Source organism: Lactobacillus johnsonii (assembly GCF_013487865.1).
GTDB classification, from domain to species: domain Bacteria; phylum Bacillota; class Bacilli; order Lactobacillales; family Lactobacillaceae; genus Lactobacillus; species Lactobacillus johnsonii_A.
Genome location: NZ_CP047409.1, coordinates 288,357 through 346,027, shown reverse-complemented (window position 1 = coordinate 346,027; position 57,671 = coordinate 288,357). Strand labels below are relative to the sequence as shown.

40 protein-coding genes, 2 tRNA genes and 1 pseudogene (2 of these 43 cut by a window edge) are annotated in these 57,671 nt (G+C 35.4%); 10 read left to right on the top strand and 33 right to left on the bottom strand.

The window, feature by feature from the left end; genetic code table 11:
- From rpoC to pth, 17 genes are all read right to left on the bottom strand, one after another.
- Positions 1–3,570: the 5' portion of a DNA-directed RNA polymerase subunit beta' gene (gene rpoC / locus GTO82_RS01585; RefSeq protein ID WP_023599205.1), read on the bottom strand. It extends 102 nt beyond the left edge of the window; the window shows 3,570 of its 3,672 coding nt (coding positions 1–3,570); it begins with the start codon at positions 3,568–3,570; its stop codon lies beyond the left edge, outside the window.
- A gap of 17 nt (positions 3,571–3,587) precedes the next feature.
- A complete protein-coding gene (locus tag GTO82_RS01580; protein WP_180873535.1) occupies positions 3,588–7,226 on the bottom strand; it encodes a DNA-directed RNA polymerase subunit beta in 3,639 nt (1,212 codons plus the stop codon).
- Positions 7,227–7,424: 198 nt separating this feature from the next.
- Entirely contained in the window at positions 7,425–9,893 is a 2,469-nt protein-coding gene (locus GTO82_RS01575) for an ATP-dependent Clp protease ATP-binding subunit (protein WP_180873534.1), read from the bottom strand.
- Between the two features lie 165 nt (positions 9,894–10,058).
- Positions 10,059–10,132, bottom strand: a tRNA-Pro gene (locus tag GTO82_RS01570).
- Positions 10,133–10,173: 41 nt separating this feature from the next.
- Positions 10,174–10,248 (bottom strand) — tRNA-Gly (locus tag GTO82_RS01565).
- 103 nt (positions 10,249–10,351) lie between these two features.
- Entirely contained in the window at positions 10,352–11,893 is a 1,542-nt protein-coding gene (lysS, locus tag GTO82_RS01560; protein WP_011161471.1) for a lysine--tRNA ligase, read from the bottom strand.
- Positions 11,894–11,907: 14 nt separating this feature from the next.
- On the bottom strand, positions 11,908–12,915 hold the full coding sequence (gene dusB, locus GTO82_RS01555) for a tRNA dihydrouridine synthase DusB (RefSeq protein WP_087284786.1): 1,008 nt from the start codon (positions 12,913–12,915) through the stop codon (positions 11,908–11,910).
- A 59-nt stretch (positions 12,916–12,974) separates the two neighbouring features.
- On the bottom strand, positions 12,975–13,850 hold the full coding sequence (gene hslO / locus GTO82_RS01550) for an Hsp33 family molecular chaperone HslO (protein ID WP_180873533.1): 876 nt from the start codon (positions 13,848–13,850) through the stop codon (positions 12,975–12,977).
- Positions 13,851–13,903: 53 nt separating this feature from the next.
- A complete protein-coding gene (locus GTO82_RS01545) occupies positions 13,904–16,546 on the bottom strand; it encodes a YfhO family protein (protein WP_180873532.1) in 2,643 nt (880 codons plus the stop codon).
- Between the two features lie 62 nt (positions 16,547–16,608).
- Positions 16,609–19,296: a YfhO family protein gene (locus tag GTO82_RS01540; protein WP_180873531.1), complete on the bottom strand. Its 2,688-nt coding sequence runs from the start codon at positions 19,294–19,296 to the stop codon at positions 16,609–16,611.
- A 70-nt stretch (positions 19,297–19,366) separates the two neighbouring features.
- Entirely contained in the window at positions 19,367–21,493 is a 2,127-nt protein-coding gene (ftsH, locus tag GTO82_RS01535) for an ATP-dependent zinc metalloprotease FtsH (protein WP_004895905.1), read from the bottom strand.
- An 83-nt stretch (positions 21,494–21,576) separates the two neighbouring features.
- A complete protein-coding gene (gene tilS / locus GTO82_RS01530) occupies positions 21,577–22,872 on the bottom strand; it encodes a tRNA lysidine(34) synthetase TilS (protein WP_180873530.1) in 1,296 nt (431 codons plus the stop codon).
- Positions 22,873–22,894: 22 nt separating this feature from the next.
- Positions 22,895–23,251 (bottom strand): S1 RNA-binding domain-containing protein, encoded by a 357-nt coding sequence (locus tag GTO82_RS01525; protein ID WP_004898907.1) that lies wholly within the window; start codon positions 23,249–23,251, stop codon positions 22,895–22,897.
- Entirely contained in the window at positions 23,251–23,628 is a 378-nt protein-coding gene (locus GTO82_RS01520) for an FtsB family cell division protein (protein WP_004895915.1), read from the bottom strand. The genes GTO82_RS01525 and GTO82_RS01520 overlap by 1 nt, the downstream gene beginning before the upstream one ends.
- A gap of 88 nt (positions 23,629–23,716) precedes the next feature.
- A complete protein-coding gene (locus tag GTO82_RS01515) occupies positions 23,717–23,959 on the bottom strand; it encodes an RNA-binding S4 domain-containing protein (protein WP_004898904.1) in 243 nt (80 codons plus the stop codon).
- A 17-nt stretch (positions 23,960–23,976) separates the two neighbouring features.
- The gene (gene mfd / locus GTO82_RS01510; RefSeq protein ID WP_180873529.1) at positions 23,977–27,474 is read right to left on the bottom strand and encodes a transcription-repair coupling factor; all 3,498 of its coding nucleotides are present in this window, start codon (positions 27,472–27,474) and stop codon (positions 23,977–23,979) included.
- A gap of 1 nt (position 27,475) precedes the next feature.
- Positions 27,476–28,033: an aminoacyl-tRNA hydrolase gene (pth, locus tag GTO82_RS01505; RefSeq protein ID WP_094497767.1), complete on the bottom strand. Its 558-nt coding sequence runs from the start codon at positions 28,031–28,033 to the stop codon at positions 27,476–27,478.
- Between the two features lie 184 nt (positions 28,034–28,217).
- On the opposite strand from pth, the gene GTO82_RS01500 reads away from it, so the two are divergent.
- Entirely contained in the window at positions 28,218–29,189 is a 972-nt protein-coding gene (locus tag GTO82_RS01500; RefSeq protein WP_004898900.1) for an L-lactate dehydrogenase, read from the top strand.
- Between the two features lie 142 nt (positions 29,190–29,331).
- On the top strand, positions 29,332–30,012 hold the full coding sequence (gene cbpA / locus GTO82_RS01495) for a cyclic di-AMP binding protein CbpA (protein ID WP_061400965.1): 681 nt from the start codon (positions 29,332–29,334) through the stop codon (positions 30,010–30,012).
- Positions 30,013–30,087: 75 nt separating this feature from the next.
- On the opposite strand, the gene alr is transcribed toward cbpA, so the two are convergent.
- The 13 genes from alr to GTO82_RS01430 all read right to left on the bottom strand — a co-directional run bounded on the left by alr (position 30,088) and on the right by GTO82_RS01430 (position 46,635).
- Positions 30,088–31,218: an alanine racemase gene (alr, locus tag GTO82_RS01490; protein WP_180873528.1), complete on the bottom strand. Its 1,131-nt coding sequence runs from the start codon at positions 31,216–31,218 to the stop codon at positions 30,088–30,090.
- On the bottom strand, positions 31,218–31,577 hold the full coding sequence (acpS, locus tag GTO82_RS01485) for a holo-ACP synthase (RefSeq protein ID WP_004898890.1): 360 nt from the start codon (positions 31,575–31,577) through the stop codon (positions 31,218–31,220). The genes alr and acpS overlap by 1 nt, the downstream gene beginning before the upstream one ends.
- A 75-nt stretch (positions 31,578–31,652) precedes the next feature.
- A complete protein-coding gene (locus tag GTO82_RS01480) occupies positions 31,653–33,107 on the bottom strand; it encodes a DEAD/DEAH box helicase (protein ID WP_180873527.1) in 1,455 nt (484 codons plus the stop codon).
- 15 nt (positions 33,108–33,122) lie between these two features.
- On the bottom strand, positions 33,123–34,490 hold the full coding sequence (locus GTO82_RS01475) for a UDP-N-acetylmuramoyl-tripeptide--D-alanyl-D-alanine ligase (protein ID WP_180873526.1): 1,368 nt from the start codon (positions 34,488–34,490) through the stop codon (positions 33,123–33,125).
- A 162-nt stretch (positions 34,491–34,652) separates the two neighbouring features.
- Positions 34,653–34,904: a type B 50S ribosomal protein L31 gene (locus GTO82_RS01470; protein WP_004895935.1), complete on the bottom strand. Its 252-nt coding sequence runs from the start codon at positions 34,902–34,904 to the stop codon at positions 34,653–34,655.
- Positions 34,905–35,020: 116 nt separating this feature from the next.
- A complete protein-coding gene (locus tag GTO82_RS01465; RefSeq protein ID WP_260983191.1) occupies positions 35,021–36,580 on the bottom strand; it encodes an APC family permease in 1,560 nt (519 codons plus the stop codon).
- Positions 36,581–36,723: 143 nt separating this feature from the next.
- Positions 36,724–37,488, bottom strand: coding sequence for an ABC transporter ATP-binding protein (locus GTO82_RS01460; protein ID WP_180873524.1), 765 nt, complete (start codon positions 37,486–37,488; stop codon positions 36,724–36,726).
- Positions 37,481–38,380, bottom strand: a complete 900-nt coding sequence (locus GTO82_RS01455) for an ABC transporter permease (RefSeq protein ID WP_069168874.1) — start codon at positions 38,378–38,380, stop codon at positions 37,481–37,483. The genes GTO82_RS01460 and GTO82_RS01455 overlap by 8 nt, the downstream gene beginning before the upstream one ends.
- On the bottom strand, positions 38,377–39,369 hold the full coding sequence (trpX, locus tag GTO82_RS01450; protein ID WP_180873523.1) for a tryptophan ABC transporter substrate-binding protein: 993 nt from the start codon (positions 39,367–39,369) through the stop codon (positions 38,377–38,379). Before trpX ends, GTO82_RS01455 begins: the two co-directional genes overlap by 4 nt.
- 285 nt (positions 39,370–39,654) lie before the next feature.
- A complete protein-coding gene (gene glyA / locus GTO82_RS01445) occupies positions 39,655–40,890 on the bottom strand; it encodes a serine hydroxymethyltransferase (protein WP_180873522.1) in 1,236 nt (411 codons plus the stop codon).
- A 147-nt stretch (positions 40,891–41,037) separates the two neighbouring features.
- A complete protein-coding gene (gtfA, locus tag GTO82_RS01440) occupies positions 41,038–42,480 on the bottom strand; it encodes a sucrose phosphorylase (protein WP_180873521.1) in 1,443 nt (480 codons plus the stop codon).
- Between the two features lie 11 nt (positions 42,481–42,491).
- Positions 42,492–44,690, bottom strand: coding sequence for an alpha-galactosidase (locus GTO82_RS01435; protein ID WP_180873520.1), 2,199 nt, complete (start codon positions 44,688–44,690; stop codon positions 42,492–42,494).
- Positions 44,674–46,635 carry a PTS sugar transporter subunit IIA gene (locus GTO82_RS01430; RefSeq protein WP_180873519.1) on the bottom strand — a complete coding sequence of 654 codons (1,962 nt, stop codon included), beginning with the start codon at positions 46,633–46,635 and terminating at the stop codon, positions 44,674–44,676. The genes GTO82_RS01435 and GTO82_RS01430 overlap by 17 nt, the downstream gene beginning before the upstream one ends.
- 221 nt (positions 46,636–46,856) lie before the next feature.
- Between GTO82_RS01430 and GTO82_RS01425 the strand changes: the two genes are divergently transcribed.
- The 3 genes from GTO82_RS01425 to GTO82_RS01415 all read left to right on the top strand — a co-directional run bounded on the left by GTO82_RS01425 (position 46,857) and on the right by GTO82_RS01415 (position 50,063).
- The gene (locus GTO82_RS01425; RefSeq protein ID WP_180873518.1) at positions 46,857–47,684 is read left to right on the top strand and encodes an AraC family transcriptional regulator; all 828 of its coding nucleotides are present in this window, start codon (positions 46,857–46,859) and stop codon (positions 47,682–47,684) included.
- 77 nt (positions 47,685–47,761) lie between these two features.
- Positions 47,762–49,177, top strand: a complete 1,416-nt coding sequence (locus GTO82_RS01420) for a C69 family dipeptidase (protein ID WP_014567061.1) — start codon at positions 47,762–47,764, stop codon at positions 49,175–49,177.
- Positions 49,178–49,304: 127 nt separating this feature from the next.
- Positions 49,305–50,063 carry an NADPH-dependent oxidoreductase gene (locus tag GTO82_RS01415; protein ID WP_180873517.1) on the top strand — a complete coding sequence of 253 codons (759 nt, stop codon included), beginning with the start codon at positions 49,305–49,307 and terminating at the stop codon, positions 50,061–50,063.
- A 122-nt stretch (positions 50,064–50,185) separates the two neighbouring features.
- Here GTO82_RS01415 and GTO82_RS01410 read toward each other — a convergent pair whose 3' ends face one another.
- On the bottom strand, positions 50,186–50,638 hold the full coding sequence (locus tag GTO82_RS01410; RefSeq protein ID WP_014567060.1) for a hypothetical protein: 453 nt from the start codon (positions 50,636–50,638) through the stop codon (positions 50,186–50,188).
- A gap of 86 nt (positions 50,639–50,724) precedes the next feature.
- Here GTO82_RS01410 and GTO82_RS01405 point away from each other — a divergent pair, with 86 nt between their 5' ends.
- The gene (locus tag GTO82_RS01405; protein WP_180873516.1) at positions 50,725–51,441 is read left to right on the top strand and encodes a DUF4097 family beta strand repeat-containing protein; all 717 of its coding nucleotides are present in this window, start codon (positions 50,725–50,727) and stop codon (positions 51,439–51,441) included.
- A gap of 46 nt (positions 51,442–51,487) precedes the next feature.
- Here the strand turns inward: GTO82_RS01405 and GTO82_RS01400 are convergent, their stop codons facing one another.
- Together GTO82_RS01400 and GTO82_RS01395 are read right to left on the bottom strand one after the other, a co-directional pair.
- Positions 51,488–51,748 carry a hypothetical protein gene (locus tag GTO82_RS01400; RefSeq protein ID WP_180873515.1) on the bottom strand — a complete coding sequence of 87 codons (261 nt, stop codon included), beginning with the start codon at positions 51,746–51,748 and terminating at the stop codon, positions 51,488–51,490.
- Positions 51,749–51,817: 69 nt separating this feature from the next.
- A complete protein-coding gene (locus tag GTO82_RS01395; RefSeq protein WP_180873514.1) occupies positions 51,818–52,999 on the bottom strand; it encodes an AEC family transporter in 1,182 nt (393 codons plus the stop codon).
- A gap of 350 nt (positions 53,000–53,349) precedes the next feature.
- Here GTO82_RS01395 and oxc point away from each other — a divergent pair, with 350 nt between their 5' ends.
- The 4 genes and pseudogenes from oxc to GTO82_RS01375 form a co-directional block, all read left to right on the top strand.
- The gene (gene oxc / locus GTO82_RS01390; protein ID WP_180873513.1) at positions 53,350–55,086 is read left to right on the top strand and encodes an oxalyl-CoA decarboxylase; all 1,737 of its coding nucleotides are present in this window, start codon (positions 53,350–53,352) and stop codon (positions 55,084–55,086) included.
- A 5-nt stretch (positions 55,087–55,091) separates the two neighbouring features.
- Complete coding sequence (gene frc, locus GTO82_RS01385) at positions 55,092–56,450, top strand: formyl-CoA transferase (protein WP_180873512.1); 1,359 nt, start codon at positions 55,092–55,094, stop codon at positions 56,448–56,450.
- A 194-nt stretch (positions 56,451–56,644) separates the two neighbouring features.
- Positions 56,645–57,160, top strand: coding sequence for a hypothetical protein (locus GTO82_RS01380; protein ID WP_180873511.1), 516 nt, complete (start codon positions 56,645–56,647; stop codon positions 57,158–57,160).
- Positions 57,161–57,233: 73 nt separating this feature from the next.
- A pseudogene (locus GTO82_RS01375) lies at positions 57,234–57,671 on the top strand (IS3 family transposase) (it continues 939 nt past the right edge of the window).

Sequence of the window (57,671 nt, the reverse complement as noted above, 5' to 3'; positions counted from 1 at the left end):
ATCAACTTTAGGTTCCATTTCACGGTAAACTGGCATACCAGTACCTGCAGGAATAATCTTACCAATAATAACATTTTCCTTAAGACCAAGTAATGGATCGTTCTTGCCGCGAATAGAAGCATCAGTAAGAACACGAGTAGTTTCCTGGAATGAAGCTGCAGATAAGAAACTATTAGTTTCAAGAGCGGCCTTGGTAATACCAAGAATTACGCTTTGTGCAGTAGCAGGAATACCACCGGAAATAATTACTTCACGGTTTCTTGCCTTAAATTCACCAATATCCATCAATTCACCTGGTAAGATATCAGTTTCACCTGGGTCAAGAATACGAACCTTTTGAAGCATTTGACGTGCCATAACTTCAACGTGTTTGTCGGCAATTTCTACACCCTGCATTCTATAAGCTTTTTGAATTTCACTTAGAATGTATTTTTCGGTAGTCAATGCATCACGTACACGAATCAATTCCTTAGGATCGATAGAACCAAGAGTTAACTTATCTCCACGTACAACGTGATCGCCTTCAGCAACTGCTACTGAGGCAGTATATGGTACGTCATAAGTACGGGTATCAGTTTGTCCCTTAACAGTAATTTGACGAGTGTGTTCTGCTGGATCTTCTTCAATTGAAGTTACTTCACCAGTTACTTCAGAAATTGTAGCACGACCTTTAGGATTACGAGCTTCAAACAACTCTTGAACACGAGGTAAACCTTGAGTAATATCTGCGGCACCAGCAACACCACCGTTGTGGAAATTACGCATAGTTAACTGAGTACCAGGTTCACCAATTGATTGAGCAGCAACAGTACCAACTGCTTCACCAACTTCAACATCGTCACCAGTAGCAAGGTTCATACCGTAACATTTCTTACATACACCATGTTGAGTGTTGCAAGTAAAGACGGAACGAATTGTTACTTCAGTAACTCCAGCATCAACGATCTTATGAGCCATATCTTCGTCCATTAAGACATCAGCTGGACAAATCACTTCATGAGTTTCTGGATCGTAAACACTCTTAGAAGTGTAGCGACCAACTAAACGGTCAAATAATGGTTCAATCATTTCATCGCCTTCAGTAATTGCGTGAACAGTTAAACCACGATCAGTGCCACAATCTTCTTCACGAATAATGACATCTTGAGCTACGTCTACCAAACGACGAGTTAAGTAACCAGAGTTGGCAGTCTTCAAGGCGGTATCCGTCATACCCTTACGAGCACCGTGAGTAGACATGAACATTTCCAAAACAGACAAACCTTCACGGAAGTTTGAAGTAACAGGAATTTCCATCATTCCTCCGTTAGGAGCGGCCATCAAGCCACGCATACCAGCAAGCTGAGTAAAGTTAGAAATGTTACCACGAGCACCAGAATCGGCCATGATTGTAATTGGGTTTCTTGGTGCATGAATTTGAGCAATTTCATTTTGAACAATGTCTTTACAATTATTCCAAATACTAATTACTCGATCATGTCTTTCTTCATCAGTGATCAAACCACGACGGTATTGCTTAGAAACAACATCAACTTTCTTACGAGCTTCTGCTACAATATCATCTTTATCACTAATTGTAGGAATATCTTCAACACCGATAGTTAAACCAGAAGTAGTACATACAGTGTAGCCTAGTTCCTTCAAATCATCCAAGAAATCAGAAGTTCTTTGAACTTTGTAATCCTTGTAGATTTGAGCAATAGAATCTGACAAGAATCCCTTCTTAAAGGCTTGACCAAGCTTCATATTATCAAGCTTTTCATGGATATCTTCACCTGGCTGTAAGAAGTATCTTTCATCTACTGGGTGAGTAAGATTTTCTTGAGTTGGATCATTAATGTAGTAGAAATCCTTAGGGAAAATTTGATTGAAAACTAGTTTACCATAAGTAGTTACAAAAATTCCATGTTCATAGCCTTTTGGCCATGGCTTTTCTGGCATTGAATCAGCTGCTAAACCAATACGAGTATGATAGTGAATATCACCATTTGCATATGCAATAGCTGCTTCGGCTGGTGAATCAAAGATCATTCCCTCACCTTCACGACCACGCTCTGCTTGAGTTAACCAGTAGTTACCCAAAACAATATCCTGAGAAGGTGTAACGATTGGCTTACCATCCTTAGGAGCTAAGATATGGTGAGCAGCAAGCATCAGTAAACGTGATTCTGCTACAGCTTCATCAGATAATGGAACATGAATGGCCATCTGGTCACCATCAAAGTCGGCATTGTAAGCTTCACAAGCAAGTGGGTGAAGACGAATTGATTTACCAGGTACCAGAACTGGTTCAAAGGCTTGAATACCTAAACGGTGAAGAGTAGGTGCACGGTTTAAAAGAACTGGTCTTTCTTTAATTACATCTTCTAAGATATCCCAGATATCATCATCTTCACGGTCAATCTTACGCTTAGCATTCTTAATGTTAGATGCTAAACCACGTTTTACTAATTCGTGCATTACAAATGGCTTAAATAATTCTAGAGCCATTGGACGTGGCACACCACATTGGTAAAACTTTAATTCAGGTGAAACATCGATAACTGAACGACCTGAGTAGTCAACACGTTTACCAAGTAAGTTTTGACGGAAACGTCCTTGCTTACCCTTTAACATGTGAGAAAGAGATTTAAGAGGACGATTACCTGGTCCGACAACTGGACGTCCACGTCTACCGTTGTCAATTAATGCGTCAACTGCTTCTTGAAGCATACGCTTTTCGTTTTGAACGATAATTCTTGGTGCATTTAAGTCTAACAATCTCTTTAAACGATTGTTACGGTTGATTACACGTCTGTATAAATCGTTCAAGTCAGAAGTTGCGAAACGTCCACCATCAAGTTGAACCATTGGTCTCAAGTCTGGTGGAATAACAGGAATACAATCCATAACCATCCATGAAGGCTTGTTACCTGAATTCTTAAAGGCATCCAAGATGTCCAATCTTCTGATAGCCCGAGTTCTCTTTTGACCAGTAGCAGTCTTTAATTCTTCTTTTAATTCATGAACTTCTTTATCAATATCTACTTGTTCTAGAAGTTCTTTCACAGCTTCAGCACCCATTTTGGCTTCAAAACGATCACCGAATTTCGCTTTCTTTTCACGATATTCAGCTTCTGTTAAAAGTTGCTTATCTTCAAGATCAGTATCACCTGCATCGATAACAATGTAAGCAGCAAAATAAATTACTTCTTCCAATGCACGAGGTGAAATATCTAAGACTAATCCCATACGTGAAGGGATACCTTTGAAATACCAGATATGTGAAACTGGTGCAGCTAGTTCAATGTGACCCATACGTTCTCTTCTTACCTTAGCAGAAGTAACTTCAACACCACATCTATCACAAACAATGCCACGGTAGCGAATACCCTTGTACTTACCACAAGCACAAGACCAGTCTTTAGTTGGCCCGAAGATTCTTTCATCGAACAAACCATCTTTTTCTGGCTTCAAAGTACGATAGTTGATAGTTTCTGGTTTTTTAACTTCACCATAAGACCAACTTCTGATCTTGTTTGGAGAAGCCAAACCGATTTGCATACTTTCAAACTTATTTACGTCGATCAAAAGTTTAACCTCCTATATTACTTAGAAACCTTGTCATCAGATGAAGTTGAAGAATCACTCTCATCTACAGGTTCATCTGACTTATCGTCCTTTTTTGCAGCTTCTTCAGCTAACTTCTTCTTTTCTTGTTGTTCAGCAAGTTTAGATAAAGTATCGATATTGAAGTGATCGTTAGAATCATCATCCATATCACGCAATTCAATTTCTTTATGATCCATATCTAAGACCTTGATATCCAAACCAAGAGATTGTAATTCTTTCACAAGAACACGGAATGATTCTGGAACACCAGGTTTTGGAATTTTTTCACCCTTAACAATAGCCTCATATGCCTTAACACGACCTACAACGTCATCTGACTTGTAAGTTAAGATTTCTTGTAGAGTGTAGGCAGCACCATAAGCTTCAAGAGCCCAAACTTCCATTTCACCAAAACGCTGACCACCAAATTGTGCTTTACCACCAAGTGGTTGTTGAGTAACAAGTGAGTAAGGCCCAATTGAACGTGCGTGGATCTTATCATCAACCATGTGAGCTAATTTCAAGTAGTACATAACCCCTACTGAAACACGGTTATGGAATGGTTCACCAGTACGTCCATCGTAAAGAACAGTTTTACCATCTTTTCCAATACCAGCTTCACGGACCATATTCCACATATCATCTTCAGAAGCACCATCAAATACTGGAGTAGCAACGTGAATACCAAGCTGTTTAGCAGCAATACCTAAGTGTAATTCAAGAACCTGTCCAATATTCATACGAGAAGGCACACCCATTGGGTTCAAACAAATGTCTACCGGACGACCATCTGGTAAATATGGCATATCTTCTTCAGGACAAACCAAAGCAATAGTACCCTTGTTTCCGTGACGACCAGACATCTTGTCACCAACTTGGATCTTACGTTTTTGAACGATGTAAACACGAACCATCTTATTTACACCAGGTGGTAATTCATCGCCTGCTTCACGAGTAAAGACTTGAACGTTTTGAACAATACCGCCACCACCGTGAGGTACACGCAAGGAAGTATCACGAACTTCACGAGCTTTTTCACCAAAGATAGCGTGAAGTAAACGTTCTTCAGCTGATAATTCAGTCACACCTTTAGGAGTTACTTTACCAACTAAAATGTCGCCATCTTGAACTTCAGCACCAATGCGAACAATACCTTCTTCATTGAGGTCTTTAAGTGCATCTTCACCGACATTTGGAATTTCACGTGTGATTTCTTCCGGTCCTAACTTAGTATCGCGTGCTTCTGATTCATAATCTTCAATATGAATAGAAGTGTAGACATCATCTTTAACCATACGTTCAGAAATCATAACGGCATCTTCATAGTTGTACATGTTCCAAGTCAAGAATGCAATAATTGGGTTTTGACCTAGAGCTAATTCGCCGTTTTCCATTGATGGACCATCAGCAATAACTTCATCTGCAACTACACGTTCGCCTTGCTTAACCGCTGGAGTTTGGTTGTAGTTCTTAGTTGCGTTTGAACGACGGAATTTTTCAAGAACATACTTGTCTAAAGTATCATCGTCTCTTCTAATTCTAATTTCGTTTGCATCAACATATTCAACTACACCAGGAGCTTTAGCAAGTAATGCATCCCCTGAGTCATGGGCTGCACGATATTCCATACCAGTACCAACAAGTGGTGCATGTGGATTAATCAATGGAACAGCTTGACGTTGGTGGTTAGCCCCCATCAAAGCACGGTTAGAGTCGTCGTTTTCAAGGAAAGGAATACATGCAGACGTTACTGAAACTACTTGTTTAGGAATAACGTCCATGTAGTCGATCTTATCAGGAGTAACTTCTAGGTTATCTTCCTTATGACGGGCTAAGACAATCTTATCTTTGAAAGAACCATCTTCATTTAAGCGAGCGTTCGCACCAGCAATGATGTAATTATCTTCTACATCAGCAGTTAAGTAGTCGATCTTGTCGGTAACCTTGTGAGTATCCCAAGAAACACGACGGTATGGTGTTTCAATGAAACCATACTTGTTAACAATAGCGTAAGTTGCCAAAGAGTTAATCAAACCGATATTAGGTCCTTCAGGAGTTTCAATAGGACATAAACGACCATAGTGAGTATAGTGCACGTCACGAACTTCATATCCAGCACGGTCACGAGATAAACCGCCAGGTCCTAAGGCTGACATACGACGCTTGTGGGTTAACTCACCAAGTGGGTTGTTTTGATCCATAAATTGTGATAATTGTGATGAACCAAAGAATTCCTTAACTGAAGCAACAACAGGACGAATATTGATTAATTGTTGTGGTGTAACAGTAGAAATATCTTGAATGGACATTCTTTCACGTACAACACGTTCCATTCTTGCTAAACCAATTCTAAATTGGTTTTGAAGTAATTCCCCTACACGACGAATACGACGGTTACCTAAGTGGTCAATATCATCAGTAGTACCGATATTATCTTGAAGATCGAAGAAGTAGTTAATTGATGCCAATACATCAGCAGGAGTTAAATGTTTAACATCATCTGCAATGTGGCCGTTAGACATTAATTTAACTACACGTTCAGGATCAACTTTAGAATATACCTTAATTTCTTGAACTGTTACTGGATCAGGTAACACGCCTTCCTTTGAAGGTTCATAAGTTACCATCTTGAAGTCATCACGATCTAAGTAAGGTGATAATTTATCAAGAAGTTCATGGGTAACAACGTCACCCTTTTTAGCAATGATTTCACCAGTATCAGGATCAGCTAAAGTTTCAGCTAAAGTTTGTCTTAGTAAACGATTCTTTAAAGAAAGTTTCTTATTGATCTTATAACGACCAACTGGAGCTAAATCATATCTTCTTGGATCAAAGAATCTAGCATATAAAAGTGAGCGAGATGAATCAGTTGTCTTAGGTTCACCTGGACGTAGTCTTTCATAAATATCCTTTAATGCTTCTGCAACGCGAGAATCAGCAGGATTCTTGTGGATATCTTTTTCTAAAGTGAAACGAAGTGAGTCACTTTCACCAAACATATCCGCAATTTCACTATCAGAGCCAAATCCTAAAGCACGAATTAAAACAGTTAAAGGAAGCTTACGAGTACGATCAATACGAACATAAGCTAAATCTTTTGAATCAGTTTCATATTCAAGCCATGCACCACGGTTAGGAATAACTGTAGCACCGAAAATTTGGCGACCATTTTTATCAAAATCTGAATTGTAGTAAACACCAGGAGATCTAACAAGCTGAGAAACGATAACTCTCTCAGCACCATTAATAACGAAAGTACCTGAATCAGTCATTAATGGGAATTCCCCAAAGAAGACATCTTGAGTCTTGATTTCTCCCGTTTCATGATTAGTTAACTTCAAAGTTACATGAAGAGGAGCAGAATAATTAGCATCATGATCACGTGCTTCTTCAAGAGTGTATTTTGGTTTCAAAAGCTTGTAGTCAACAAACTCTAAAGAAAGTTTTCCTGAAAAGTCTGAAATCGGCATAATGTCGTCAAACATTTCACGAATACCCTCATTAAGAAACCACTTGTAAGATTGCGTTTGTACATCAGTCAAGTTAGGTAACTTCAATACTTCTTTAATTCGAGAGAAGCTACGTCTTGTCCGGTGACTACCGTAGTTCACAGCGTGTCCTAACAAAGAAAACATCCTTTCTTATATAAGAATCTAAATATTACATTTGTGTTACAAATTGCAAAAAGTCAAAATTTGGGTACAAAAAAACAAAAACAACGTAAATGTCGTTTTTGTTTTATCATCTCGCTGGACAATAGATCAGCGAAATCCTGAATTTCAGCCTTTTAAACGTTTAGTATTTTACACTTATATTACTAATTTGTCAAAAAACTAATTTTTAACTAAAGTCTTCTCTTTATCAACAATTGTAAATTTTAATTTACCCTGATGGGCTCCAATTTTTACAATTTGACCAGCCTTAATCTTTTCACTAATTAAATCTTCAGCAATTACATCTTCAAGTTCATGTTGAATTGCACGACGTAATGGACGGGCACCCATCTCTGGATCAAATCCATTTTTAGCTAATACATCTAAAGCTGCTGGTGAAATCTTTAAGGTTACATCTTTTTTAGCTAAACGATCTACTAAATGACCGGTCATCAAGCTAACAATTTCACGCAATTGCTTCTTAGTTAAACTATCAAAGACAACTGTTTCATCAATTCTGTTTAAAAATTCTGGTCTGAAGAATTGTTTAACTGCTGCCGTAACTTTTTCTTGTTGAAGTTTATTCTTATCGGCATTATCAGCTGCAAATCCAACTGTTTTATCTTCTTGTAAACTACGTGAACCAAGGTTAGAAGTCATGATAATAATTGTATTTCTAAAATCGACTTTTCTACCTTTAGAATCAGTTAAAAATCCTTCATCTAAAACTTGAAGCAATAAATTAAACACATCTGGATGAGCTTTTTCTACCTCATCTAACAAAATTACGGAATATGGATTACGTCTTACACGTTCTGAAAGCTGACCGCCTTCTTCGTATCCTACATATCCCGGTGCCGAACCAATTAATTTGCTTGTTGCAATCTGATCCATGTATTCAGACATGTCGACACGAATAATATTGCGTTCTGAGCCAAACACTGCTGCAGCAAGAGCTTTAGCTAATTCTGTCTTACCAACACCAGTAAGTCCTAAGAATAAGAATGAACCGATTGGACGATTTTCATCCTTAATCCCGCTTCTGCTTCGTCTAATTGCTCGACTTACGGCACTAATAGCTTCGTCCTGTCCAATTACACGTTCATGTAAAATATTTTCTAAGTGAGCTAAACGTTTTGTTTCACTCTTCTTCATCCTAGTAACAGGCACACCAGTCCATTCAGATACAATTTGAGCGATCTTATCAGAATCAACAATCGACTTTTTAGAGTTTTTATTCTCTACTTTTTCGATTAATTTATCCCGATCCTGTGTAAGCTTATTTTCTTCATCCCGTAATTTAGCTGCTTGAACAAAATTTTGATTCTCTGCAGCCTGTTCTTTTTGATGAATAACATCATTAATTTGCGTATCAAGTTTTGTTAAACGTGGATCACTTTTACCAATTGCTTGAATTTTTACAGCTGCACTTGCTTCATCAATCAAATCAATAGCTTTATCAGGTAAGAACCGATTAGCAATATAACGTGTTGAAAATTCAACTGCATCCTTAATTGCTTCATCTTCAATTTTTACATTGTGGAATTTTTCATATTTAGAGCGCAAGCCCTTTAAAATATCCACAGTTTCTTCTTTTGAAGGTTCACCAATTTTTACTTGTTGAAAACGTCTTGCTAAAGCTTGATCTTTTTCAATATATTTTTGGTACTCATCAAAAGTAGTAGCACCAATCATTTGAATATCACCACGTGCTAATGAAGGCTTTAAGATATTTGAAGCATCAATTGCGCCTTCTGCTCCACCTGCACCAATCAAAGTATGCATTTCATCAACAAATAAGATGACAGAACCATCACGTTGAATTTCTTTTAGAATTTTCTTCATTCTATCTTCAAATTCACCACGATATTTAGTTCCAGCAATTAAACTTCCCATGTCCAATGCCATAACTCGTTTTTTAGCTAGAGTATCTGGAACTTCATGATTTACAATTGCGGCTGCTATTCCTTGTGCAACTGCAGTCTTACCAACACCCGGTTCTCCCACTAAAACAGGATTATTTTTAGTTCTTCGAGATAAGATTTGAATTACTCTTTTTATTTCTTTATCTCTACCAATTACTGGGTCAATTGCACCTTCACGGGCTCTTTTATTTAGATTCACACTAACTTTATCTAAATTTGGAGTCAGTGACTTACCTTTTTTCATGCCAGTGGCTGAAGAAATACCAAGAACATTATCTTCTTCCCCAGAACCATCCATGAAACTGTCATTTACATCCTGACTTAAATCTCGTGGATCTACACCAATATTTTTCAAAATTAAACTTGCTAAAATTTGATCACTAGCTAACAAACCTAGCAAAATATGTTTTGTCTCAATTTGAGCAATCCCTAATTCGTCAGCCTTTTGTTTAGCAAAATTCAAAACTAGACTTAAGCGGGGGGACATTTCCATGTATGTTGCCTTTGGACTTGAACCATAACCAGTATATCTTTCAATTTCTTCTCGCACTAAGGTTGGTGTTACATTTCTTTCACGCAAAAGTTTTCCAGCATCCCCATTAGCTTCAATTACTAAAGCAAGCAGAACATGCTCTGTTCCAATAATTCGATGGTGAAAGTTTTGTGCTTGCTCTTTAGCAATTTCAAGAACATTTTTTGCACTATCACTATATGATTTTTCCATTTTGCACCGCCTTACTTCTTTTAAGATCAATATTACAATCTTTAGACAAATATATTATCACTTACATTTAGTAAATGTAAACCATTTGATATTTTCATGAACATTATATACAAAAAAGTTCGTCTTTCTAACCCAAGACGAACTTTTTAATAAAATAATATTCAATCGGGATGACAGGATTTGAACCTGCGACTTCTACGTCCCGAACGTAGCGCTCTACCAAGCTGAGCCACATCCCGAATAACAAAAAAAGACTCACACTTCGGTGAGTCTTTTATACTGGAGCGGAAGACGGGATTCGAACCCGCGACCCCCACCATGGCAAGGTGATGTTCTACCACTGAACTACTTCCGCAGTACATTTATTAGTATAGCAAAACATCTTTTTATTGCAAGTACTTTTTTGAAAAAATATCGAAAAAAATAGACCGTCCTCTAAGACAGTCTATTTAGTAAAATTATTTATTCTTTTTCTTCAAATCTTCTTGAACTTCTGCTTCAACACTTTCCACCTTTTCAGGACGCATTGTTGGGAAGAGTAAGACATCACGAATAGCAGGAGCATCAGTTAAAAGCATTACCAAACGATCAATACCAATACCTAGACCACCTGTAGGAGGCATACCGAATTCCATAGCACGAAGGTAATCTTCATCAATCATATCAGCTTCATCATTACCAGCTTCTCTTTCAGCCATTTGGTCTTCGAAACGATGACGTTGATCATCTGGATCATTTAATTCTGAGAATGCATTACCATATTCAGCACCCATAATAAAGATTTCAAAACGATCAGTAAATCTTGGATCATCAGCATTCTTCTTAGCAAGTGGAGATACTTCTACTGGGTGTCCATAAACAAAAGTAGGTTGAACAATTGATCCTTCACCGAATTCTTCAAAGAAGGCATTGATAATGTGACCAACTTTCCAGTAACTTTCGTAGTGAACATTGTGTTCATCAGCAACTTTTCTTGCTTCTTCAATAGTCATTGGCTTCCAGAAGTCAACACCAGTCTTTTCCTTGATTAAATCAACCATGTGAACACGGCGGAATGGCTTACCCAAGTCAATATCAGTTCCTTGGTAAGTAATCTTACCATCTGGTGAAACAACTTTAGCAGCTGCTCTAATAATTCCTTCTGCTTCATCCATTACATCATGGAAGTCCCAGTAAGCTGCATAAGTTTCAAGTTCAGTAAATTCTGGGTTGTGCTTAGTATCAAGACCTTCATTTCTAAATACACGGCCAATTTCGTAAACACGTTCCATACCACCAACGATTAGACGCTTCAATGGAAGTTCCAAAGCAATTCTCATGTAAAGATCAATATCCAAAGCATTATGGTGGGTAATAAATGGACGGGCTTCAGCACCACCAGGAATATTGTGGAGAACTGGAGTTTCAACTTCTAAGAAATCTCTATTATTCAAATAGTCACGAATAGCTTGAATAATTTGAGTACGATGAACAAAACGCATGTAACTATCATGATTTGTAATTAAGTCAAGGTAGCGCTGACGATAAATTTGTTCAACATCCTTTAAACCATCCCATTTATTAGGTAATGGACGAAGAGCCTTAGACAAGAAAGTAATGTGAGTAGCACGAATAGTCAACTCACCAGTATCTGTCTTCATTACTTCACCATCAATACCTAAAAAGTCACCAATATCAGACTTCTTAAAAATCTTGTAGTTATCTTCACCAACGATATCTTTACGTACGTAAATTTGAATCTTACCAGTACGGTCATAAAGATCTGCAAATCCAACTTTACCCTTACCACGTTTTGCAAGCATACGACCTGCAATCTTAGTCATAGGCATATCAGCATTTAATTCATCTTTATCTTCGTTGCTATACTTTTCATTCAAAGTACGAGCTAAGTCTTGACGATCAAATTTTCTTACGCCAAAAGGTTCAATACCGTTTTCACGCATTTCGTCCATTTTTTCACGACGAGCGATTAGTTGGTCGTTCATTTCATTCTTTGCCACTCTAAAAACTCCTTTTATTGGTTAATTTGCTTTTGTCTCGCTTCATATTTTTCCACAAAATCATCTAACAAGTCAAAAACTTCTTTTTTCGTCCAAACATCATTTATTTTAGCACGGGTTCGAGCTGAACGGGGAATTCCTTTTAAATAATAAGCTGCTTGTCTTCTAAATTCGGGAACAGCAATTTTTTCTCCCTTTAAATCAATCAATCCATTTAATTGATCTTTAGCAGTTTCAACTTTTTCTTCAACAGTTTGTGGACGTAATTTCTCGCCGGTATCCAAATAGTGGACCATATCTTTAATAATCCATGGATTTCCTAAAGCCGCTCTACCAACCATCACTGCATCTGCTCCAACATCCTCTAGCATTGCTTTTGCCTTTTCAGGAGTAGTAACATCCCCATTACCAACAAAAGGAATAGTCAAAGCATCTGCTACATCTTTTAAAGTTTCCCAGTCAGCTTCGCCCATGTACATTTGCTTTCTAGTTCGACCATGCATCGCAACAGCACTAGCACCGGCTTCTTGAGCAGCTAAAGCATTTTCAACAGCAAAAATATGTTTTTGATCCCAGCCTGTTCTCATTTTAACAGTAACTGGTTTACTTACATTACGAACAACTGCATGGACCATTTGATAGATCTTATTTGGATCTAATAGCCAACGAGCTCCGGCATCAGTTTTTGTTACCTTTGGTACAGGACAACCCATATTAATATTGATAATATCAGCTGCTGTATGAGTATCAACATAATGAGCAGCTTCAACTAAAGTTTCCTCACTACCACCAAAAATTTGAATACTCATTGGATGTTCACGAGGATCAACCGTTAACATTTCCAAGGTCTTTTTATTGCGATAAATAATTCCATGATCTGAAATCATTTCACACACTACTAGGCCTGCGCCAAATTCCTTACATACTACTCGGAAAGCAGCATTTGAAATTCCAGCCATCGGTGCAACTACTACACGATTAGGAATTTCAACATCCCTAATTTTCCAACTATCGTTTTTCACACTTGCTCACCCTTTCAAATACCCTAATATCATAGCAAAACTATTCATTACACACCACTTTAATTTGCCTTCTTAAGGACATCTTTTAACTCATCTTCAGTAAAATGATATTTTTCTTTACAAAAGCGGCAAACTAACTCTGCGCCATGATCCTTCTCAATCATTTCTTTTAATTGTGCTGGTTTTAAGGTAGCCAAGATTTGACTATATTTTTCTTTCGAACAATCACAAGCAAAAGAAACATCTTCTTTAGCTAAAATTTTACAATCAGTCCCTAAGATTCTCTCTGCCAAATTTTCAGGTGTCATTCCATCTAAAAATAAAGTAGAAAGATTAGGAAGAGCCTTGATTCTCTTTTCAACTTCAGCCAATTGCTCATCAGTAGCTCCAGGTAATGCCTGTAAAATAAATCCGCCAGCTGCCCCAATCTCATTATTAGGCTCAACAAATACTGATAGACCAACAGCTGAAGGAATTTGCTCTGATTTGGCTAGATAATATGTAAAATCTTCTGCAATCTCCCCACTAACAATTGGAACTTGACCTGTATATGGTTCCTTCAAACCTTGATCTTTGGTTACCTCAAGCCAACCTTTTCCAACGGCTTTTGCCACATCGATATGTCCATCTTTTTTAGGTGGAAGGGCTATATGAGGATTTTGGATATATCCTTTAATTGTTAGATCAGCTTTTGCTGTTACAATAGTTGCTCCCACTAGACCATTTCCAAGTAACCTAACAGTTAATTCATCTTTATCTTTCAATAAAGCTGCTGACAAGAGTAATCCTCCAATAAGTGTTCTTCCAAGCACAGCTGAAGATGCACTCCAAGTATCATGTCTTTTTTGTGCTTCACTTACTAAATCTTTAGCATCAACCGTAATTAATCGTAAATTCTTAGTTTTATCAATTGCTTTTACTAAATAATCTTTCATTTTTTCTTTCTCCTAAAAAATAAAGCCTATAAATTATAGACTTTATTCTTTGACTAATATTTTTTCTTTTCCAAGTACCCATTAAATACCACTAGTAAGATTATACCTATGATACTTGTTATAACTCCAATAAGCAATCCAGGAGTCCTATATCTCATTACTACAGTATGTTTACCAGGTTTCATATCTAAACCAATAAATACATCCAAAGTTCGGCTCACCTTAACTGGTTTACCATCTACTTTTACTTTCCAGCCTCTACTGTATGGAATAGTAGTTACCAGATTTTCATTTTTAGTGGTATTTATTTTTCCCGATAGATAATTATCTCTAAAAGTTGTTAAGTGCATCTGTTTTTTATTATTAACTTGTGAAACTTTAGATCGCAATAAAGTTGAATTAATATTTACTAAACGTGGTATTTCGCTAGTCAGAATTCGTTTATTTCCTGCTAGGCTCCACTTAATTTGGACCTGTCCTTTTTGATTTGCTCGAACACCAATTAGTTGTTTAACTTGTGATTGAAGTCGAACATCTTTTTTATTAATGGTAATACTTAATTCAGGTTTATTATTTCCATCCTGACTTGCATGATAAGTAGTTAGTGGATCCGCAAATCCCATTAAATCTTTACCAAATTGAACATAGGCCGTTTCTTTTGGTTTCAAACCGTCAAAAGTAAAAGTTACACTTCCCTCTTTATCAGATGTCCGAGTGACTGTAAACTTCTTCTTTTCCTGATTCAATTTACTATCAGTTACTTTAATTTTTGCAACTTTTGGACTATAAGTTAAGACATTTCCTTGAGTTTGAGTTAACGAATTTAAAACTAGATTTTGATTATAAACAGGATCATTACTCTTAAATTTTAAATTATTAGATAAGTTACCAGCAAAAACAAGTGGTAATGTATCAGTTCGATATGCTGTGTACTGCTTTTCTTTTAATAAAATTGGATTATTTTTCAAATCATCTCTCAGCCCATAACTAATATATTCAGGGGAGATACTCTGACTTGGTAAGGAATTATCAATAAAACCACCAATATTGAAAATAGCATCAGTCACTACTGTTCCGGTTTTATAGAAATAATAATAACCATATGCTGATAATCCTAAGTTAGCATATAATTTACTAATTTTGGGATCATTATTAGAAGAAAAAATCTCTGCTCCTTTGTAGTTAAATGCGTAGCTTTCGCCACGATCATTATTTAAAAAATAATTTTTGGCTATTCTTTTACTTTTAACACTAGCTGGCAAATGATCAAATAACTCTTGGTTTTCAGTTACATAATTAGAGTATATATTACTTCTCATCCCTATTCGATCCAACATAAGATAACTACTAATAGCAATCTCTACTACTCCTACCATCACGAGAACAAAACGAAATGATTTATGGTCTGAAAAATAAAGTAAAATACTAAACAAAATAATTAAGCCCAGCGAAACCAACATATACATATCGTATTTTCCATAGTGCAGTCTTAAGACAGTCACTAAAAGTCCAACAACGAAGTAGATTCCTGATGCTAATAGAAGTTGTTTTTTCTTTAAATCAAAACCTGCTAATTCTTTTGCGGCTAATAATAAAATCCAAAAGATAATAATAAAGCTAAATCTATATGGAAAACCAACTGGTTTTTGTCCTCCATGCCAGAAAAGATAGATTTTTGTTTGAACCAAACTTAGTAGAAAAACTAAACCAATCACTAAGTTAATAATTCTTTCTTTTTTTGAATTCTTATTATCGATAAAGTACAAAATAAAAATAATTATTGCCAAAGTACCAATAAATAAAAGGGGCGATCCATTAAAGGTATTTTTCATAAAGAGAGCAGATATGCTTTTAGCAATTGAAGAAACTGGACTTAGTCTAAAACCTTCATTGATAGTGTGTTCAGCAAATTTATTATTAGATAAATTCATCCAGGTTGGTAAAGTAATAACCGCACTAATTAGCCCACTAATTAGTGAACTTATTACAAAATCAATTATCTGCTGGATGAATATTTTTTTATCCTTAAAATTATTGATTGTATAAGCACAAAAGGCAATTACCATGAAGATACAAATCATGTAACCAATATAATAGTTAAAAATTATGGCACATGCTAGCAAGACAATATAAAGAGTCCAGTGTCTTTTAACTAAACCTTTGATCAGAGCATAAATAATTAATGGTAATAGGATTACCCCATCGAGCCACATTAAATTTGCTCCATATCCGATGCAGTATCCACTTAATCCATAAATAATTCCCAGAAAAACTGAATAGATCTGATTTTTAAAATTGAAAAAATTTAAGATTAAAAATGTAAATGCTGCACTAGCTAAACCTAATTTGATAATAATTATTACATAAAGTGCTAAATTTATTTGACTAGCTGGGAATAATAAAATTAGTAAATTAAATGGGCTAGCAAGATAGTAACCAATGTTTCCAGCCATATCCGCGCCTAACCCATTAGCAAAACTAAATTGCAAATTGTTCCAGTTTCCTAAAATCAAACGACGAAGATATTGAAAAAATGATAGATATTCATCTGGTAAATCTCCGCCCCATAAAACTCCACCTAAAAACGGATTACAATTTGCCAAACTAGATACAATTAGGAAAATCGCTATAGTTATTCCGAAACTTATCAAACACAGTTTCAGAATATTTTTCTTTTCTTTACTCAACTTTTTCATTATTATCCTTAATTCTAAATACACCCCTCTAATTTTAGAGGGGTGTACAATCTTTATTTCACCTATTTATTAGTTTTCTGACTAATAGATGTTTTATTTTTCTTTAGATAGACCGTATATACAGCTAAGGCAATAATACCGATAAGACTTAGTAAAGCACCGATGACAAAACCAGGTGTTCTATATTTGAAAGTTATTTGATGCGTTCCCGGCTTTAATTTTAAGCCAATAAACACTTTCAAAGTTCGATTAATTTTAACTGGTTTTCCGTCAACTTCTGCTCGCCATCCTTTACTGTAAGGAATGGTGGTTGCTAAGTTTTCATTTTTATCAGTCTTTACTGTTCCAGCTACATAGCTATCCCTAAACGCAGAAAACTTCATGCGATTATTTTGAGCTTTTTTAACCTTATCTTCTAATGCAGTTTGATCAATATTCACAAAACGTGGATATTTAAACTCAACTTCATTTGACTTTCCGTCTAAAGTCATCTTCACTACCAGTTTTCCGTCTTTATCAGCTTGAACTCCAATAAGTTGATCTGTGTATTGTTGAAGATGAACATCTTTTCCATTAATTGAGACAGTAAATGGTAAACGGTAATCCGGCTTTTGCTTCATTTGATAGCTATTTAAAACCACAATCTGCTCCATTAAATTCTTACTAAAGCGGATATAACCAACTTGATCAGGTTTCAAATTGCTATATGTAAAGGTTATAGTACCAGGATTTTCGGAAGTTCTCTTAGCTTTAAATTTACCTTTCTTAAATTTAAGATTTATATTCTTAGAATTAATTTCAGCATTTTTAGAGCTATAGCTCAAAACATCTTTTTTAGTTTGAGTTAAAGAATTTAAAACCAAATTTTGATTATATACTGGATTTTCTTCTTTAAACTTCAGCTTATTAGCTAAACCACCTGCAAAGGCAAAAGGTAAAGTTTCATTTCGATAGGCCGTCTTATCACCCTGTTTTAGAATTACAGGATGATTCTTTAAATCATTTCTCAAACCATAGCTAATGTATTCTGGTGAAACACTTTGATTAGAAAGTGAACTATTAATAAACGTTTTTACATTAAAAATAGCATCTGTTACTACAGTACCTGTTTGATAATAGTAGAAATAACGAAAAGTTGAAAAACCAAGATCAGTCATTAATGAACTAATGCGAGAATCATTATTTGATGAAAATTCTTCCATCCCCCGGTAATTAAAAGTGTATCCCTCACCGCGATCATTATTTAGTTCATAGTTTTTAGCCAATCTACCCGTTTTATCAGAATTTGGAATTCGAGAAATAATACTCTGATTCTCAGACACATAAGATGGATATGCTCCACTTTTCATTCCGAGGTGATTCAAACCAATATAGGCATTACCGGCTAATTCAACTAATCCTACCAATAATAAAGTTACACGAACAAATCGTTTATCAGAGAAATAAACCAAGATTCCAAATATAATTACTAGGACAACTGCCAGCCAAGCATAACCATTCCATGGTCCAATTCTACGACGAATATATACAGCTGCTAAACTAACAAGTAAGTAAATTCCAGCAGCAATGAGTCTTTCGTTTTTACTTTCTTTTCGATACTCACTTAAATTAGAGAGTTCTTTTGCCGCCAAAAGTAAAAACCAGAATACAATAATAAATCCAAAACGATATGGATAAGCAATAGTTTGTTGACCACCATGCCAAAAGAGATAGATTTTTGGCACAGTAATACTCAACACAAAAAATAGTCCAATAACTAGATTAGTAATTCTTTCTTTGATAGAGTTACGTCCATCAATAAAGTAAAGAATAAATACAATTAAAACTAACGTACCAACAAAAATTGGTGCCCAATCATTGTAAGTATCACCAATAAATAATCTTGAAACAGCTTTTCCGCCACTAATTAAAGTTTTAATTTCAAAATTAGAATTAAAGTCTGCCTGAGATAACTTATTGCTAGAAAGGTTAAAGAAAGTTGGCAGGATAACTACTGCGCTGATTAACCCACTAATGATTGAACTAATTGCAAAACCGGTAAATTGATGAAGAAAAGTTTTGCGATTTTCAAAATTGTTAACTGTATATGCCAAAAACAATATTACTAAAAAGATACAAATCATGTAGCCAATATAGTAATTAAAAATGATAGCACATGCTAGTAAAACACTGTAAGCCAGCCAAACATTCTTCTTGATTCCTCTGATCAATGCATAGGAAATTAACGGAAGTAAGACTAAACCATCAAACCACATTACATTTCCAGCATAGGCAATCGAATATCCGCTTAAGCCATAAGCAATTCCTAAAAAGACAGGATATGCTTGATACTTAAACTTAAACCATTTCAAAGTCAGCCAAGTAAAGGTTCCACTCATTAAACCTAATTTGATCAGGATAATAATATACACAGCAATATTCATTTTACTTGCTGGGAAAAGGAACACAATAAAATTGAGTGGGCTAAGAAGATAATAGCCAATATTTCCGGCCATATCTCCACCCAAACCATTGAGAAAACTAAATCCTGCGCTACTCCAATTACCGAGCATTAAATGACGATAATATTGAAAGAAGGACAAATATTGATTTGGTAAATCCCCACTATACAGAACTCCCCCAAAGATTGGGTTACAATCGGTCAAAGTAGATAAAAGGAAAAAGAGAACTATAGTTGTTAAACAACTTATTAGGCTTACCTTTAAAATCTTTTTTTCTTTTTTACTTAAATATTTCATTCTTAATACCAAAAAACTCCTTTCTAAAATCTGTAATTTCAGTATTAGAAAGGAGTTTAACCATCACTCTTACAATAAACTCTTAATCATCCTTATTTTCATCTGAACTATGATCCTCAGAATCATTCTTTTCAGATGGTGGATTAAGTGGAATATTATCAATATTCTTATGATCATCAGGAAGTGGATGAATATCTTCTTTATCATCCTTGTTTTCAGTTTCTTCTCTTTGTTGATCCTTCTTTTCCATTGCGGCTTTTGCCTCTTCATAAGTTGAAGCTTTAGACTCACTTGGAAATTCATTTTCATCATTTTCAGGCATTTTACCAGTCTTGAATAATGAAAGAATTTGTTTTTCGTTTAAAGTTTCATACTTGAGTAAGGCTTCTGCAATAATCTTATGAGTTTCACGGTGACTCTTAATGATGTCAACTGCTTGTTTATGACCTTCATCAAGAATTTCTTTAACTGCTTCATCAATCTTAGCAGCTGTAGCTTCACTATATGGCTTAGTTCCATAAGGTGATTGCATACTTGGGGACTCAAGCTCAGTCATACCAACATCAGTCATACCATATTGAGTAACCATACCCCGAGCGATGTTAGTTGCTTGTTCAAAGTCATTTGAAGCACCAGTAGACTTATCGCCCACAACTACTTCTTCACCAGCACGACCACCCATTAAACCAGCAACTTGTTCCATCAACTGCTTCTTAGTGATGATGTTTTCATCTTCTTTTGGAAGCATGATGTTATATCCACCAGCACGGCCTCTAGGAACAATTGTAACCTTACGAACAGTTCTTGAATCACTAAGAACCAATCCAACAATTGCGTGTCCTGCTTCGTGGTAGGCAACACGTTTTCTTTCTTCTGGAGAAATAACAGTATCTTTCTTAGCTGGGCCGGCAATAACTCTATCTTCAGCTTCATCAATATCAGAAGCTGTAATTTCAGTCTTATTACGACGAGCAGCAACTAAAGCAGCTTCGTTTAAAACATTTTCAAGATCAGCACCAACGAAGCCAGGAGTTTGACGTGCTACTTCCTTTAAATCAACATCAGGGGCTAAAGGTTTATTCTTAGCATGAACCTTTAAAATAGCTTCACGGCCCTTAACATCTGGGCGACCAACTAAAACTTTACGGTCAAAACGACCTGGACGAAGAAGTGCGGGATCAAGAACATCAGAACGGTTAGTAGCTGCCATAACAATGACACCTTCATCACCTTCGAAACCATCCATTTCAACCAGTAATTGGTTTAAAGTTTGTTCTCTTTCGTCATGGCCACCACTTACGCCATTACCACGTTTACGTCCAACAGCATCAATTTCATCAATAAAGATGATACTTGGTGCATTTTTCTTAGCTGTTTCAAACAGATCACGTACACGAGATGCACCAACACCGACAAACATTTCTACAAAGTCTGAACCAGAAATTGAATAAAATGGTACACCGGCTTCACCTGCAACTGCACGTGCAAGTAAAGTTTTACCAGTACCTGGAGGACCCTCAAGAAGAACACCAGCCGGAATTCGAGCACCTAATTTAGTATATTTTGCTGGATTCTTTAAGAATTCAACAATTTCAACCAATTCTTGCTTTTCTTCTTCTTCCCCAGCTACATCTGAGAATCTAACCTTGTTTTTACTTGGATCTTGTGGCTTAACATGTGACTTACCAAAGTTCATCATACCGCCGCCACGGCCTTGTCCACCTTGATTCATCATCATCCAAAGCATGACAATAAAAATCAAAGTTGGGACAAGCATCACAATCGTAGAGATCCAGGTTCCAGATTGAGATTCACCTTGTCCAGAAATAGATGCCCCACTCTTTTGGGCAAGATCGGAAATTGTCTTAACCATTGAGTCATTTTGAAGCATCGTAGTACTGAACCGGGTTACTTCATTACTACTTTGTGAACTTGGAATTAGTCCAAATCCATTATTATTTTGATTATTTGACTTTTGAGCTTTCTTATAAGATCCAGTAACCGTATATACACCATTAGATGGTTGTACATTGATACTCTTGACTTTACCCGCTTTTAAATCTTTTACTAATTGAGAATAACGGATATTTTCTGTGGAACCATTACTACCGGAGCCTCCCACGGCCCAATTGATTCCAGCCAAGAGGATCACGAATACTATGATATAGAAAAGACCGTTAGAAAGCAGTCTATTTCTTCTATTTTTCATCTATTAACCTCCGCGACACTTCTTGGAATTACTCCAACGATTTTACCACAAATTATGCTTTTACCATAGAACTTTGCATAAACTTAAAAATAAATATATACATTATAGCGTACAAAATTGGGGTTATATTCTTGATTTTGATAAACACTTTCAACATAGACTGGATTTTCCTCTTGCCAGACTGTCAAACAATACGGCCTTAAAGCTAAAGGAATCCCATTTTCAGCAAATTTTTTCTTAGCCTTAGTTTGTTTTCCTGTAGCTAACTTTAATGTACTACCTTGTGGCAAGCTCCCTACCTCTAAATACTTTGCTTTTTCGCCATAAAAATAACCAGCCAATTTTTGTGACTTTTCATCCTGGGTAATTAAATATTTTTTTCCGTTAAAAGAAAATTTTTCATTTAATTTAACTAGTTTTCTTTTAGGATCAATTACAGCTAATTCATTTCTATTAATCAAATAGTAATATTTTTGATAAAAAAGCAATTGAAAATTTTCTTTATTGAAAATCACATTTTTATTCAAGTCAATTTCATCAAAATGGATTCTTTGATGCCACTTTTTATAGATTAAATAATCAAAAAAAGCTGCCGCTTCATGTGTATTTAACCGAGCTATATCTTCCTTTTTACCCCGTAGCGCTTTACTAAAATTTATTGGAGAAGGTAAACTATCAAAGAGATCACTCTGACACTTTGAAAGTAACGCTACACTCTCACTAAAGTGGTTAGCATTTTTAACTAGATGACTTGTCTCTTTCTTTAATAATGGAACAACATGATGTCTCAAACGATTTCTTAAAGTGTCATCTTCAAAATTAGTTTTATCTTCAATGAAATCAAGATGGTGGTCCTTATCATATTTCAATAATTCATCTTTAGAATATTTAACTAAAGGGCGCAACAATTTCATTGAACCGAGATTTCCCACAATTTGAAGACTATTCATTTCAGCTACATCCCCAGAGCGAATAAACTTCAATAAAATATTTTCAATTAAATCATCCCCGTGATGTGCTGTTAAAAGATAATCAGTTTGATACTTTCTTCCAACCTCTGCTAGGAATGCATAACGGTACTCTCTGGCTTTTGCTTCAACCCCAGCTTGCGGATGAAGTTCAACTGGCCACTTTTTTTCTACTAGCTTTACTTTAAGGGCTGAAGTTAATCTTTGTAAAAGTTGGCTTTCTAAAAAGCTATCATCTCTTAGACAATGGTCCAAATGTGCAACAATCAATTGTTCAGATGGATTAGGTAAAAAATTAACCAGCATCTTCAGCAACGCTACTGAATCTGGACCGCCACTTGCAGCCAGTAAAAATTTTTTATTTTTTATTTCAATATTATTTTCAGTAAAAAAAGTTGTAAATTTTGTCATTTTTAGATTAAAAAAGTGACCCCTACCGGTCACTTAAATTCAATTGATTTTTTAAATTAGCTATTTTATCAGTAGATTTCTCTAATAATTTAGCTAGTGGAGTAAAATCTTTACTATCTTTAAATTCATTAGTTGGATCAACTAAATCAGAATTATTTACCTGACTCAATGATAGAGAAATTTTTCCTTCACGATTATTGATCACAACAACACGGATTTCGTCTCCAACACTATACTTCTTTTTAACACTTTCCCACTTATCACCGAAGTCTTTATGGAAAATCAAACCATGATGTCGATGTGGCAAAGTTACAAAAATCCCAAGTTTAGTAATATTATTCACTTTAGCATTGAGCCTTAATCCAATTGGAAATTTCACTAATAATCCTCCTCTTTTTCAGGAAGAGTATAAATTGATTCACCAGATTTAGAATAATAGAACTTATAGCGAATTACTTTAGCCACATAATCAGGATCTTTTAAGTCTGCAACCTGTGATTTTAATTTTTTATTGGTTTTGTTAACCTGGTTTAACTCTGCTTTATTAGTTTGAATTTGACTATTAATTCTACCAGTTTGCACATGAACCATAATTAGTTGCAGCCCAAAAATTAAAATTGCAATTGCAAAACAAGCAATAATTCGGTTCTTCCTTACGCGATGAACCTCTTTTTCTTTTCTAGCTGCTTTACGTCGCAAACGTGCTAGGCGTTCTTCATCGCTTAAGGCATTATAAAGTCGTGGCCCTCTCTGCATACCTATGTCCCTGCCTTTTCGTCAATATTCTAAATCTTAATTATATCACCACTTGTTATTAATATAACATCTTACTCTTCCCTTGTCATTAATCAATTAGCTCATACAAGTCACTGGCTTCTGCCTTCTTAGTTGTTTCTCTTAAGTCAAGTACACGAGCTTTTAATTGTTTTGTACCGAATCCGATTTCAATAACATCACCCAGTTTAACATCATAGCTAGATTTTACTACTCGGTCATTAACTTTTACTCGTCCTTGATCAGCCATTTCTTTAGCAACAGTACGTCTTTTAACTAATCTAGATACCTTTAAAAACTTATCGATTCTCATTGTTTTCTCTATTCTCCTTATTTTTGAACAATCTCACTAGCTGCTTCTAAGAATGTATGAAGCTCATTAAATAATTGTCTAGTACTCATATTTTTCTCAAGCTCAAGCATTACGTTCAATCTCTTTTGCGGATCCATGTTAATTCGTGCTCTTAGGGATACATGTTCTAGGGCCTTAAAAATATTTGGTCCTTCTAATTCCTCACTAGCTTGATTATTAAAAATGACTTGCAACTTATCATTTGATTTTTGAGTAAGAGATACAACTTTAGCTAAATCTGCATCTGCCTTAACTGTAGATACATTCAAAAGATTTTCTACAGCAAGTGGATAATCACCAAAGCGATCAATTAATTCATCTGCGATATTGTCCGCCTCTTTTTGATCATTGATCCCCTTAATTTTCTTATAGAACTCAATTTTTTGCTCTTGATCTGCAATATAATCATCGGGAATATATGCTTCCAAATCAAATTGAACTTCTGCATTAGATTTAACCGCAACTTTTTTACCTTTACGTTTCTTAATTGCTTCGTCTAACATTTGGGCATATAAATCATAGCCAACACTATCAATGAAGCCATGCTGCTGTTTTCCAAGCATATTACCGGCCCCTCTAATTGATAAATCACGCATAGCAATTTTAAAGCCGGATCCTAATTCAGTAAAGTCGCGGATTGCACTAAGCCGTTTTTCACCAATTTCAGTTAAGACTTTATTTGGTTGATAAAGGAAATAGGCATAGGCTAAACGGGCACTTCTGCCTATTCGACCACGTAATTGATATAGCTGACTTAATCCATAATGATCTGCATCTTCAACAATCATAGTATTAACATTTGGCATATCAACGCCCGTTTCAATAATTGTTGTTGTTACCAAGATATCAAATTCGTTTTTTGAAAAACGATACATGATATCTTCCATTTGGTTTTCACTCATGCGGCCATGAATATATTCGATTTTAGCTTCTGGAATCAGTTCTTCTAATTGACTAACAACTTTATCGATATCATCAATCCGATTATGTAAGAAAAATACTTGCCCGTTACGCTTCATTTCTCTAAGGACGGCCTCACGAACAATACTTGGCATTTCTTCCATAACATAAGTTTGAATTGGATAACGGTTAGTAGGTGGCGTCTCCATAACTGAAAGATCTCGTACTCCTACCATCGACATATGTAAAGTACGAGGGATTGGAGTAGCAGTCAAAGTCAAAACATCGATATTGGCTTTTAATTCTTTTAGCCTTTCCTTATGCTTAACTCCAAATCGCTGTTCTTCATCAATAATTAACAAGCCTAGGTCTTTAAATTGGACATCTTTTGAGAGCAAGCGGTGTGTTCCAACGACCATATCAATCTTGCCACTTTTTACACCTTCAACTATCTCCTTCACTTCAGCAGGAGTTTGAAAACGTGATAAAAGCGCACAATTGACTGGAAAATCTTTAAAGCGGTCTTGCATGGTTTCAAAATGTTGTTGCGCCAAAATAGTAGTTGGAGCTAAAAAGGCAACTTGTTTTCCATCCCGAATTGCTTTAAAAGCAGCTCTCAAGGCAACTTCAGTTTTACCAAAGCCTACATCTCCCACTAAAAGTCGATCCATTGGCTTCGGACTTTCCATATCAGCCTTAATTTCTCTAATTGAACGAAGCTGATCTGGAGTTTCAGGATATGGGAAAGCATCTTCGAATTCTTTTTGTAAATCATCATCCGGACTGAAAGCAAATCCTTTTTCAGACTCACGTTTTGCGTATAGTTCAATCAAATCATCTGCGATATCTTCAACTTTTGACTGAACCCGTTTTTTAGTCTTAGTCCACTCAGAGCTTCCCAATTTATTAATATGAGGAACTCTGCCTTCAGAAGCCACATATTTTTGTACTAAACCTAATTGGTCAGCAGGGACAAATAGCTGATCATGATGTTGATAAGTAATAGTGATATAGTCACGTTTTTTACCATCTACATCTAATGTTTTAATTCCTTCAAACCGTCCAATACCATGATTGACATGAACAACATAATCGCCTGGTTTTAATTCATTATAGTTTCTTAACCGTTGAGCATTTTCAAGAGTCTTAACACGTTTGCGGTGATGTGGTCTTTGATTGAATAATTCTCGTTCAGTTAAATAAACCAAATCTAAACTAGGTAAAGCAAAACCATGTGCAAAATTACCTACAGTTATTTGAGCTTTATTTGATAAAAGTTGATCTGCTTTTACAACCGGAATATCAACGCCATAATCAACTAAATTTTGAGCGATTTGCTTGGCACGAGTTTCCGAATCAGCTTGCAAGATAACCGTATTTCCTTCATTAGAAAATCGTGTTAGCTCACTTTTAATCAAAGGCATTTGACTAAAGAACTGTTGAACTTCTCGTGTGGTAAAGTTAAGAATTTGATCAAATTTTAATCGGCCCATTCCTTTTTGGAAAAGCGAGAATAAAATCTGAGCTTGCTTTGATTTTTGAACAACTCGCTCAAAACTATGGCGTAATTTTTGACTATTCAGCATTGCTCCGGCTTTTATTTCTTCGGAAATAAAAGCTTCATTTTGAGCATCCACATCAGCTACATTCTTTTTTATGGACTGCCAATCATCAAATAGTAATAAGCCATCTTTATCTAAATAATCAATTAAATTGAAAGATCGCGGAAGTAAATAATCAATTAAAAAGGCATAGTTATCTGGTAAACCACCAGCTTCTAATAAATCAATTGCCTTAACAAAATGATTTTTAACGCTCTCTTCTTCAGCAATTGATTCGCTCATATCCTGCTTTATTTTTTCTACCGCTTCTTGAAAATTATGTGGTGAAAATACTCGATCTAGAGCTGGGCCAATTGAAATACTGTCTTTTTCTTCTAAACTACGCTGTGTAGCTGAATCAAACTCCTTTACGGTATCAACTTCATCCCCAAAGAATTCAATTCGAATCGGATTCTCTTGATCCAAAGGATAAATATCAAGAATATCTCCTCGACGAGCAAATTCTCCAGGACGGGCTACAATGCTTTCTCTGCGATACCCTGCCTGCGTAAGCCATTCAGTTAACTTATCTAAATCGAATTCTGCCTCAGGCTTAAATATCTTTTTTGCCTTAGTAAAATCTCTCGGATCACTCAACTTATACTGTAAAGCTTGAGGCGTTACTACAACAATCCCCGCTCTCTTTTCAGCTAAAAACTCTAAGGTCTGCAATCTTTGACTAAGTTCGTCCGGAGATGCAATAGCCGTTTGGGTAGCAATTGTAGCATCAACTGGGAAGCTAAATACCATATCATCAGGCAATAAGTTTCCTAATTCATCTAAAAGCGTCTGCGCCTTTTCTTCATTATCTTCAACCAAAATCAACGGTTGCTGCCAAGTTTTTAGCATTTGCATCAGTACAGCAGCAAAAGCACCCGAATTTACTCCAGTTAAAAGCGATCTTTTTTCTACTGGAGCTTTTTCAATAAAGTTATTTAAATCTTTATCTTTTTTTATTAATTCTGTAATGTTCATTCTAATTATACTGATTCATTAAATATTGGGCGTTCTTCCCTTTAATAAAATCATTAATGACATTCTCACTTGTCTCAAAAGCTGCATCCATCAGTTTTTGCTGGTCATTATTAAAGGGACTTAATACCCAAGAAACAACACTTTCGTTTTCAGGATGGCGAATTCCAATTTTTAATCGATTAAAATTGTTCGTTCCTAAGCAAGCCATAATGCTCTTAATTCCATTATGACCCCCTGATTTACCATTTGCACGAATTCTAATCTTTCCAATTGGCATGTCCATATCATCATGAATAACTAAAATATCTTCAGGCTTAATTTTAAAGAAATTAGCTACTTGCGCGATTGATTTTCCCGAATCGTTCATAAAAGTCTGTGGTTCAAGAAAAATCACATCTTCACCGTTGATCTTTTGTTTTGTCCATAAGCCTTCAAACTTATCCTTATCTAGGGTTAAACCATTTTTCTCTAAATAATGATCTAATGCCATAAAACCTGTATTATGCTTAGTCTGATCATATTTTCTACCTGGATTTCCTAAACCTGCAATTAACTTCATTCTTTTTCATCCTCTTTGATAAATATTTCATTCTAAATCTGCTTATTGCTCTTGAGATTATAGCACACGCTTACTTACAAATAATTAATTAGATCTTTAAAATTATATTTTTAATTTTTAAATTCCAATATGATATAATCGTTATTGTTAAATAAATCACTAATATGGAAGGAAGTATTAGCAAATGTCAGAAGAAAAAATTCATAAGATTATTCTTGTTGGTGACGGTGCTGTAGGTTCTACTTACGCATTCTCATTAGTTCAACAAGGTATCGCACAAGAATTAGGTATCGTTGATATCGTTAAAGAAAGAACTCAAGGTGATGCTATTGACTTAGCAGACGCTACTCCTTGGATTGCACCAAAGACTATTTACTCTGCAGAATACTCAGACGCAAAAGATGCTGACTTGGTAGTTATTTCTGCTGGTGCTCCACAAAAGCCAGGTGAAACTCGTCTTGACCTTGTTAACAAGAACTTAAAGATTTTATCTTCAATCGTTGAACCAATCGTTGAATCAGGTTTCAATGGTATTTTCTTAGTTGCTGCTAACCCAGTTGATATCTTAACTCACGCAACTTGGAGAATGTCAGGATTCCCTAAGGATCGTGTTATCGGTTCAGGTACTTCACTTGATACTGGTCGTCTTCAAAAAGTTATCGGTGAAATGGAACACGTTGACCCACGTTCAGTTAACGCATACATGCTTGGTGAACACGGTGATACTGAATTCCCAGTATGGAGCTACAACAATGTTGGGGGCGTAAAAGTTAGCGACTGGGTAAAGGCTCACCCAGAAGTTGGTGAAAACAAGCTTGAAGCAATCCACAAGGAAGTTGCAGATATGGCTTACGACATCATTAACAAGAAGGGTGCTACTTTCTACGGTATCGGTACTGCTTTAGCATTCATTACTAAGGCTATCTTGAACAACGAACACAGAGTTCTTCCACTTTCAGTACCTATGGATGGTGAATACGGCTTACACGATATTCACATCGGTACTCCAGCAGTTGTTGGTCGTCATGGCTTGGAACAAGTTATTGAAATGCCATTGAACGCTGACGAACAAGCTAAGATGGAAGCTTCTGCAAAACAATTAAAAGAAGTTATGGACAAAGCCTTCAAAGAAACTGGCGTAAAGGTTCGTCAATAATTAAGACTTTTTCCTGTAAAAGAGCATTCACATTTGTGGATGCTCTTTTATTTTCTAAATTAAAATTGTTTAATCAGTCTTTAATTTTTATATAAAACTATGGTATAATGGCTTGTAAATTTCAGATGTATGGAGGCTAATCATGCTAATCAAATCTCTTGTCTATAAAAAAGATTACTTAACTACAGTCAACGAAAAAGCTACTCTTGCCGAAGCATTAAAAATCTTAGAAGACTCCGGCTTTCGTTGTGTCCCTATTTTAGACGATACCGGAACTATCTTCCGTGGAAATATTTATAAAATGCATATTTACCGTCATAAATCTCAAGGCGGCGACATGAATTTACCTGTAACTTACTTGCTTAAAAACGCTACTAAAACAATTAAGGTAAATTCACCTTTCTTCCGTGTATTCTTTAACATTAAAGACCTCCCATACATTGCTGTATTGGATGAAGAAAACCATTTCTATGGAATTTTGACTCACGCTCGTTTGCTAGATATGCTTTCTGATGCTTGGAATATCAAAAATGGTTCTTATGTTTTGACTATCCTTTCAGATAATGATCGTGGTAATTTAGTTAAAATGGCAAAAATTATTTCTAAATATAGTAATATTGCCGGTTGTTTAACTTTAGATGTCAAAACTGGTGAATTAGTTCGCCGTAACTTATTTACTCTTCCTATTGGTGTTTCTCGCGAAACAATGACTGCTATCGTCAACCGACTTGAAAAGAAGGGTTTTGTTGTTGCTGAAATTGAAGATCTTCAATCAGGTTTAACAATCCGTAGCGCAGAAAAACCTGGAGAATTAAAAGACTAATTATCTTAATTACTATAGTTAAAAAAGCTTGCTTAGCCAAATTGGTTAAACAAGCTTTTATTTTACTTTTTATTTTTAATTTTCGTAATATACACGTGGTAAGCGATCATTTAATAAGCAAGCAACTTCATAATGAATTGTATCAACATAATCAGCTGCAGCTTTAATATTATTTGGATCATCAGGATTAGCAGAAATAATGGTTACTTTGGTTCCCACTGACATCTTTTTAGGCATCTTAACCATAAATTGATCCATACAAATTCGACCAACAATTGGGCAATATGTATCTCCTACTTTAATCTTGAAACCCTGGAATTTTCTAATAAAACCATCTGCATAGCCAACAGGTACAGTTCCAATAATTGTATCCTCATCTGCAACAAAGGTTGAGCCGTATCCAACGCCGTCGCCTTGGTGAATTGTCTTAACATGAGTCAATTCACTTTCAAATGACAATGCAGGTTCCAACTTAATATTTGATTTCAAATCTGGTGAGCTAGGGTTAGAAGACGGATTTAAGCCATAAATTCCAATACCAAATCTAACTAAATCACTTTTAATTCCATCATGAAAAATACTTGCGGCCGTATTATCAACATGAATCCACTTTGGCTTTACAGTAAGCAGGCTCTTCATATGATTAAATTTTTCACATTGATGTTTGAAATAAGTTTCATCACTGCTATCAGCAGAAGCAAAATGGGCAAACATTCCTTCAATAAAGAAATTATCGTTATTCTCTAAAAACTCATTAGCGGCAATAAAGTCTGCGTCTTCATTAAATCCGATTCTACCCATTCCGGAATCAATACCTAAATGAATCTTCAATTGCAAATTTGCATCTTTTAAGTACTTCTCTGCTTCTTTAAGCCATTCTAAGTTTGGAACAGTTAATGAAACGTTATTTACAGCAGCAATTGGAGCATATTCAGGAGAAACAACGCCTAAAACTAAAATTGGTTTTGTAATATCTGCATGTCTTAACTCTAATGCTTCATCTAAAATTGCAACGCAAAATCCAGCTGCGCCTACCTTATCTGCAACCCTAGATACTCCTACTGCACCGTGTCCATAGCCGTTAGCTTTTACAACTGCAAGCATCTTTTGTCCTGGCTCTAGATGCTCCATCTCATTTTCAAGATTTCTTTTAATAGCGCCCAAGTTTACCTTTACTACGGCTGGACGATGAATTCCTGGAACCATTAATCTAATTCCTCCAAAACTACAACTGTTATAATCTCATGATCATCATGTGTGATACTAGGAAAAATATTTCCAGAAAACTTAGTCGAGGTCATTACTGGATGTCCTAAGTCATCCCATAATGTTTCAATATCTTGAAAACCAACATATTTACCTAACCCAGTTCCCATTGCTTTTGAAAAAGATTCTTTTAAAGAAAAACGGCCACCAAGATATTCTACCTTGCGTTTTCCTTTTAATTGTTGATATTGTTCAAATTCTTTTGGAGTTAATACTCTTTTAGCAAATTTATCGCCTTTTTCAACTATCTTTTTCATGCGTTCAACTTCAACTGAGTCAATTCCTACGCCTCTAATCATTATTTTCACCTCACACATTGATACATTATATTACAAAAAAGAGCTGTAGCAACTACAGCTCTCCAGTAACAAAAATTAATCTTTTTTCTTGATAACGAAATCATGCTTTCTGCCACCTTTACGGGCACTAGGCTTACGATGATATCTTTCATTTCGATCTCCACCACGTTTGAAATTACGTTTAAAGTTTCGATTGTTACCATGCTTTGATTTAAACGGTAATGGCTTTTCAGGTGTAATCTTTACTTTTACACTGTCTGCATCTTTAGACAAGTCTTTTAATAAAGCAGCTACTAAGTCAATGGCAGAATAATCATCAAGAAGTTGAGATGCCTCTTCAGTATATTTAGAAAGATCACTATCGAGTAATTCTGCTACCTTTTTATTAGCTGCACTTAATTGTCCCCTAAATGCTTCTTCATCTGTTGGTGGCTTAAGCGGCATCATCTTTTTATGCGTTAATTGTTCTATAGTACGCATATAGCCAATTTCATTTGGAGTAACAAAAGTTACAGACATTCCATTCTGACCGGCACGTCCAGTTCTACCAATACGGTGAACATAAGAATCCGGATCTTGCGGAATATCATAGTTATAAACATGACTAACCCCAGAAATATCTAATCCACGGGCTGCCACATCAGTTGCAACTAAAATATCGAGCTTACCCTTTCGGAATCTCTTTAACACGCTCATTCGCTTAGCTTGAGACAGATCACCATGAATTCCAGCAGCGTTATACCCACGTGCTTGCAGCCCACGTGTTAATTCATCAACACGTCTCTTAGTTCTACCAAAAATAACGGCTAGATCAGGATTTTGAACATCAATTAAGCGACATAAGATGTCGAACTTTTCATTTTCTTTTGCTCTCACAAAATACTGATCAATTAAATTAGCAGTTAATTCTTTTCCTTTGATTTTTACAATCTCAGGATCATTCATGAATTTTTCACCAATTCGTAAAATTGGCTTTGGCATTGTAGCAGAGAAAAGTAATGTTTGATGTTTACTTGATGCATATTTCAGAATACTTTCAATATCCTGAATAAATCCCATATCAAGCATTTCATCAGCTTCATCTAAAACAATTGTTTTAACTTTAGAGATATCGATTGTGCCACGTTTTAAATGGTCAAGTAAACGTCCAGGCGTTCCCACCAAAATTGCCGGTGTCTGTTTTAAAGCACGAATCTGACGTCGAATATCAGCACCGCCATAAACCACTTGAACGCGAGCTTTTTCATCACGACCTAAGCGGAACAACTCTTCTTGGGTTTGAATAGCCAATTCACGAGTAGGTTCAATAATAATAGCTTGAATTGAATCGTGTTGTTTATCTAAATTTTGTAAAATTGGCAAACCAAAGGCAGCAGTTTTACCAGTACCTGTTTGTGCTTGACCAATTACATCTTTTCCCTCCAAAACGAGAGGAATGGTTTTTTCTTGAATTGGGGTAGCTTCTTCAAAACCTGAACGCTTAATAGCTTTTAAAATTTCAGGTTTTAAGTTCATTTCAGAAAATTTCAAATATCTAATTCCTTCCTACATGAGACGGTCTAAAACCTTTTCTAAATGCATCCCATGTGATCCCTTTAGCATTACAATATCAGCTGGTTTAATGTCATTCTTTAAGTCATCAATCATATGATTCATTTGGTCTTGTGGATAATAGTGCAAATTTTCTGCTGGGTACTTATCAACAAGAGCATCATATAAGTTTTTCATTTCTGGACCATATAAATATAGTTCGTTAATAATTGCTGGATCCAAGCTAGTGGCAAGTGAAGCGTGAAGATCAGCTGATTCATCCCCAAGCTCTAACATATCACCTAAGACAGCAATTCTACGTCCACCATCTTCGACCATTACTTGTCCAAACGAAGTCGTAACAGCCTTAACAGCAGTTGGATTTGAGTTGTAGACATCATCCATAATTGCTTCGCCTACATCCCCCTTCTTCCATTGCATTCTATTTGCTGTTGGAGTGAAGTTAGCTAAAGCTTGGGCAATTTGTTCATCATTTTCACCAAAATGGCGTCCTACACTAATAGCTGCAAGAGCATTAGAGACATTATGTTTTCCAATCATTGGAATTTTAAATTGTTGTGTTGACTCATTTACTTCAAAAGTAGCATGATGCATGTAAGATCTAAATGTAGTTGCAAAAACAGTATCTTCTTCTCTAAAACCAAAAGTACTCTTTTCTTGCTTAATCTTAGCTACACGCTCTTCTAATAAAGGTTCATCGCCATTGTAAATAAACTTACCGTCTTCCTTTAAGAAGTCAGTAATTTCCATTTTAGCGTCTGCAATCTTATCTCTAGTACCAAAGAACTCAATATGAGCTTCACCAATCATTGTGATGACACAAACATCTGGTCTTACTAATTCACTTAAATGGTGTAATTGTCCCGGACGATCCATCCCCATCTCAAGAACTAAAATTTCAGTAGATGGTTTCATCTCTAAAATAGTTACAGGTACCCCAATTTCGTTATTAAAGTTAGCCTGTGTCTTATGCACGTTAAATCTTTTTGATAAAACAGCTGCAACCATATCCTTAGTTGTAGTTTTACCATTAGATCCAGTAATCCCAACAACAGTTGGATTAACTTTACCTAAGTAATATTTAGCTAAATTTTGAAGTGCAGTTAGCGGATCTTCCACTTCAATAACTGGCACATCAGTAGGCATACCCTCATGGCCTTTTTTCCAAAGAGTTGCTTCTGCTCCGTTTGCCATTGCATTAGATACAAAATCATGTCCATCCCTTGCACCATCTAAGGGAATAAACAAAGAGTTGGGAGTTACTTTTCTTGAGTCAAAAACAACAGATGTAATGACCTTATCTTCTCCCATATTAACTGAACTATTTAATGCTTTAGCGATCTCAGCAAGTTGCATTTTCATAATAAATAAATTACTCCTACCTAAAATTGCATGTACTCCTATTATACTGACTTATTTCAGTAAGAAAAAGGCTCCATGCATATCAATAAGAATTATACCACGTTAAGCATAAAAAAAGAGCAGTCCAAAGTGGGCTGCTCTTTTGGTAAAAACCAAGAATTATTAATTCTTTGAAGACATACCGTACTTCTTGTTGAATTTTTCGATACGACCATCTGCTTGTGCAAACTTTTGCTTGCCAGTGTAGAATGGGTGAGAATCTGAAGAAATTTCAACACGAACTAATGGGTAAGTCTTACCTTCGAATTCAACTGTTTCTTCTGGTTTTAAAGTAGAACCAGCTACGAACTTAGCACCAGTTGCTGAGTCCATGAAAACAACTTCTTGGTAATCTGGATGAATCCCTTTTCTCATTGTTTAATACTCCTTTGCCATGATCAATATTTCAGATCATAGATTATTTTACGACTAGTTAAGGATAGCACCTTTCTGACTATAATTCAAGCTAATTTATACTAGTGTACTTAATTCTAGTCCTTCTTAAGCTTAATTTTTTCGTTTACTTTTATTGCCACTGGATCAACTTTTTCTAGTCCTGTATCAATTGCAACTTTATAAAACAGCAATGAAACAATTGCAATCAATAAAAAATCCCAAGGATATTGAATCCAGTTTTGTCCACCAAAGCCGTCGCTACCACAATAAGACATGATAGAAATAAATACTAAATACCCTAAAAGCCAAGCAGCATGCTTAAACTGCGATTTAAAATCTTTCTTTTGATATTTAACTTCGTAATAGAAATAAATTGGGATTCCCACAAGAATAACCAAAATAACTTGAATTGTTGTTGGCCACATCGTCCAATAAATAGCTAAGCTAGTTAATACAAAAGTTAAAGGAGCAAACCAACGCATATATGTAGGTTTATATGGTCTATCTAAATCCGGTGCTATTTTTCTTAAAGTAATAGTAGTAACTGGACCAGTTAAATAAGCAATCAAAGTTGCACAAGTAATTACTGTTGCAAGTAAATTCCAGTTTCTAAAGACACTTACTAAAATCATCGCTAAAATCAAATCCGCAATCATCGCAAAACGAGGCACGAGATAGCGTCTATTAAGTCTCCCTAACCAAGCTGGTAAGTGTTTTGTGTACGTCATTGCAGCCAGAGCTCTTGATGCAGTTGCGACAAAAGCTACTCCAGTACCAAAAGGTGAAACAAAAGCATCCATATAAAGTAAAATCACAAGCCAATTAATTCCTAAAAGGATTGCAATATCTGCAAATGGGGACGCAAAATTAATTCCATGCCAGGATTTCTTAGCAAGCATTGCTGGATCAACCGCTCCAATAAAGGTTACTTGAAGCAAAATATAAATTGCAGCCGTCACAAACATGGAAATTAAAACTCCACGAATAATATTCTTTCGCGGATTCTTTAATTCACCACCAATATTAATTACTGTCTGAAATGCGTCATAAGACATGATGATACCAGCACCAGAAGCTGCTTCAAAAATTGCTCTACTTCCATAAGGCATAAATGTTTTTACATCGTGACCAAAGTTAGCGGGATGAAAACTAGATGCAAACAGCATAATGATTGTTATCGTAGGCAAGAGTACTTTAAAAACAGAGATCAAATTAGTAAAGTGGGTCATGATTTTAATTGACCAGAAATTAATTAAAGTAAAAATAATCATGAACACAAATACCAATAATAGCCCCGGTGTAGTTATATTTCCGTCTTGCATAAAGTGATGTGTCCAGTTTGCCCACTTCCATGGCCAAGAACTCATGTATTGAACAGCCGCAACTGCCTCCATTGGCACCAAGGTTACCAGCGAAATCCAATTTGCCCAAGCAGCGATAAAACCAAGCATGTGCCCATGGCTATATTGAGCATATTTACTCATTCCCCCACTTTCAGGAAACATAGTTCCTAGTTCAACATAGGTTAAGGCAATTGCAATAATAATAACTGCACCGATTATCCAAGATAAGATAGCCGCTGGGCCGGCAATTTTTGCTGCTGAACATGATCCAAAAAGCCATCCTGATCCAATCAACGAATTAAGGGCTAGCATTATTGCTGAAAATAAACTTATTTTGTGTCCCTTATTCACATCTCTTACATCCCTTCTTTATAAAAATTAAATCTATACTTAAAACAATTAAAAATTATTTTAACTAAAAAACCTAGAACCGACAACCAGCCCTAGGTTTTAGATCAATCTTCAAAATAGCTATAAAGATCACTTACTTTTAAACTCTTTTTTTCTTCTTCACTAATATCCGCTTTAACTTGACCATCCTTTAATACCAAAAGACGATTTCCATATTTTAAAGCATCCTCCATATGATGCGTAATCATTAAGGCAGTTAATTTATTTTCTTTAATTTGTTTATCAGTTACTGCTAGCAGATTTTCACTAGTATGAGGATCTAAAGCTGCTGTATGCTCATCTAATAGCAAAATATCAGGCTTTTCTATTGTAGCCATCAAGAAGCTCAAAGCTTGTCTTTGGCCTCCAGATAAGCCCTCTACAAATGTATTCAGGCAGTTTTCTAAACCATTGTTCATAACCGCAGCTAGTTTTTTAAAACGAGGTAAATTCTGCTTAAGTCTTCTAATCTTTAAAAATCTTCTCTTTCCCCGCTTGGTTGCTAAGAGTAAATTCTCTGCCACGGTCATTCTAGGAGCAGTCCCCATCTTAGGATCTTGAAAAACTCGTCCAATAAACTGAGTCCGCTTTTCTTCACTCATTTTCGTAATATCTTGCCCATTATGCCGAAGAATGCCACTATCAGGTTTTAAACTGCCCGCAATCGTATTAAAAAGTGTTGATTTACCGGCACCATTTGTTCCAATTATAGTAATAAAATCTCCAGATCTAATTTCTAAATTAATTCCTTTTAAGATTGGAACAATTTCACCATCAGCTGTTTTAACAGTTGTTTTGACATCTTTTAATTCTAGAATTGGCTTAGTCATGCTTTTTCACACCTCTTTCTACTGGCTTTTTCAAATGTAAAAACTTTTCTAATTGTGGGAGCATCATACAGAGGGCTAACACAATAGAAGAGATCAAGTTTAAGTCATTAGCTGAAAATCCAAGCTGAAGTACAGCTAACAAAATCAGACGATAGATAATACTACCTAAAGTTACGGCTACTAAACGCTGATTTAAGGTCAATTCTCCAAAAGCTACTTCACCAATAATAATTGAAGCTAAAGCAATAACAATAGTTCCAATTCCCATATTAATATCAGCATAACCATTATTTTGCGCAATTAATGCTCCGCATAAGGCAACTATTCCATTTGATAGCATCAATCCTATAATTACCATAAAGTCTGTATAAATTCCTAATGATTTTGCCATACTAGGATTATCTCCGGTAGCAATAAAAGCTTGACCAAAATCTGTATTTAAAAAGAAAATTAAGATTCCTGTAATTACTATTACAACTACAATACCTAAAACAACACTGTTAAAATATTGAGGTAATTTTTCTAAAAATTCATTATTGAGTAATGTCTTCTTACCAATCAGTGAAATATTAGAGCCGCCCATAATTCTTAAATTAATAGAATAAATTGCCGTCATTGTTAAAATACCAGCAAGTAGAATTGGAATTTTTCCTTTTGTATACAATAATCCCGTTACTAAACCTGCTGCCATTCCAGCTAAAAGGGCTAAGAAAGTAGCTAAGTATGGAGACATTCCGTGTGAAATATTAGCTACTGCAACAGCTGCACCTAATGGAAAGGTTCCTTCTACGGTCATATCAGCAAAATTCAAAATTCTAAATGTCAAATATAATCCTAAGCCAAGCAAAGCCCATAGCAAACCCTGGCCAATAGCAGATACGATCAAGTTCATCTATATACAACTCCTTTTTTCTGACATTCTTCTAAAAATCGTTGAGGCACTTGAAGATTTAATTCTCTGGCTTCTTTTAAATTAACGATCGGTTCTCCCTTTTTCACTCTTTCGATTGGTAAAGAACTAACTTTTTTACCCTTTAAAATTTCAATAGTCATCTTTCCAGTCATTTTTCCTAACTCATATTGATTAACACTATAAGTTGCAAGACCACCCTGTTTTACCATAGTTGCTGCAGCAGGGAAAATTGGCTTTTTAGCAGCATTACCATTTTTAACTAGTGTTTCCATCGCTCCAGCAATTGTGTTATCAGTTGGTACAATGACGGCATCTACTTGACTAAACATCTGCTCTGAAACTTGATTAAGATCGTTACTATTTGCAATTGAGAAAGATTTTAAATTTATTTTTCTCTTTTTACATTCACGCTCAATCTCGTGAAAGCCACTAACTGCAGAAGAATCACTCGAAGTATAAATTACCCCTAAAGTTTTTAAATTAGGTAAAAATTCCCTAATTAAATCTAATTGTTGCTTAATTGGAGCAGCATCTGATACCCCAGTAATATTTTTTTCGGGATGTTTTTCATTTTTTACTAGCCCACTAGTTTTTGGACTTGTTACAGCACCTAAAACTATTGGAATCTTATTCGTTGTATTCGCCAATGCTTGGGCAGCTGGAGTAGTAATTCCAACTAATACTCTTGACTGCTCATCAGTTAGTTTCATTGCCATCGTACGTAAATTACTCTGATCATTATTTGCATTTTGATATTCAATTTTGATATTTTTCCCATTTACGTAGCCCTCTTCTTTCAGCTCATCTCGAAAGCCGCGATATATCTCATCAAGAGCTGGGTGACGCATAAGGGTTAATACACCAACTCGGGGAACTTTATTATTTTCTTCTTTTTGTTTATTTTCTCCAAAAAAAGCTATGGTTAAAAAAGCTACTAAAATTACAATTAATCCATACATTCTTTTCATAATTTTTCTCCAAAAAAACAGGAATCTACCTTCACATGCAGATTCCTGTTACTTTTTTATCACAAAAAGAAAAAGGTCTGCATGTTATTCCATGCAGACCACAATAAATACACAGCCAGCACAGATACAATCTGAGTCTTTCAGGTTGCATCTTGCTTAACAACCTGATTTACTGGCCTTGCCAACGATTATTTTTCATAAACTTAGCTTGTGTATTCATAATTAACTACTCCTTAAAAAATTTAATTATATTGTAATTGGCTTATATTTTTCTGTCAATAGCTTTTATTTGATAGGGTATTTAGTAACTAAATCATTAACTCTTTCTTTTGCCTGAGCTAGTACTCCTGCATCTTCAGGATTATCCAAAACTTCAATAATTATTTTAGCAACTTCTTTAGCATCGGATTCCTTAAAGCCTCGGCTAGTTATTGCTGGTGTCCCAATTCTTAATCCACTAGTAATAAATGGGCTTCGCTTATCACCAGGAATAGACTCTTTGTTAGTCGTAATATTTACAGAGTCTAGTAAATTTTGGGCATCTTTTCCTGTTACGCCGGTCTTGGTAATATCAATAATCATCAAGTGATTATCAGTTCCACCTGAAACCACGCGAATATTTTTGCTATTTTTAAATTCTTCAGCCATGGCTTTTGAATTCTTAATTACTTGATCAATGTATTGAGTAAATTCTGGCTGTAAATCTTCATAAAAAGCTTGTGCCTTTGCAGCAATAACATGCTCTAGTGGTCCACCTTGCGTTCCTGGAAAGAGAGCCGAATCAATTTTCTTCCCTAATTCTTTATTGTTAGATAGAATCATTCCTCCACGCGGACCACGCAAAGTTTTATGTGTAGTTGTTGTAACAACGTCAGCTATAGGAACTGGGCTCGGATGTGCTCCCGTTGCAACTAAACCTGCAATATGCGCCATATCAACCATTAGGTAGGCGCCAACTTCGTCCGCAATCTCACGAAACTTCTGCCAATCAATAATTCTGCTATAAGCAGAAGCACCAGCAATAATTAATTTTGGCTTCTTCTCTATAGCAAGCTGTCTAATTCGATCAAAATCCAATTCTTCAGTTTCAGGATTTAAGTCATAACTAATAGAATTAAAAATTTTTCCTGAAAAATTAACCTTTGAACCATGCGTAAGATGACCGCCAGCATCCATACCCATCCCTAAAATAGTATCTCCTGGCTTTAGCAAAGCATTATAAACTGTCATGTTTGCCTGTGAACCAGAATGAGGCTGCACATTTGCATATTCTGCATTAAATAATTTTTTGGCATAGTCAATTGCCAATTGTTCTACCTTGTCAATATATTGACATCCACCATAGTATCTTTTCCCGGGATATCCTTCTGCGTATTTATTGGTGAGAACAGATCCTTGTGCTTCTCGGACAGCATCGGAAACAATATTTTCTGATGCAATTAATTCAATTGTATCTTCTTGTCTTTTCTCTTCACTTTTAATTGCATCCCAAAGTGCAGGTGATTTTTCTCCATAATTCATCTATATGATTCCTCCCATGCTTGCAGAATTTTTTCATTAATCAAATTATACCTTATATTGTCTATAAACTTAGTTTCTAGATCTGCTTCAAAAAAAGAATTAGGCAATTTCTACCTAATTCTTCTTCAAAAATATTTATAGTTTGTATTAAAAAGCCATCTCTCGCCCATTCACTAACACTTTATAAGCTAAGGTTTCTAAGTTTGCACGTAATTCTGCTTTTCGTGTTTTGTCCTGATTCAAACGGATAATATGAATTTCATTTTCAGTAGGAGTAATAACTTCAATACTTCCATTCAAATCAAATGCCGCTTCATTATTTCTAAATCTTAATAAGTTAATTAAAGAACTAACAACAGGACGTTGAACTTCTTCATGAATTTCTTCACGACTATAATAATGACGATTAATATTTCGACCTTCTTTTGTCTTTTCAAGAAGTTCAATATCATTTTTACCAGCAAGCATTCCAACATAATAGACTTGGGGAATTCCAGGTGCAAATACTTGTAAAAGTCGAGCCATAAAGTATTTTTTATCATCATCACCAAGTGCAGAGTAGAAAGTAGAGTTTATTTGATAAATATCGAGGTTATGATATTCCGCACTTGAGTATTTCTTTTTAACATTAGCGCCGACCTTATACAATTCATTGCTTGTGTATCCTATCTCATTCGGAGTTAAGATATCACGAGCATCTACTACACCAATTCCATCATGAGTATCTAATGTCGTAAACTGCTTCATTGGACTCTTTTTTAGCCATGAAGCAAGACGCTGACTTTTACCGCTATATAGTGAATAAAGCACCACCATTGGTAAGGCAAAATCATAAATAAAGTAACCATGTCTTGCAATCTTAAATGGCATTGAATAGTGTTCATGAATTTCAGGCAAAATTAGCGCGCCTTTAGCTGAAATATCATCTTGTACTTCTTTCAATAGATCCCAAATTTCTGGTTCTACGAAAAAGTCATTAGTATCTAACTTCTTAATAGCATAAGCAAACGCATCTAGTCGAATGATGTCACTGCCATGATCAATCAAATTATTTAAAGTCTGCTTAATAAACTGTTTAGTTACATCTTTTCGAACATCAAGATCTATTTGCTCCTCACCAAAAGTATTCCAGAGTTTTTCTTTACTTCCATCCGCAAAAGTAATTTCCTGATATGGAGCACGATCTTTTCTCTTGTAAATAAGGTCAATATCTTTTTGCGTTGGTCGATTCTTAGGCCAGAACTTATCCCAACTGAGGAAAAGGTCAGCATAAGGACTTTGATCTTTATTCTTTTGAAAATCCTTATAGTACTTAGACTGACGAGAAATATGATTGATCATAAAATCAAACATAAGGTAGTAGTCTTCGCCTAACTTTTCGACATCAGACCAATCTCCAAATTGAGGATCAACCATTGAATAATCTGTTGGAGCAAATCCGCGGTCACCAGTTGAGGGAAAGAATGGTAACAAATGAACTCCTCCAACAGCACCTTTTAAGTCTGTGTGCAGTACGTCATCTAAATCTTTAATATTTTTACCTAAACTATCTGGATAGGTTATGAGCATTACTTTATTTGAAATTGTCATTACTACTAATCCTAATCTATTGCCTTAAAGTGATGAATATAAGCCTTGAAATCACCGTGTTCAACTGAATCATAAATTCCTAAGTTCATCAGTTCATCTCCACCATATATTTCATGGGTCTTTTGATCTTCATAGTGCTTTTCTGGATTAAGTCCAACCATTTTAGTCTTAGTTAAATACGGTTGAGCACTTGCCATTACCTTAACTACTGACAAAACAGCTTCATTTTTATCTTTTGAGACCGTTTCCCAAGCACATTGATTACTAGTTTGAGCAGACTTTAAGCGGTAAAAAGTCCCATATTGGGTAACTTCTCTAATCTTTTTATATTTTTCTACCTGATCTTTAACTGCTTGACGATTTTCTTTGCTCATCTTAGTTAAATCGAGTTCATAACCTAAATCACCCCACATTGCCACAATTCCACGTGTATTGAATGGTGTAATTCGTCCATTTTGCTCATTTGGACTAACTGAAACATGAGAAGTCATCATTGATTGTGGATAAGCTAAACTAGTGCCATATTGAATACTTAATCTATCAATTGCATCACTATCATCGCTAGCCCAAATCTGTGGATTGTAATATGCCATACCAGCATCGAAGCGCCCACCACCACCAGAACAGCCTTCAATTAATAGGTTTGGATAAGTATCAACTAGCCTTTCAAGCAGATCATAAAGTCCTAAGACATAACGATGGTAAGTTTCTCCCTGTCTTGCAGCTGGCAAATCTGCTTCATAAATATCTGACAAGTGACGATTCATATCCCATTTAATGTAATCAATCTTACCTGATTCAAGAATCTTATTCATTTGCTCAAATATGTTGTCACGAACTTCTTTTCTACCTAAATCCAGAACATATTGATTACGAGATGGACTTGGAGTTCTTCCTGGAACATGCATTAAATAGTCAGGATGCTCTCTATATAAGTTTGAATCCATTGAGATCATTTCTGGCTCAAACCAAAGGCCAAATTTTAACCCTTGGTCATGGACATAATTAGCAAAATGATCTAATCCATGCGGGAATTTCTTTTCAAAAACACTCCAATCTCCTAGTGAAGAATTATCATCATCACGATGACCAAACCAACCATCATCAAGGACAAACATTTCAATACCCATTTCTTTGGCATCATCTACAATTGGTTTTAATTTTTCTTCATCAAAGTCGAAGTAAGTTGCTTCCCAATTATTTACTAAAATTGGCCGAACTTGATCTTTGTACTTACTACGAATAATCCGATCATGAATCAAGCTATGAAATGCTTGGCTCATCTTATTTAGACCTTGATTAGAATAAGTCATTAAGACTTCTGGCGTTTGGAAGCTATCTTTTGGCTTCAACTCCCAATTAAAGTTAAAATTATTAATGCCAATATTGACGTGAGTTTGAGCAAATTGGTCTTTTTCCACTTCAAACTTGTGATTACCAGAGTAAACGAATACAAATCCGTAAGCATCCCCAGCAAATTCGGTTGTATCAGGATCAACTAATGCCATAAATGGATTCATTTGATGACTAGAAGTGCCGCGATGGCTTGAATAAACATGAATACCTTGATTGATTTTGCTACGTTCTACTCGTCTTTCATGTGCATGCGCACCAGGTAAAGTAATTGATTCAAAGTCACGATCAACAAAATCAATTTGCATTGAAGCAACTTTTTCAATATTAACTGTATCTTCACCATTATTAACAACTTTTACTGAACGGGTAATTACTGGATAATCACGATAAATTGTATAAGCTAATTCAAATTTAATTTTGCTCTTTTCATCGGTTAAATTGACTATTAAAGTTTCTGCCTCATCACTATTTTCAACAAAAGAATGAGGTAATCCTACTAAATCGGGCTTTCCGGCCACAATTTTATAACCATGGTAAGTTAAAAATAAGGCGTTAGATCCATCCTTTTGGCGAACTACTGCTGCTGGAGTATGGTAATCCATTTCACCAGCTGTACTGTATTCTTTTGGTAAAGAATCACGTGAAAAAGTTCTATCTAGTGAGCCCGGTAAATTACCAGAAAAGCCTCGGTCTACTCGCGGATAGCGTAATTGCCCATGATATTGTTTAATTGTTTTACCAAAATACACATGAGCTAGTGTATTTCCATCTTCAACTGCTAATAAGTATGAAATTTGATCATTATGTAAGTGAAAAACTTTATTTTTTTCATCAAAATTAATTAGTTGGTTCAACTTCTCCGCCTCCTAGTGCTGGCTCTTCCTTCTTTACTTTTAATTCTAAAATATTATCTTCTGCTTGTACGGCTTGACCAGTTTTCGCCATTAAGTCAATATCTGAAAACTTATCAGAATTTGTTACTATTACAATAACTGTGTCATTTAGCCCAGCCTTTTTAATAGTGGGATCCCAGAATTCAATTAATTCTTGCCCCTTCTTTACCCTTTGACCCTGTTCAACATATGATACAAATCCAGTTCCGTTTAGTGCTACCGTTCCAAGTCCAATATGAATTAATAGAACTACCCCGTTATCACCAACTAGCCCAACTGCATGTCTTGTAGTAAATACCTGTCTAACTGTCGCATCAAATGGAGCCAGAACCTTTCCATCACTTGGCTTAATTGCAAAGCCTTGTCCAACGGCCCCAGATGAGAATATTTTGTCATTAACCTGACTTAAATTCATCAATTCACCAGAAATTGGAGTAGCAATGAGGACATCACTATCAATATCATTATCACTATCTTTATCAAATTTCTTGCCCCAGGTCTTTTCAAGTTCAGCTACGATCTCTGCGTGTTTCTTTTCACTTAAAATAACTTTACTTGCAAAAATTAAAATTGCAATTACAAGCATAACAGCAGGCACAGCGAACATCATTATTTTAAAATTAAGCTTACCAGCTGCTGTAATTGACGAAGCAGTAGCACCAGTAGTCATCCCGGCCATAATCGCAATTTGACCAACAACACCATTTGAAACGGCACCGCCAAACTTATCAATTAATGGACGAACAGACAACGCAAGTGATTCGTCACGATGTCCAAGTTTTAACTGGCCATATTCAACTGAGTCCGTAATGACCATCAAAACGATTAAGAATACCATTGGTTGTGGAAAGCCAAAAATTGAGGCAGCAAGTAAAACAAGTGGTAAATTACTTCCAGCTACTGCAAATAATCCCATTCCACAAAGCATTACAGCTAAACAAGAGGTAAAGAGTGCCTTACGACTCATTTTTTTAGATAAAAGTGGAAATAATGATGTCGCAATAATTCCTAAGAATACATTAATCGTTGAAAAAATAGAAAATGCTTTTGGCATTCCCATAATATATGTAAAATAGTAAACTTCAAGAGATCCAGTAATATTAATTGCAACTCCATAGAATAGGTATGCAAGTGCAACCCACATTAATTGATCATTACCAGATAAAGCTTTAAAAATACCAATAATTCCCTTAGTATCTTTCTTATTTTTACGAATATCGCTGTTAACTTCTCTAGTAAATAAACCAACACACCATGCAGAAACAAATGCAATTGAGCAAATAATTGCTGCAAAAATGAACCAACCACGATCATCTCCCGTAGAAGTTGGACGGACTGAGAAGTAGATAACTGCTGGCATAACTAGAATTCCAACTAACCCACCACCAATAGTGGATCCTACACGAGCATAAGTAGCAGTTTTTTCCCGTTCTCTAGAATTAGTTGTTAAAGATGGAAGCATTGACCAAAAGCCGACATCTTTAAATGAATAAAAGATATCCATTGTGATGTATAGAACTGCAAAAACAATCATGTATAAGATTGCATTCTTTTGATAAAGTCCGCCTAAGTTAGTGAACAATATCAATAAAATCACAGCTGAAACACTACCACCAACTACAACCCATGGTCTAAAATGTCCCCAACGGGTCTTGGTTCTATCAATTGCATTTCCAATAAATGGATCAATAAATAATTCAACAATTCTTAACACCATGATAATCAATGTAACCATACTAATCATTCTGGCATCTTCAGCCGCATTACCTGTATTGAATAAATGCGAGGTAATAAACATAATTAAATATCCTGATAGTAATCCATAAAATGAATCATTACCAAATGCACCAAAACTGTATGCTAGTCTAGCACCCAGTGACATTTTTCCCTGATCTTTATCTTTCATAATCTTCCCTCTTTTAATTTTTTGTATTCGCTTTCAGCAATATTTATTATGCAGGATGTATCCGCTTTACAAAATAGTCAGATTAAGTCAGATTGTGTCAATTTGTTTTTAATCATAATGACATGTCTTACCGTAAAAATGGTATCATTATAAGTATTAAATATATTTTTAAAAACATATATCCATCATTAACATGGGAATTTGATAAGAGGATAAGAGCAATGAATGGTGAATATCATACATTAAACAATCACAGTATTGAGACTAAGGTTTTATTTTTTGGACAAGAAAATTGTCCTCCAAACTACTTTTTCAAGGGTAATAATGTCCGTAACAATTATGTCATTCACTATATTCAATCAGGTAAAGGAACCTTTTCGGTAGCTAATCATCATGCTGTGAACTTAAAAGCCGGTGATATTTTCCTTCTTCCAAAGGACATACCTTGTTTTTATCAAGCTGACGGCACTGAACCCTGGTCATACTTCTGGATTGGTTTTTCAGGTGTAAAAATCAAGGGATTACTAGACAATTCTAAGTTGACTAAAAAATATTATTTACGTCAGCTTCAAACAAGTGAAACTTACGAAAGCCTAAAACAACTTTTCGATTCACTTCACTACCGTAGCTCCCTTGCTAGTGATGTATTAATTGAGTCATTAATCTATAAATTCTTTTACCACTTAATCACCGAATATCCTGCTGAATTAAATTCTAAAGCTAAAAATGCTAATGAAGAATTGCGTCTAGCAGTTAATTATTTAGAACAAAATTCTGCTAATTCCACTTGTACAATTAGTGCTCTATGTGATGAGCTCGACCTATCTCGAAGCTACTTATACAGCATTTTTAAGAAAAATCTGAATATTTCTCCGCAAGCATTTCTTACCCAGTTGCGGATGGAAAAAGCGAAGGAAAAATTATTAAATAGTAATTACGCTATTCAGCAAATTGCAAATATTACCGGTTATACGGATGCCTTTACTTTTTCAAAAGCTTTTAAGCGCTATACCGGCCTTAGTCCCAAATACTACCGAGAAAAGCATTAACTAGTACCAGATTATTTCCTAAGACCTTACATTTTCGCGTACAATAGTAAGTAAAGAATTCAGAAAGGATTTTATTTATGAAACCAACCGAATGTACTACTATCTTAGTCGGAAAAGATGCAACTATTGATGGTTCAACAATGATAGCCCGTAGTGAAGATGGCGGCCGTACTATTATCCCTGAGCGATTTGATGTCGTAATGCCAGCTGATCAACCTAAACACTACGAAAGTGTAATTAGTCATCAAAAGATCGACGATGAAGATCTTCTCCCTAACCCTCTTCGCTATACTAGTGCACCTGACGCATCAGGTGAAAATGGAATTTGGGCTGCTGCTGGTATTAATTCAGATAATATTGCTATGACTGCAACTGAAACTATTACCACTAATTCAAGAATTCAAGGTGTTGATCCACTCCTTGAAAAAGGCGGCTTAGGTGAAGAAGATTTCGTGACTTTAACTTTGCCATATATTCATTCTGCCTATGAAGGTGTAGAACGCGTAGGATATTTACTTGAAAAGTATGGTACTTACGAAATGAACGGGATGGCTTTCTCTGATAAAGATGAAATTTGGTACCTTGAAACTATTGGTGGTCACCACTGGGCAGCTCGCCGTATTCCAGATGATGCGTACGTAATTGCCCCTAACCGTCTAAATATCGATGAATTTTATTTCGATAATGATGATTTTGCTTCATCAAAAGATTTAAAAGATTTAATTGAAGAATACCACTTAAATCCAGACCTTGAGGGCTATAACTTGCGTCACATCTTTGGCTCTTCAACAATTAAAGATGCTCACTACAATAATCCACGTGCTTGGTATATCCACAACTATTTCGACCCTGACTTTGGCGGTGAACCAAGTGATCAAGATCAACCATTTATTTGCCACGCAAATCGTAAAATCAGTATTGAAGATATTAAATGGGCTGAAAGTTCTCATTACCAAGACACTCCCTTTGATGCATATGGAGATCAAGGTACAGCTGAACAAAAGAAGACCTTCCGTCCAATCGGTATTAATAGAAACTTTGAAACTCATATTTTACAAATTAGAAATGACGTTCCAGAAGAAATTGCCGGTGTTCAATGGTTAGCATTTGGACCAAATACTTTTAACAGCATGGTTCCATTCTACACCAATATCACCACTACTCCAGCAAGCTTCCAGACTGGTCCTAAATTCGATTTAAATAAGATCTTCTGGTTAAATAAACTAACTGCTCAATTAGGTGATACTAATTTCCGTGTTTATGGTGAATTAGAAGCCGACTTTGAACAAAAGAGTCTTGCTCAATGCCATAAAATTCAACATGAAACTGATAAAGAAATTGAAAACTACTCCGGCGATGAACTCCAAGATAAGCTAAACAAAGCAAATCAAAAAATGGCTGATACAGTTTACAATAATACTGTTGAATTACTAGGAAACATGGTTAACGAAGGTCACGGCTTAATGACCTTAAAATATGACTTACTTGATTAGGTAAAAATAAATACATACAAAGATGCATAGCAGATATATCTACTATGCATCTTTTTTATTGCTAAAAAGAAAAAACAGTGCTTATCTGCTATAATATACTTACTAATTATTAGCAAGAAGGATAAAAATGATACATAACAAAACTATTGATGCACAATTAAATCACCGTTCAATTCGAAAATTTAAAAATACAACTTTAAATAAAGAACAATTGGAAACTTTATACTCAGTTTTTGCACAAACCCCAACTAGCATGTTCATGCAAAACGCTAGCTTGATACATATTATTGATCCTGAGCAAAAGAAAAAGATTAGAGAATTATGCAATCAAAAATATGTTGGTGCAGAAGGTGATCTATTCATCTTTGTCGTTGATTTATATCGTAATCAACAAATTAGAAAACAACTTGGCACGGATGATGGTCGTGTGCATACTACTGATATCTTTTTCCAAGCAATGGAAGATACCTTACTTGCCTATCAAAATGTTGCTAATGCCGTAGAAAGTATGGATTTAGGCTACGTACCACTTGGGACAGTTAATGATCATCCACTTGAAATGCTTAAGACACTTGATTTACCTAAATTAACTTTTCCAGTATTAGGAATGCAAGTTGGCGTGCCTGATCAAAAGCCACAATTAAAACCACGTTTACCATTACAGTTCACTTGTTTTGAAGGAAAATATAACAAGGACTTCGATGTAAAAGAACTACGTGATTATGACAAAGTAGTTACTACTTACTATGATTTACGTGATTCAAATCGTCGTATTGATTCATTTACTAAACAAATCACTGGCGCTAAGCTCGATAGTCACAAAACTGATCGTGATGAATTGCCAGAAGAACTGCATAAACAAGAGCTTTGCTTAGACTGGCAATAAAAATTATTAATGAGGAAGTTTATACAGTATCTAAAAATGAATATTCATCGACTGATTTAAGAAAAATGTTTTTTCATCTTATTAAGGCGATGGATGAATGGGGCGCAACTCATAATTCTTAATTACTTACTAGCCTTAGGTGGACGAAGAGAGCCACGTTTAATCGTGATTGGTAAATCCTTTAAAGCTTCATAGACCTTCTCAAGTTCAGTCATAACCTCTTTTTCATTTAATCCTTTTTTCTTGATAACTTCAGAGGCTGCTTTAGCATAATTACGTTTAAATTTTGCATTCACTTCATTCCAGTTAACTGATGCAAAATTATCAGCTAATTTTTGATCAAAGGGTATTTTTCCTTGCAGCATCAAAACCGCAATTATCGGATACCCTGCATAACCTTGCCAATAAGTCGCATTGTCATTTGAATGGTAAATATCATCATCCCAGCTTACCGTATAGGTCTTTGCATCATTTGATGAAGTAACCAAAGCCTCATTATCTTTCAATTCCACATGTTTATCCACAATTGCTGTGTAAGCTTCTAAAATTTTTTGAATTGGTGGCATCTTTTTCATTGTCTTTCCCTCCAATTTTCATTTAAATTTACTTTACTCAATAAATATAAGATAATTAGTCCTAACTATTATCTTAGGAGTTTTCTATGAAAAATATTAGTAAAAAGTTCGCCTTAATTTTTATGTTATTCTCTCTCGGGCTGACTCTTTCAGCTTGTAGCATTATTATCACTAACAACAATAACAATAAACCTGCAATTAAAACTACTATTAGTAATCAGGGATTTAATCAACTAAAAGTCTCTGCTGCTATAACAGATATTTCTATTAAATATGGCGATAAATATAACGTTGAATATGGAGGCCCTAAGAATTTAAAGCCTACTGTTAGTAGAAAAAACGGCAATATGACAATTAAACAATCAGCATCTGGCGTTCACCACATTAACGGAGACCCTGCTATCACCATTACCGTACCAAAGCACCTATTGAAGAGTTTAAATCTTTCAACAGATGATGGTGATATTGAAGTTGAAAACATAGCTACTACAAATCCTATTTCTTTGAATACCGATGATGGTGATATTGATATTAACAATTTAAAATCTCCAAGCGGAAGAATTAATACTAGCGATGGAGATATCACTATCAGCAAACTAAATAGTAAAAATGGATTTAAGATAAACACAGATAATGGAGATATTCACATTTCTACGTCTAATTTTAGTGGCTATAACCTTAATGTAGATGATGGAGACATCAAAGTTAAAAGTGATTCATCTAGCGATACTTTTACACAGAATAAAAATAGTGCTAATGTTTTAACAGCTTCTACACAAGATGGAGATATCAAAATTAAATAGAATGTAAGTAAAAATGACAGATTGTAACTTTTACAGTCTGCCATTTTTACTTACTCAAATATAATTTGTTACTTCTTGGGAATTCTACTTTTTGTAACTTTTTCATTCTCTTTAAAACTTCTGCTTTAGTTAAATTTTCCCACACCATTTGGCGATATCCATTTTTAATTATTGTAAAAGTATCTCCGCCCTTTTCCACAAGAATGCTTCGATCTTTCTTATAAGTTAAAAATTTAGTTTTATCACCGTTATTCATCTTTTGAAGTTCAGTTCTTAAGAGCTTCAACAAATTTTTATTATCTATCATAGCTTAATTCCTTCACAAAAAAGAGATAGGACGCTCGCCCTATCCCTTAATTATATCCATAATTTTTATTTAAAACATATGTGCCAAGATTGGTAATAGCCAGATCCAGAAGATACAACTTACTGCAAAGAATACTGTTGAAACAGCCACTGAACTAGCACCTTCCTTAACATAGATGTTGTAACGACTAGAAATAATAATTCCAGAAAATGCTGGTGGCAATCCAGTTGCCAAACAAAGCATTGAAATCTTAGTAGGATCAGATTCCATACCGCAAATATAAGCAGCTGCAACAATTACTGCTGGGGTTAAGAATAATCTAAAGAAAGTATTCCAAATAACTTCCTTATCAATTGAAAACTTAACTGTGGATAAAGCTAGCCCAGCTGCTAAAACTGCAACACCAGCATTTGCTTTGGCAATCAAATCAAAGGTTGGTGCCCAAGAAGTAGGAATTCTAATACCAATTAACACCAAAATAACCGCAAGTAGTGGAGCTGCAGCAACTGGCTGTTTAACGGCATTGATAACAGATTTTACAGTTGGATTCATTTGCTTATGCGGTTCATCAGCATGATCAGCAATTTCCGCACGTGCTAAATCAATCTCACGTTCTATACCTTTTTCTTTCAAGGCTTTTGCTTCAGCATCAGTAACTGGTACTCCATCGGGAATAGTTACCATAACCTTCTTTTTGGTTTTTTTTATGCCTTTGCCTTTTATATCCTCTACTTCTACTTTTGTTCCCTTATTATTAGGATTTGAAGTTGCCTGCTTCTTAGTAGCTGCCTGTCCTTTATTAATTAGTGCTAATCCTAAAGGAATAGTAATTGCATTAACTATAATAGATACAATACCAATAACTAAGTTAGTCGTTGCATTATTTCCATAAATAGGGTCCAAAACAGCGAAACCAAGGAATCCAATTGTTGGAGAACCTGCAATCAAGGCACAAACTGCAGCTTGTTGCGTAGTTCTGTGGAACAACAATTTATCTAAGTAGTAGCTCAACATAAATAGACCTACCACACCAACAATAGAAATTAACGTTAATATGATATCTTGCGCAAACATTTTTCTGGTAGCTTTAACAATTGAAATGAATAAAGCTGCTGGTAATGCGATATCAAGAACCAATTTGTTTAGTCCTTGTCTCTGATCATTATCGAAAAAGTAAAACTTTCCGCAGAGATAACCTAGTAACATAATCACCAAAATTGGGATTATGTCGTTAATTAGGATACTAATCATCTCTAAACCTCTCTTATAATCAGTTCACGGTAAATATTCCTGACGAAATCTTCTTCATCATATTTTAAATATAAACTTAATATAAAAATTAGCAAGCAAAAATTTTCGTATTCAATTAAATTAGTTATTTAAATTACGATTTATTTAAGTATCAATTTACGAATTAATTTCATAGATAGTTTATTAAAAATAATATATATTTAAAAAGCACTTTTCCCTATATATAAAATTTTTTTATCTTTTTTCTTGCTAAACCATTCAAAAAAGTCTATAAATTAACTGAACCCATTCTCATTAAGGGACGGCGTTCTTATATAATAAAAAATTATCATTACCATGGAGGTTACGTTATGGTAGATGACTCTTTAAATAGAACCGGTGCCAGTTTATTAATTGACGCTTTACAAAAAAATGGTATTAATAACCTATACGGGGTTGTGGGGATTCCAATTACAGATTTAGCAAGATTAGCTGAATTAAGGGGAATGAAGTATTATGGCTTTCGTCGCGAAGACTCGGCTGTAAATGCTGCCGCAGCTGCAGGATTTTTAACCAAAAAACCTGGTGTAGCAATGACTGTATCGGCTCCAGGATTTTTGAATGGACTAACTGCCTTAGCTCAAGCTACTAAAAACTGTTTTCCATTAATTATGATCTCAGGATCTTCAGAACGTCATATTATTGACTTATCTCAAGGTGATTACGAAGGATTAGATCAATATAACGTTGCTAAACCTTTCTGTAAGAAAGCTTATCGTGTTGATAGAGCTCAAGATGTTGGTTTAGCAGTTGCACGTGCAATTCGTACTGCAGTTTCTGGTAGACCTGGTGGTGTTTACCTTGACTTACCAGCTGACACTATCGCTCAACTTAATGATGATCTTGGTGAAAAGAACATGGGTGTTTACAAGTTAGTTGACCCAGCTCCATTACAAGAGCCAAGTGATGACGCAATTAATCGTGCCGTTGATATCATCAAACAAGCTAAGAAGCCTTTAATCATTCTTGGCAAAGGTGCTGCTTATGATAGAACTGAAAAACAAGTTCAAGAATTGATTAACAAGACTGATATTCCATTTTTGCCAATGTCCATGGCCAAAGGTGTTGTGCCTGATGACGATAAGCACTCTGCATCTGCAGCTCGTTCATTATCATTAAAGGGTGCCGACGTTGTTATTCTAATTGGTGCTAGATTAAACTGGATGCTTTCATACGGAAACGCACCACAATTCAACCCAGATGCTAAATTTATTCAATTAGATATTGATGCAACCCAATTTGATTCTGCACAAAAGATCTCTGCCCCACTTCAAGGTGACTTAACCTCTATCTTAAACAAATTAGTTCCAGCTCTTACTGCAACTGGATATAAGACCCCTTCCGACTGGCTTGATGCAATTGCACAAGATACTGCAAAGAATGATGCTAAGTTTGCTAAGAGAATTAAAGCTGGCGAAACTAACCCAGAATTCGGTTACTACGGTGCTATTGAACCAATTAATGACTACTTCCAAGAACACCCTGATACTTATCTGGTAAGTGAAGGTGCTAACACACTTGATATTGGTCGTGACATGATCGGTATGAAACTTCCTCGTCATAGACTTGATACTGGTACTTGGGGAGTTATGGGCGTTGGCATGGGTTATGCTATCGCAACTGCTATTGAAACTGGCAAACATGTTGTTGCCTTAGATGGTGATAGTGCTTTTGGTTTTGACGGTATGGATGTTGAAACAATGTGCCGCTACAACCTCCCAATTACTGTTGTAGTTATTAACAACGGTGGTATTTACAACGGTGTTGATAATGTTGTTCCTGATCAATTAGGTCCAACTACCCTTGATCCAACCGCTAGATACGATTTAATTGCTAAAGCATTTGGCGGTGACAATTACTACGTAACTAATTATCAAGAAATGAAAGATACTTTTGCTACAGCTGTTGAATCTGGTCGTCCAAGTATCATTAATGTTCAAATTGATCCATCAATGGGTAAAGAATCTGGTCACATTGGCAATTTGAACCCATCCTTAAACTTAAAGCCGCTTGAAGAAGCTGAACAAGAAAAAATTGATAAGGAGTAATTAAAATGAGTGAAAATGAAAAAAACGAACAAAATGAATATGCTCCATTAAAAGGAATTAAAGTCATCGACTGGACTCAAGTACAATCTGGTCCTTCATGTACGCAACTTTTAGCATGGTTAGGTGCTGAAGTTATTAAAATTGAACGTACTGACACTGGTGACCCAACTAGAAACGAATTACTTGATATTAAAGATTCTTGGAGTCTTTACTTCTTACAATTAAACGCAAACAAGAAGTCTTTAACTGTTGATATCAAGGCTCCAGAAGGTAAGAAGATTATGTACGACTTAATTAAGAAAGCCGACGTATTCGTAGAAAACATTGCTCCTGGTTCTGCTGATAGAAATGGGTTTGGCTGGGATAAGCTTCATGAATTAAATCCTAAATTAATTTATGCTTCATTAAAAGGTTTCAACCAAGGTTCACGTTTTGAAAACGTTAAAGCTTTTGAACCAGTTGCTCAATCTGCTGGTGGTGCTGCCTCTGCTACTGGTTGGAACAAGGGGCCTAACAACGTTCCTACTCAATCAGCTGCTGCTTTAGGTGATTCAAACACTGGTATGCACTTAGCTATCGGTATTTTGGCAGCTTTACTTCAACGTGAACATACTGGTGAAGGTACTTTTGTTTACCAATCAATGCAAGATGCTGTATTAAACCTTTGCCGTATTAAATTACGTGACCAAATCATGTTAGATAACTTAGGTGCTCTTCCTCATTATGCAGTCTACCCTGACTGGAAATGGAGCAAAGCAATTCCTCGTGCTGAAAACACTGAAGGTGGTCAAGTTATTGGCTGGACTTACAAGGCCAAAGGTTGGGAAACTGATCCTAACGCTTACGTTTACATTGTTATTCAAAACGAAAACAAGAATTGGGATAAACTTTGCGAAGCAATGGGTCACCCAGAATGGGAAACTGATCCAAGATTTGTTGATTGGCAACACCGTCAATTACACAAAGAAGAACTTTACCCACTAATCGAAGAATACACGAAGCAATACGATAAATACACTCTAACTAAAGAACTTGGTGCTGCTGGTGTTCCTGTTGGTCCTGTTCTTGACTGGCATGAACTTGAAAACGATCCAGACTTAAACAAGGATGGCGCTATCGTTACTATTAATCAAGGCGGTAATCGTGGCGACTTTAAGACCATCGGTTTACCATTTACTCTTTCAAACTACAAGCCAGTTTACGATAAGGCTCCTGACCTAGGTGAGAACAACAAAGAAATTTTGTCTAAGTTAGGCTATGACCCAGATCAAATCGAAGATTTAGTTAACAAAGGCGTTATTTCTAAGGCTAAAGGTCCTAAGAATCCACGCGTTCATGTTATTATCGACGGCAAAGAACACTAATTAACTTTTAAATATTTACTAAAGACAGTTAGAATAAACCTCTAACTGTCTTTAGTGTTTTCTTTTTATAGACATTAAGTAATTTTTTGTACTCTTACAAATTACTTAATGTCCTACTTTAATCACTATACTTTATTTTAAAATGCGTCTATAATATAGATTCATAAGATATATAAAGGGGTGAATTTCTGATCATGAAGGGTGTAAATTACACTAAAAAACATCACATGTATTTAATGAACCATACCAATGGTGACGTTATTGAAGTGAAGACGGATAAAAATAATAAATCATTCAAAAAGTTACGTCTTTATCGTCAAGATGGTTTAGGAAACTATTATCTAGATCCACATGCAGAGTTAAAAGATCGGAATAGTTTAGCCACTAAAGAAAATATTATTGAAGCAGGCAAAAAAGTTAGTCGTCATGTTGCTAGTGCTCGTCACTGGCACCATAAAGTAAGACCTGTCTTTAATGCTGATCATAAAATTATTGATTTTGAACCTCGCTTAAATCTAAAGCATCATACTCAGGTTCAAAATGCTAAAAGATATCTACGTCACCTTGAAAATCATCATGCTGACTTTCTTTTCCGTAAAAACAATAAAGGTCGCCTAATGGCACCCTGGAACTACGTAAAAGACGCAATTTATGAAGATCGAAACAAAGAAATGGTTTTGGCTCATAAAGTACATAAATTAACTAAGTAAAAAGCTTCTCGTTCAAATTTGAAGTGCCTCATAATTGTTAGACATAAAATCTAATAATTATGAGGTATTTTTTATGACCAAATATTCGACTGAATTAAAAATTGAAATTGTTTCCAAATATTTAAATCATGAAGATTCAATAAAAGGTTTAGCTAAACAATATAATATTCATTGGACTCTTATTCGTAGATGGATTGATAAGGCTAAGTGTCGAGGTTTAGCTGCCTTATCTGTACTACTTATTCTTCTGACTTTAAGCTAAATGTGGTACGCTACTATTTAACACATTCTATTGGAGTTTCAAAGGTAGCGGCTAAGTTTAATATTAGTGATTCTCAAGTATACAATTGGGCTAAAAAGTTCAATGAAGAAGGATACGCTAACAGAAAGGTCGGCCTAGGAAAGTGCCTAAAAAGAGTAAGAAGACAACTAAAAAGTTAGAACTTAGTGAAAAGCAAAAGTATGAAGAAAAAATTCTTAAGCAGGAAGCTGAATTAGAAAGACTTAGAGT

Bases quoted from the DNA above. Each gene is read 5' to 3' on its own strand.
- GTO82_RS01455 (WP_069168874.1), bottom strand. From the start codon at position 38,380: ATGAACTTGATCGTATCTGCTATTGGCCAGGGTTTGCTATGGGCTTTG.
- GTO82_RS01520 (WP_004895915.1), bottom strand. From the start codon at position 23,628: ATGCAGAGAGGGCCACGACTTTATAATGCCTTAAGCGATGAAGAACGC.
- cbpA (WP_061400965.1), top strand. From the start codon at position 29,332: ATGCTAATCAAATCTCTTGTCTATAAAAAAGATTACTTAACTACAGTC.
- GTO82_RS01395 (WP_180873514.1), bottom strand. From the start codon at position 52,999: ATGATTAGTATCCTAATTAACGACATAATCCCAATTTTGGTGATTATG.
- GTO82_RS01470 (WP_004895935.1), bottom strand. From the start codon at position 34,904: ATGAGAAAAGGGATTCATCCAGATTACCAAGAAGTTGTTTTCATGGAC.
- ftsH (WP_004895905.1), bottom strand. From the start codon at position 21,493: ATGAAAAATAGAAGAAATAGACTGCTTTCTAACGGTCTTTTCTATATC.
- GTO82_RS01475 (WP_180873526.1), bottom strand. From the start codon at position 34,490: ATGAAAATGCAACTTGCTGAGATCGCTAAAGCATTAAATAGTTCAGTT.
- tilS (WP_180873530.1), bottom strand. From the start codon at position 22,872: ATGACAAAATTTACAACTTTTTTTACTGAAAATAATATTGAAATAAAA.
- acpS (WP_004898890.1), bottom strand. From the start codon at position 31,577: ATGATTAGAGGCGTAGGAATTGACTCAGTTGAAGTTGAACGCATGAAA.
- GTO82_RS01425 (WP_180873518.1), top strand. From the start codon at position 46,857: ATGAATGGTGAATATCATACATTAAACAATCACAGTATTGAGACTAAG.
- glyA (WP_180873522.1), bottom strand. From the start codon at position 40,890: ATGAATTATGGAGAAAAATCACCTGCACTTTGGGATGCAATTAAAAGT.
- frc (WP_180873512.1), top strand. From the start codon at position 55,092: ATGAGTGAAAATGAAAAAAACGAACAAAATGAATATGCTCCATTAAAA.
- trpX (WP_180873523.1), bottom strand. From the start codon at position 39,369: ATGAAAAGAATGTATGGATTAATTGTAATTTTAGTAGCTTTTTTAACC.
- gtfA (WP_180873521.1), bottom strand. From the start codon at position 42,480: ATGACAATTTCAAATAAAGTAATGCTCATAACCTATCCAGATAGTTTA.
- GTO82_RS01415 (WP_180873517.1), top strand. From the start codon at position 49,305: ATGATACATAACAAAACTATTGATGCACAATTAAATCACCGTTCAATT.
- GTO82_RS01420 (WP_014567061.1), top strand. From the start codon at position 47,762: ATGAAACCAACCGAATGTACTACTATCTTAGTCGGAAAAGATGCAACT.
- hslO (WP_180873533.1), bottom strand. From the start codon at position 13,850: ATGAAAGATTATTTAGTAAAAGCAATTGATAAAACTAAGAATTTACGA.
- GTO82_RS01410 (WP_014567060.1), bottom strand. From the start codon at position 50,638: ATGAAAAAGATGCCACCAATTCAAAAAATTTTAGAAGCTTACACAGCA.
- GTO82_RS01545 (WP_180873532.1), bottom strand. From the start codon at position 16,546: ATGAAAAAGTTGAGTAAAGAAAAGAAAAATATTCTGAAACTGTGTTTG.
- alr (WP_180873528.1), bottom strand. From the start codon at position 31,218: ATGGTTCCAGGAATTCATCGTCCAGCCGTAGTAAAGGTAAACTTGGGC.
- pth (WP_094497767.1), bottom strand. From the start codon at position 28,033: ATGAAGTTAATTGCAGGTTTAGGAAATCCAGGTAGAAAATATGATCAG.
- GTO82_RS01515 (WP_004898904.1), bottom strand. From the start codon at position 23,959: ATGAGAATCGATAAGTTTTTAAAGGTATCTAGATTAGTTAAAAGACGT.
- GTO82_RS01405 (WP_180873516.1), top strand. From the start codon at position 50,725: ATGAAAAATATTAGTAAAAAGTTCGCCTTAATTTTTATGTTATTCTCT.
- GTO82_RS01575 (WP_180873534.1), bottom strand. From the start codon at position 9,893: ATGGAAAAATCATATAGTGATAGTGCAAAAAATGTTCTTGAAATTGCT.
- GTO82_RS01430 (WP_180873519.1), bottom strand. From the start codon at position 46,635: ATGAAAGATAAAGATCAGGGAAAAATGTCACTGGGTGCTAGACTAGCA.
- GTO82_RS01460 (WP_180873524.1), bottom strand. From the start codon at position 37,488: ATGACTAAGCCAATTCTAGAATTAAAAGATGTCAAAACAACTGTTAAA.
- oxc (WP_180873513.1), top strand. From the start codon at position 53,350: ATGGTAGATGACTCTTTAAATAGAACCGGTGCCAGTTTATTAATTGAC.
- GTO82_RS01400 (WP_180873515.1), bottom strand. From the start codon at position 51,748: ATGATAGATAATAAAAATTTGTTGAAGCTCTTAAGAACTGAACTTCAA.
- mfd (WP_180873529.1), bottom strand. From the start codon at position 27,474: ATGAACATTACAGAATTAATAAAAAAAGATAAAGATTTAAATAACTTT.
- GTO82_RS01580 (WP_180873535.1), bottom strand. From the start codon at position 7,226: ATGTTTTCTTTGTTAGGACACGCTGTGAACTACGGTAGTCACCGGACA.
- GTO82_RS01500 (WP_004898900.1), top strand. From the start codon at position 28,218: ATGTCAGAAGAAAAAATTCATAAGATTATTCTTGTTGGTGACGGTGCT.
- GTO82_RS01380 (WP_180873511.1), top strand. From the start codon at position 56,645: ATGAAGGGTGTAAATTACACTAAAAAACATCACATGTATTTAATGAAC.
- GTO82_RS01465 (WP_260983191.1), bottom strand. From the start codon at position 36,580: ATGCTAGCCCTTAATTCGTTGATTGGATCAGGATGGCTTTTTGGATCA.